General features: G+C 74.7%; 53 protein-coding genes and 2 pseudogenes. 30 read left to right on the top strand and 25 right to left on the bottom strand.

The window, feature by feature from the left end:
- On the top strand, window positions 1-243 hold a 243-nt coding region (locus ACWD4P_RS22175; protein WP_449780732.1), incomplete at its 5' end, for an alpha/beta hydrolase.
- A 69-nt stretch (window positions 244-312) separates the two neighbouring features.
- Here the strand turns inward: ACWD4P_RS22175 and ACWD4P_RS22170 are convergent.
- Both ACWD4P_RS22170 and ACWD4P_RS22165 read right to left on the bottom strand, forming a co-directional pair.
- The gene (locus ACWD4P_RS22170) at window positions 313-879 is read right to left on the bottom strand and encodes a hypothetical protein (RefSeq protein ID WP_449780731.1); all 567 of its coding nucleotides are present in this window, start codon (window positions 877-879) and stop codon (window positions 313-315) included.
- Window positions 867-2,009 carry a serine hydrolase domain-containing protein gene (locus tag ACWD4P_RS22165; protein WP_449780730.1) on the bottom strand — a complete coding sequence of 381 codons (1,143 nt, stop codon included), beginning with the start codon at window positions 2,007-2,009 and terminating at the stop codon, window positions 867-869. Before ACWD4P_RS22165 ends, ACWD4P_RS22170 begins: the two co-directional genes overlap by 13 nt.
- A gap of 416 nt (window positions 2,010-2,425) precedes the next feature.
- Between ACWD4P_RS22165 and ACWD4P_RS22160 the strand changes: the two are divergent.
- Both ACWD4P_RS22160 and ACWD4P_RS22155 read left to right on the top strand, forming a co-directional pair.
- Window positions 2,426-3,136: pseudogene (locus ACWD4P_RS22160) on the top strand (VWA domain-containing protein); the annotation flags it as partial.
- Between the two features lie 457 nt (window positions 3,137-3,593).
- Complete coding sequence (locus tag ACWD4P_RS22155; protein ID WP_449780729.1) at window positions 3,594-4,967, top strand: pyridoxal-phosphate dependent enzyme; 1,374 nt, start codon at window positions 3,594-3,596, stop codon at window positions 4,965-4,967.
- A 199-nt stretch (window positions 4,968-5,166) separates the two neighbouring features.
- Here the strand turns inward: ACWD4P_RS22155 and ACWD4P_RS22150 are convergent, their stop codons facing one another.
- The gene (locus ACWD4P_RS22150; protein WP_449780728.1) at window positions 5,167-5,979 is read right to left on the bottom strand and encodes a TetR/AcrR family transcriptional regulator; all 813 of its coding nucleotides are present in this window, start codon (window positions 5,977-5,979) and stop codon (window positions 5,167-5,169) included.
- A gap of 103 nt (window positions 5,980-6,082) precedes the next feature.
- Between ACWD4P_RS22150 and ACWD4P_RS22145 the strand changes: the two genes are divergently transcribed.
- The 6 genes from ACWD4P_RS22145 to ACWD4P_RS22120 all read left to right on the top strand — a co-directional run bounded on the left by ACWD4P_RS22145 (window position 6,083) and on the right by ACWD4P_RS22120 (window position 11,312).
- Window positions 6,083-7,069 (top strand): ATP-binding cassette domain-containing protein, encoded by a 987-nt coding sequence (locus ACWD4P_RS22145; protein WP_449780727.1) that lies wholly within the window; start codon window positions 6,083-6,085, stop codon window positions 7,067-7,069.
- Window positions 7,069-7,908: an ABC transporter permease gene (locus ACWD4P_RS22140; RefSeq protein WP_449780726.1), complete on the top strand. Its 840-nt coding sequence runs from the start codon at window positions 7,069-7,071 to the stop codon at window positions 7,906-7,908. The genes ACWD4P_RS22145 and ACWD4P_RS22140 overlap by 1 nt, the downstream gene beginning before the upstream one ends.
- A gap of 60 nt (window positions 7,909-7,968) precedes the next feature.
- Window positions 7,969-8,955 carry an aldo/keto reductase gene (locus ACWD4P_RS22135; protein ID WP_449780725.1) on the top strand — a complete coding sequence of 329 codons (987 nt, stop codon included), beginning with the start codon at window positions 7,969-7,971 and terminating at the stop codon, window positions 8,953-8,955.
- A gap of 190 nt (window positions 8,956-9,145) precedes the next feature.
- On the top strand, window positions 9,146-9,715 hold the full coding sequence (locus tag ACWD4P_RS22130) for a TetR/AcrR family transcriptional regulator (protein WP_449780724.1): 570 nt from the start codon (window positions 9,146-9,148) through the stop codon (window positions 9,713-9,715).
- Between the two features lie 77 nt (window positions 9,716-9,792).
- Window positions 9,793-10,404: a DUF4188 domain-containing protein gene (locus tag ACWD4P_RS22125; RefSeq protein WP_449780723.1), complete on the top strand. Its 612-nt coding sequence runs from the start codon at window positions 9,793-9,795 to the stop codon at window positions 10,402-10,404.
- 197 nt (window positions 10,405-10,601) lie between these two features.
- On the top strand, window positions 10,602-11,312 hold the full coding sequence (locus tag ACWD4P_RS22120; RefSeq protein ID WP_449780722.1) for a C39 family peptidase: 711 nt from the start codon (window positions 10,602-10,604) through the stop codon (window positions 11,310-11,312).
- A gap of 70 nt (window positions 11,313-11,382) precedes the next feature.
- On the opposite strand, the gene ACWD4P_RS22115 is transcribed toward ACWD4P_RS22120, so the two are convergent.
- Window positions 11,383-12,234, bottom strand: coding sequence for an SCO6745 family protein (locus ACWD4P_RS22115; protein ID WP_449780721.1), 852 nt, complete (start codon window positions 12,232-12,234; stop codon window positions 11,383-11,385).
- 333 nt (window positions 12,235-12,567) lie between these two features.
- Between ACWD4P_RS22115 and rpe the strand changes: the two genes are divergently transcribed.
- The 3 genes from rpe to ACWD4P_RS22100 all read left to right on the top strand — a co-directional run bounded on the left by rpe (window position 12,568) and on the right by ACWD4P_RS22100 (window position 14,814).
- Window positions 12,568-13,251: a ribulose-phosphate 3-epimerase gene (gene rpe / locus ACWD4P_RS22110; RefSeq protein ID WP_449780720.1), complete on the top strand. Its 684-nt coding sequence runs from the start codon at window positions 12,568-12,570 to the stop codon at window positions 13,249-13,251.
- A gap of 186 nt (window positions 13,252-13,437) precedes the next feature.
- On the top strand, window positions 13,438-14,397 hold the full coding sequence (locus ACWD4P_RS22105; protein ID WP_449780719.1) for a pirin family protein: 960 nt from the start codon (window positions 13,438-13,440) through the stop codon (window positions 14,395-14,397).
- A gap of 189 nt (window positions 14,398-14,586) precedes the next feature.
- A complete protein-coding gene (locus tag ACWD4P_RS22100; protein ID WP_449780718.1) occupies window positions 14,587-14,814 on the top strand; it encodes a hypothetical protein in 228 nt (75 codons plus the stop codon).
- Window positions 14,815-14,905: 91 nt separating this feature from the next.
- On the opposite strand, the gene ACWD4P_RS22095 is transcribed toward ACWD4P_RS22100, so the two are convergent.
- Window positions 14,906-15,361 carry an SsgA family sporulation/cell division regulator gene (locus ACWD4P_RS22095; RefSeq protein WP_359818341.1) on the bottom strand — a complete coding sequence of 152 codons (456 nt, stop codon included), beginning with the start codon at window positions 15,359-15,361 and terminating at the stop codon, window positions 14,906-14,908.
- Between the two features lie 511 nt (window positions 15,362-15,872).
- Here ACWD4P_RS22095 and ACWD4P_RS22090 point away from each other — a divergent pair.
- The 4 genes from ACWD4P_RS22090 (at window position 15,873) to ACWD4P_RS22075 (ending at window position 20,219) form a co-directional block, all read left to right on the top strand.
- Complete coding sequence (locus ACWD4P_RS22090) at window positions 15,873-17,123, top strand: PucR family transcriptional regulator (RefSeq protein WP_359818338.1); 1,251 nt, start codon at window positions 15,873-15,875, stop codon at window positions 17,121-17,123.
- Between the two features lie 295 nt (window positions 17,124-17,418).
- Window positions 17,419-18,249 (top strand): alpha/beta fold hydrolase, encoded by an 831-nt coding sequence (locus ACWD4P_RS22085; protein ID WP_359818335.1) that lies wholly within the window; start codon window positions 17,419-17,421, stop codon window positions 18,247-18,249.
- 187 nt (window positions 18,250-18,436) lie between these two features.
- Window positions 18,437-19,285, top strand: a complete 849-nt coding sequence (locus ACWD4P_RS22080; protein WP_359818333.1) for a helix-turn-helix domain-containing protein — start codon at window positions 18,437-18,439, stop codon at window positions 19,283-19,285.
- 163 nt (window positions 19,286-19,448) lie between these two features.
- Window positions 19,449-20,219 (top strand): alpha/beta fold hydrolase, encoded by a 771-nt coding sequence (locus tag ACWD4P_RS22075; protein WP_449780717.1) that lies wholly within the window; start codon window positions 19,449-19,451, stop codon window positions 20,217-20,219.
- 162 nt (window positions 20,220-20,381) lie between these two features.
- On the opposite strand, the gene ACWD4P_RS22070 is transcribed toward ACWD4P_RS22075, so the two are convergent.
- On the bottom strand, window positions 20,382-21,305 hold the full coding sequence (locus ACWD4P_RS22070; protein WP_449780716.1) for a VOC family protein: 924 nt from the start codon (window positions 21,303-21,305) through the stop codon (window positions 20,382-20,384).
- 239 nt (window positions 21,306-21,544) lie between these two features.
- On the bottom strand, window positions 21,545-22,381 hold the full coding sequence (locus tag ACWD4P_RS22065) for an alpha/beta fold hydrolase (RefSeq protein WP_359829174.1): 837 nt from the start codon (window positions 22,379-22,381) through the stop codon (window positions 21,545-21,547).
- Between the two features lie 368 nt (window positions 22,382-22,749).
- Here ACWD4P_RS22065 and ACWD4P_RS22060 point away from each other — a divergent pair, with 368 nt between their 5' ends.
- The 3 genes from ACWD4P_RS22060 (at window position 22,750) to ACWD4P_RS22050 (ending at window position 24,673) form a co-directional block, all read left to right on the top strand.
- Window positions 22,750-23,475 (top strand): alpha/beta fold hydrolase, encoded by a 726-nt coding sequence (locus tag ACWD4P_RS22060; protein WP_449780715.1) that lies wholly within the window; start codon window positions 22,750-22,752, stop codon window positions 23,473-23,475.
- A 32-nt stretch (window positions 23,476-23,507) separates the two neighbouring features.
- Complete coding sequence (locus ACWD4P_RS22055; RefSeq protein ID WP_359829172.1) at window positions 23,508-24,065, top strand: Dps family protein; 558 nt, start codon at window positions 23,508-23,510, stop codon at window positions 24,063-24,065.
- Window positions 24,066-24,274: 209 nt separating this feature from the next.
- Window positions 24,275-24,673 carry an SsgA family sporulation/cell division regulator gene (locus tag ACWD4P_RS22050; protein ID WP_449780714.1) on the top strand — a complete coding sequence of 133 codons (399 nt, stop codon included), beginning with the start codon at window positions 24,275-24,277 and terminating at the stop codon, window positions 24,671-24,673.
- A gap of 180 nt (window positions 24,674-24,853) precedes the next feature.
- On the opposite strand, the gene ACWD4P_RS22045 is transcribed toward ACWD4P_RS22050, so the two are convergent.
- The 3 genes from ACWD4P_RS22045 to ACWD4P_RS22035 form a co-directional block, all read right to left on the bottom strand.
- Window positions 24,854-25,495, bottom strand: coding sequence for a GPR1/FUN34/YaaH family transporter (locus ACWD4P_RS22045; protein WP_449780713.1), 642 nt, complete (start codon window positions 25,493-25,495; stop codon window positions 24,854-24,856).
- Between the two features lie 275 nt (window positions 25,496-25,770).
- Window positions 25,771-26,253, bottom strand: coding sequence for a DoxX family protein (locus ACWD4P_RS22040; RefSeq protein WP_449780712.1), 483 nt, complete (start codon window positions 26,251-26,253; stop codon window positions 25,771-25,773).
- A gap of 20 nt (window positions 26,254-26,273) precedes the next feature.
- The gene (locus tag ACWD4P_RS22035) at window positions 26,274-26,936 is read right to left on the bottom strand and encodes a hydrolase (protein WP_359829168.1); all 663 of its coding nucleotides are present in this window, start codon (window positions 26,934-26,936) and stop codon (window positions 26,274-26,276) included.
- 314 nt (window positions 26,937-27,250) lie between these two features.
- On the opposite strand from ACWD4P_RS22035, the gene ACWD4P_RS22030 reads away from it, so the two are divergent.
- The 3 genes from ACWD4P_RS22030 (at window position 27,251) to ACWD4P_RS22020 (ending at window position 32,836) form a co-directional block, all read left to right on the top strand.
- On the top strand, window positions 27,251-29,131 hold the full coding sequence (locus ACWD4P_RS22030) for an amidohydrolase (protein ID WP_449780734.1): 1,881 nt from the start codon (window positions 27,251-27,253) through the stop codon (window positions 29,129-29,131).
- Between the two features lie 84 nt (window positions 29,132-29,215).
- Entirely contained in the window at window positions 29,216-29,902 is a 687-nt protein-coding gene (locus tag ACWD4P_RS22025) for a YoaK family protein (protein ID WP_449780711.1), read from the top strand.
- A gap of 207 nt (window positions 29,903-30,109) precedes the next feature.
- Window positions 30,110-32,836, top strand: coding sequence for an AAA family ATPase (locus ACWD4P_RS22020; RefSeq protein ID WP_449780710.1), 2,727 nt, complete (start codon window positions 30,110-30,112; stop codon window positions 32,834-32,836).
- A 47-nt stretch (window positions 32,837-32,883) separates the two neighbouring features.
- Here the strand turns inward: ACWD4P_RS22020 and ACWD4P_RS22015 are convergent.
- The 5 genes and pseudogenes from ACWD4P_RS22015 to ACWD4P_RS21995 all read right to left on the bottom strand — a co-directional run.
- A pseudogene (locus tag ACWD4P_RS22015) lies at window positions 32,884-33,183 on the bottom strand (BlaI/MecI/CopY family transcriptional regulator); the annotation flags it as partial.
- Between the two features lie 45 nt (window positions 33,184-33,228).
- Window positions 33,229-33,807: a CGNR zinc finger domain-containing protein gene (locus ACWD4P_RS22010; protein WP_449780709.1), complete on the bottom strand. Its 579-nt coding sequence runs from the start codon at window positions 33,805-33,807 to the stop codon at window positions 33,229-33,231.
- On the bottom strand, window positions 33,804-35,558 hold the full coding sequence (locus tag ACWD4P_RS22005) for an ABC-F family ATP-binding cassette domain-containing protein (protein ID WP_449780708.1): 1,755 nt from the start codon (window positions 35,556-35,558) through the stop codon (window positions 33,804-33,806). The genes ACWD4P_RS22010 and ACWD4P_RS22005 overlap by 4 nt, the downstream gene beginning before the upstream one ends.
- A 71-nt stretch (window positions 35,559-35,629) precedes the next feature.
- On the bottom strand, window positions 35,630-37,264 hold the full coding sequence (abc-f, locus tag ACWD4P_RS22000; RefSeq protein WP_449780707.1) for a ribosomal protection-like ABC-F family protein: 1,635 nt from the start codon (window positions 37,262-37,264) through the stop codon (window positions 35,630-35,632).
- A 405-nt stretch (window positions 37,265-37,669) separates the two neighbouring features.
- Window positions 37,670-38,029: a hypothetical protein gene (locus tag ACWD4P_RS21995; protein ID WP_449780706.1), complete on the bottom strand. Its 360-nt coding sequence runs from the start codon at window positions 38,027-38,029 to the stop codon at window positions 37,670-37,672.
- Window positions 38,030-38,298: 269 nt separating this feature from the next.
- On the opposite strand from ACWD4P_RS21995, the gene ACWD4P_RS21990 reads away from it, so the two are divergent.
- Together ACWD4P_RS21990 and ACWD4P_RS21985 are read left to right on the top strand one after the other, a co-directional pair.
- Window positions 38,299-38,493, top strand: coding sequence for a hypothetical protein (locus tag ACWD4P_RS21990; protein ID WP_449780705.1), 195 nt, complete (start codon window positions 38,299-38,301; stop codon window positions 38,491-38,493).
- 325 nt (window positions 38,494-38,818) lie between these two features.
- Window positions 38,819-39,760: an MFS transporter gene (locus ACWD4P_RS21985; RefSeq protein ID WP_449780704.1), complete on the top strand. Its 942-nt coding sequence runs from the start codon at window positions 38,819-38,821 to the stop codon at window positions 39,758-39,760.
- A 41-nt stretch (window positions 39,761-39,801) separates the two neighbouring features.
- On the opposite strand, the gene ACWD4P_RS21980 is transcribed toward ACWD4P_RS21985, so the two are convergent.
- From ACWD4P_RS21980 to ACWD4P_RS21965, 4 genes are all read right to left on the bottom strand, one after another.
- Window positions 39,802-40,359 (bottom strand): hypothetical protein, encoded by a 558-nt coding sequence (locus tag ACWD4P_RS21980; protein ID WP_449780703.1) that lies wholly within the window; start codon window positions 40,357-40,359, stop codon window positions 39,802-39,804.
- A 154-nt stretch (window positions 40,360-40,513) separates the two neighbouring features.
- A complete protein-coding gene (locus tag ACWD4P_RS21975; RefSeq protein WP_449780702.1) occupies window positions 40,514-41,797 on the bottom strand; it encodes an MFS transporter in 1,284 nt (427 codons plus the stop codon).
- A gap of 210 nt (window positions 41,798-42,007) precedes the next feature.
- A complete protein-coding gene (locus ACWD4P_RS21970) occupies window positions 42,008-42,742 on the bottom strand; it encodes a TSUP family transporter (protein ID WP_449780701.1) in 735 nt (244 codons plus the stop codon).
- A gap of 171 nt (window positions 42,743-42,913) precedes the next feature.
- A complete protein-coding gene (locus ACWD4P_RS21965) occupies window positions 42,914-44,266 on the bottom strand; it encodes a right-handed parallel beta-helix repeat-containing protein (RefSeq protein ID WP_359822210.1) in 1,353 nt (450 codons plus the stop codon).
- A 40-nt stretch (window positions 44,267-44,306) separates the two neighbouring features.
- Between ACWD4P_RS21965 and ACWD4P_RS21960 the strand changes: the two genes are divergently transcribed.
- Both ACWD4P_RS21960 and ACWD4P_RS21955 read left to right on the top strand, forming a co-directional pair.
- Window positions 44,307-45,524 (top strand): Dyp-type peroxidase, encoded by a 1,218-nt coding sequence (locus ACWD4P_RS21960; protein WP_449780700.1) that lies wholly within the window; start codon window positions 44,307-44,309, stop codon window positions 45,522-45,524.
- Between the two features lie 119 nt (window positions 45,525-45,643).
- A complete protein-coding gene (locus ACWD4P_RS21955; RefSeq protein WP_449780733.1) occupies window positions 45,644-46,396 on the top strand; it encodes a phosphotransferase enzyme family protein in 753 nt (250 codons plus the stop codon).
- A 76-nt stretch (window positions 46,397-46,472) separates the two neighbouring features.
- Here ACWD4P_RS21955 and ACWD4P_RS21950 read toward each other — a convergent pair whose 3' ends face one another.
- Together ACWD4P_RS21950 and ACWD4P_RS21945 are read right to left on the bottom strand one after the other, a co-directional pair.
- On the bottom strand, window positions 46,473-47,756 hold the full coding sequence (locus ACWD4P_RS21950) for a cytochrome P450 (RefSeq protein ID WP_449780699.1): 1,284 nt from the start codon (window positions 47,754-47,756) through the stop codon (window positions 46,473-46,475).
- Between the two features lie 102 nt (window positions 47,757-47,858).
- Window positions 47,859-48,497 carry a TetR/AcrR family transcriptional regulator gene (locus ACWD4P_RS21945; protein WP_449780698.1) on the bottom strand — a complete coding sequence of 213 codons (639 nt, stop codon included), beginning with the start codon at window positions 48,495-48,497 and terminating at the stop codon, window positions 47,859-47,861.
- A gap of 88 nt (window positions 48,498-48,585) precedes the next feature.
- Between ACWD4P_RS21945 and ACWD4P_RS21940 the strand changes: the two genes are divergently transcribed.
- Both ACWD4P_RS21940 and ACWD4P_RS21935 read left to right on the top strand, forming a co-directional pair.
- Entirely contained in the window at window positions 48,586-48,981 is a 396-nt protein-coding gene (locus tag ACWD4P_RS21940) for a DUF4345 domain-containing protein (RefSeq protein ID WP_359822220.1), read from the top strand.
- Window positions 48,982-49,190: 209 nt separating this feature from the next.
- Entirely contained in the window at window positions 49,191-49,733 is a 543-nt protein-coding gene (locus ACWD4P_RS21935; protein ID WP_449780697.1) for an MOSC domain-containing protein, read from the top strand.
- 100 nt (window positions 49,734-49,833) lie between these two features.
- Here ACWD4P_RS21935 and ACWD4P_RS21930 read toward each other — a convergent pair whose 3' ends face one another.
- From ACWD4P_RS21930 to ACWD4P_RS21920, 3 genes are all read right to left on the bottom strand, one after another.
- Window positions 49,834-50,133 (bottom strand): hypothetical protein, encoded by a 300-nt coding sequence (locus ACWD4P_RS21930; protein WP_449780696.1) that lies wholly within the window; start codon window positions 50,131-50,133, stop codon window positions 49,834-49,836.
- Window positions 50,134-50,264: 131 nt separating this feature from the next.
- Window positions 50,265-50,546 (bottom strand): metal-sensitive transcriptional regulator, encoded by a 282-nt coding sequence (locus tag ACWD4P_RS21925; RefSeq protein WP_449780695.1) that lies wholly within the window; start codon window positions 50,544-50,546, stop codon window positions 50,265-50,267.
- Between the two features lie 122 nt (window positions 50,547-50,668).
- A complete protein-coding gene (locus ACWD4P_RS21920; protein WP_359822229.1) occupies window positions 50,669-50,989 on the bottom strand; it encodes a heavy-metal-associated domain-containing protein in 321 nt (106 codons plus the stop codon).
- A gap of 233 nt (window positions 50,990-51,222) precedes the next feature.
- Between ACWD4P_RS21920 and metF the strand changes: the two genes are divergently transcribed.
- Window positions 51,223-52,131 carry a methylenetetrahydrofolate reductase [NAD(P)H] gene (gene metF, locus ACWD4P_RS21915; protein ID WP_449780694.1) on the top strand — a complete coding sequence of 303 codons (909 nt, stop codon included), beginning with the start codon at window positions 51,223-51,225 and terminating at the stop codon, window positions 52,129-52,131.
- 204 nt (window positions 52,132-52,335) lie between these two features.
- Here the strand turns inward: metF and ACWD4P_RS21910 are convergent, their stop codons facing one another.
- Window positions 52,336-53,949: a serine protease gene (locus tag ACWD4P_RS21910; protein WP_449780693.1), complete on the bottom strand. Its 1,614-nt coding sequence runs from the start codon at window positions 53,947-53,949 to the stop codon at window positions 52,336-52,338.
- Window positions 53,950-54,066: 117 nt separating this feature from the next.
- Between ACWD4P_RS21910 and ACWD4P_RS21905 the strand changes: the two genes are divergently transcribed.
- Window positions 54,067-54,468, top strand: coding sequence for an RNA polymerase sigma factor (locus ACWD4P_RS21905; protein ID WP_449780692.1), 402 nt, complete (start codon window positions 54,067-54,069; stop codon window positions 54,466-54,468).
- Window positions 54,469-54,510: the final 42 nt, after the last annotated feature.

Raw genomic sequence — 54,510 nt, 5'->3', positions numbered from 1 at the left:
CGGGACTGGCCGCGCGAGCCGGTCGCGCCGCTCCCCCCGGCGCACCGCAAGCTGCCCGACGTGCCGGTGCTGCTGCTCGGCGGCGACCGGGACCTCTCCACGCCGAACGAATGGCTCTACGAGCAGGCCGAGTTCACCCACCACCCGCGGATCGTGATCGTGCCCGGGGCGGCCCACTCGGTACAGACCCGGGCGGCCGACCCGGCCGGGCGGCAGGCCGTGTACGACTTCCTGCTGAACTGACACGCGGCCGGTGGCGGGCCGTCCCGCGCAGGGGGCGGAACGGCCCGCCACCGGCCCACCGCGGCCCTCCTACGGCTCGACCGAGCCCCAGCCGTCGTCGGGGAGCGAGCCGTCCGGCTCGGGGCAGTCGACGTGTTCGTAGCCCCACAGCACGGCCTTGTGCAGCATCCACTCCGGGAACGGCGGCTGGTCGTAGCCGTCGCGGTCGACGAGCACCAGCCCGACCCGGACCTCCTCGGCCGGCGAGAACTCCAGGGTCCGCTGGCCCGGGAGGTTCTCGTACGTGACCGTCCGCCAGGTGTGGTCGGTGGCGGTGAGCGCGGCCAGCAGCTCGGCCTCGGTGACGCCGGTGTCGAGCGTCACCGACTCGCCGCCCGGCCGCGGCAGGTCGAGCTCGCCGTGCCAGACCGGCAGGGACAGCGAGTGGAGCCGGCGGCAGCGGCAGAACACCGCCCGTACGTCGCCCCAGCCGAAGGCGTGCGGCCAATGGGTCTGCCGGTGGACGCGCCCGCCGTCCCAGGGCTCGCCGTAGCGGGCGGCGAGTTCGGGCAGCGAGGCGCCGTAGCGCAGCTCGCCGAGGCCGCCGGTGGTGGCCAGGGCGGTGACGAGCGGCAGGAAGCCCGTCAGCCCAGGCATGCCCGCACCGCCTCGATCAGCCGGTTCGCCCGGGCGTCGCCGTGGCCGATCATCCGGTTGGCGACGTAGGCGAAGCCGATGCCGAACTCGTCGTCCCCGAAGGCGAACTGGCCGCCGGCGCCGTCGTTGCCGAAGCTGCGCGCGCCGAGCAGCGGCCGGAAGGCGGGGGAGTCGAGCAGCACACCCGATCCCCAGCGGGCACCCAGGTCGAAGCCCAGGAAGCCCGCCCCGGAGGAGACTTCGCGCACCGCGTCGGCCACGGTGCCGGGGGAGAGCAGGCGGGGCGAGCCGTCCAGTCCGGTGGCCGCCGCCGCGTAGACGCCCGCCAGGCCGGTGGCCGAGGCGACGGCGCCCGCGCCGGGCAGCTCGATCGCGTGCAGGGCCGGGTCGTTCCAGCCGCGCGGCTCGTCCAGGCCGGGGAAGACCAGCGCGCCGTTCATGGTGACGATCCGGGTGAGCAGGTGCTCCGGGCCGGGCATCGGGCGGCGCCCCTCGGCCTCCACCAGCCTTGCCAGGAGCGGGAGTTCGCTCTCCGGCAGGCCGATCCGGACGGGCAGGCCGAGCGGCTCGGCGATCTCCTCGCGCAGGAAGGCGCCCGGGGTCAGCCCGGTGATCCGGCGGATCACCTCGCCGACCGCGAAGCCGAACACGTGCCCGTGGTACTCGTAGGAGGTGCCCGGCTCCCAGAGCGGCTGCTGCGCCTCGATCGCCCGGATCACCGGGTCCCAGGCGGCGATCTCCTGGAAGGAGAGCACCGCGTCCAGGGCCGGTATGCCGGCGCGGTGGCCGAGGATCATCCGGGTGGTGACGTCCTGCTTGCCGTTGCGGGCGAACTCCGGCCAGTAGCGGGCCACCGGTGCGTCCAGGTCGAGCCGGCCCCGCTCGGCGAGCAGGTGCGCGCAGAGGCTCACCGGGCCCTTGGCACAGGAGAACACCGGGACCACGGTGTCCTGTGTCCAGGCCCGCCCGGTGCGGTCGTCGGCCGTGCCGCCCCACAGCTCGACCACCTTGCGGCCGCCGGCGAACACCGTGACGGCGGCGCCGAGTTCGGGGAACTCGGCGAAGTTGGCGGCGAAGACGTCCGCGACGGCGCCGAAACGCTCGTCGGCCCAGCCCTGGTGCTGCTGCATGATGTGGTGCCCCGTTCTGCCCTCAAGATCGACCGAACCACGCTACGGGAGCCGGGCGGCCGTGACGAGGGGATTTCACCAGGCCGGGGCTGCTGGGGCGGATGTGGCGGACTCGCCCGCCGACGTGGTCGGGGTGGCACTTCGGGGCGGCGCGGGGTGCGGCCGCTCGGGAGGCGCGGTGCGCGGACCGGCCGCCCCGTTCACGCGGACGGCCCGGGACGGTCCGGCACGCGCGAGGACTTGCCGTCGCTCCGGACCACGTCGCAGAGTGTCCGGAGCGCGTCGAAGATCACGCGCCCCGGCAGCCCGGCGGTCCGGTCGTCCGGTCGTCCGGTCGTCCGGTCGGTCGTCGGTCTCGGCCGTCCGTCGGCCGCCGTCCGGTTGTCCGGTTGTCGCAGCGAGCGAGGGAGCGAGCCATGGCCGTCAGTCTGAGCAAGGTCGAGCGGAGCGCACCGGCGCTGGTGAGTCTCTACAAGACGGCCGGCGCCTCGGTGGAGCGGCGCGGGCTGGGCGGTCAGCGCTTCGCGGTGTACCTGGTGGTCGACTACTCCGGCTCGATGCGGTCCTACTACAAGGACGGCAGCGTCCAGGCGCTCGCCGACCGGGTCCTGGGCCTGTCCGCGCACCTGGACGACGACGGGAGCGTGCCGGTCGTCTTCTTCTCCACCGAGGTCGACGCCCAGGCGGAGATCGCCCTGGCCGACCACGCGGGCTGGATCGACCGGATCGTCGCGGGCCTCGGGCACATGGGGAAGACGAGCTACCACCTGGCGATGGACGCGGTGGTCCGGCACTACCGGGAGAGCGGTGCCACGGCGCCGGCCTTCGTGCTGTTCCAGACGGACGGCGGCCCGATCAGCAAGCGTGACGCCGAGAGGCGGCTGTGCGAGGCGGCGACGCTGCCGATCTTCTGGCAGTTCATCGGCTTCGGGGACCCGGACAGCCGTCAGTTCGACTTCCTGCGGAAGCTGGACGAGCTGCCGGTCCCGGAGAAGCGGCCGATCGACAACGCGGGCTTCGTCCACCTGGGGCGCGACCCCCGGACGGTCTCCGACGCCGAGCTGTACGACCTGCTGCTCACCGAACTCCCCACCTGGCTCGATGCCGCCCGGGCACAGGGCCTCGTCCCGGACGTCCCGGCGCAGCCGGTCGCCGCGGCTTCCTCGGGTTCCTCGGCGGCCTCGGCGGCCTCGGTGTCCGGGGCCGCCGGGGTCGCCGGGGCCGCTCCGGAGCAGCCGCAGCGCCGGGGCTTCTGGGCCACCCTGACCGGGGGCCTGGGGAGGGGCAGCCGTAGCTGATCGGGCCGGGCGGCAGGACCGCCGGAGCCGGTGTGCGGCCTGAAGCGCGGCAGAACCGGGGGGCGCGTACACGTCGCCACCCGCCCCCTTCCCGCTCTTGGCACAAAGGGGGGTGCGGCTGACGGAGCGGAGAGTGCGGCCACCGGCCCGCGCCCCTTCCGGCCGCCCGCGCCGTCCTGTGGTCCTCGGACAATGTTTCGGCCGGATGAGGGGAGGTGTCGCCACTGTCTACGAGCGCCCGGCCTGGGCAGGCTCGGACCGACAGTGTCGGCGAAAGGGGCCCACGATGGCCGCAGTTCACGAATCCGTCCTCGACGCGATCGGCGGGACGCCGCTGTTCCGCCTCGCCCGGCTCGGCGCCGGTCTCGCCGCGCCGGTCTATGCCAAGGCCGAGTTCCTCAACATCGGCGGCAGCGTCAAGGACCGCGCCGCGCTGTCCATGGTCCTGGCCGCCGAACGGGACGGCCTGCTGAAGCCGGGCGGGACGATCGTCGAGGCGACGTCCGGGAACACCGGTATCGGTCTGGCGATCGTCGGCCGTCGGCGCGGCTACCGGGTGATCGCCGGGTTGGCGGACAAGTCGTCGGCCGAGAAGGCGGACATCCTGCGCGCGTACGGCGCGGAGGTGGTGCGGGCGTCGACCGCGGTGCCCCAGGAGGACCCGCGGCACCTGTTCAAGGTGATGGAACGGCTGACCGAGGAGATCCCCGGGGCCTGGCTCGCCAACCAGTACGACAACCTGGCCAACCCCGATGCCCACCTCCGGACCACCGGCCCCGAGGTCTGGGAGCAGACCGGCGGCCGGGTCACCCACTTCGTCGCGGGCGTCGGCACCGGCGGCACCATCACGGGGACCGGCGAGTACCTCAAGGAGGCCTCCGGCGGCTCGGTGACGGTGGTCGGCGCGGACCCGGAGTCCTCCTCGTACGGGGGTGGCGACGGCAGCCCGTGGTACGTCGAGAGCATCGGGCACTACCTGCACCCGGACACCGTCGAGGACCGCTGGCCGCAGGCGCTGCGCTCGGAGGCGATCGACTTCTACGAGCGGATCCCCGACCGCGAGTCGCTGCTGACGGCGCGCCTGCTCGCCCGTGAGGAGGGCATCCTGGCCGGCCCGTCCTCCGGCACGGCGGTGGCGGCGGCGCTGCGGGTGGCCCGGCAGCTGGGCCCGGAGGACCTGGTGGTCGTGCTGCTGCCGGACTCGGGCCGCTCCTACCTGTCCAAGGTGCACAGCGACGCGTGGATGCGGGAGTGGGGATTCCTGGAGGACGGGGACGGCCTGCGGTCACTGCTGGAGGCCGCCGGACCGCTGGTGCCGGTGGCCGCCGACGCGACCGTCGGCGAGGCGCTGGAAGTGCTGCGGGACGCTCCGGGCGGCGTGGCCCCGGCCGTGCTGGCGCGGACGGAGCGGCCCTACGGGGTGGCCGCGACCGAGGTGGTCGGCTCGGTGTCCCGGGCGGCGCTGGAGGCGGCGCTCGCGGACGGCACGGTCAAGCCGGGTGACCCGCTGGGCGCGCTGCTCGGACCGGCGCTGCCCGCGGTCGGCGTCGGGCAGTCGCCGGCCGAGGCGCGGGCGGTGCTCGGGGGCGCCTGCCGGTCGGTGCTGGTCCTGGTGGACGGGCGGGTGGCGGGGGTGCTGCCGCGGGAGGTGCTCGGCTAGGACCTGCCCGGCGTCCCGGGGCCAGGGCGCCGGAACGGCCGACGGTGCCGGCCCTCTCCGGTCCCGGGAACGCGTCCGGGGCCGGGTCTCGGGACCGGGACCGCGTCCGGGGCTCGGGACCGGCATCGGCACCGGGGCTCGGGACCCGGCGTTCCGGGCCATGGCGTTCCGGGCCCCGGACCCTCCGGCGGGACCGGCCCTACCCGGCGGTCGGCGCCAGGATGGCGGAGAGCACCCGGTCCAGGGTGCGGTCGAACGCCCGGTCGGGGTCGGCGGGCGGGCCGGCGGTGGCGAACGCCTCGGCCAGGTGCGGGAATTCGCCGCTCGCCGCCGCCTGGCCGAGGTAACCGGCCAGCTCGGCCTGCCACTTGGCGCCGGCGGCCGCCGTCTGCTCGTACTGCGCGAACTGGCAGATGAAGCCGTTGAACAGCGCCATCGCCTCCATCCGGGTGCCGCCGGCGAGCCCGGTGGGGGCGGTGGCGGCCAGGAAGTGGTCGGTGTAGCGCAGGGCGTTGGGGCCGATGCCGGGGCGGGCCAGCACCAGCGCGGGCAGCCAGGGGTGGCGGCGGAAGATGGCGAGCTGCTGGTGGGCGAGTGCGGTGAGGTCGGCCCGCACGTCGCCGCTCGCCTCGGGCGGCAGCCGGTACTCGGCGGAGGTCGCGTCGAGCATCAGGTCGAGCAGGTGCTCCTTCTTCGGCACGTAGTTGTAGAGCGACATGGTGCCCGCGCCCAGCGCGGCGGCCACCCGGCGCATGGAGACGGCGTCCAGGCCCTCGGCGTCGGCGATCGCGATGCCCGCCGCGGCGATGGAGTCGCGGCTGTGGGCCGGGCGCGGGCCGCGGCCGGTGCGCTCGGGGCGCAGCCAGATCAGTTCGGGGGCCTCGGGCGGTACGGGCCGGTCGGGTCGCGGGGGCCGGTCCGGCCGGTCGGGACCGCCGGGGGACCGGCCGGGCGGTTCGGGCTCGCCGGACGACAGGGGCTCGCCGGGTGGTACGGGCTTGCTGGACGGCACTGGAAGATCACCTCGCTCACCCATCTTAGATACGTACGGCGTACGTAGTACGATGCGAGGGCGCGCGCTTCTACGTACGATGTACCTAGAGAGGGGTAGAGCCATGTCCGACACCCATCGACCCGCCGCCGGTACGGCGCCCGCCATCGAGATGGCGGGCGTGGCGAAGCGGTTCGGCACCACCGAGGCCCTGCGCGGCCTCGACCTCACCGTTCCGGCCGGCACCGTCTGCGGGCTGCTCGGCCCCAACGGCGCCGGCAAGACCACCGCCGTCCGCGTCCTCGCCACCCTGGTCGCCCCCGACCGCGGCACGGCCAGGGTCGCCGGACACGACGTCGTCCGCGCCGCCGAGGACGTCCGCCGCTCCATCGGCCTCGCCGGGCAGCACGCCGCCGTCGACGAGGGCGTCACCGGCGGCGACAACCTCCGGCTGCTCGGCCGGCTGCACCACCTCGGCGCCCGCCGGGCCCGGGCGCGCGCCGACGAGCTCCTCGACCGCTTCGGCCTCACCGAGGCCGCCGACCGGCTCGTGCGCACCTACTCCGGCGGCATGCGCCGACGCCTCGACCTCGTCGCCAGCCTGGTCACCAGCCCGCCGGTGCTGTTCCTGGACGAGCCCACCACCGGGCTCGACCCGCGCAGCCGGCAGGCGATCTGGGACACCGTCAAGGAGTTGGCCGACGGTGGCACCACCGTCCTCCTCACCACCCAGTACCTGGAGGAGGCCGACCGGCTCGCCGATGACATCGTGGTGGTCGACCACGGCGCCGCCATCGCCACCGGCCCGCCCGACCGGCTCAAGGCCGCGATCGGCAGCCAGGTCTCCGTCACCCTGGCCGACCCCGGACGGCTCGCCGCCACCGCCGTGCTGCTCTCCTCGATGACCGGCGGCGACGCGCGGGTGGACGTCGCCGAACGGACCGTCACGGTGCTGACCGCCCCCGGGGTGTCCGTCCTGCTCCCTTCGCTGGTGCGGGAGTTGGACGGTGCGGGAGTCGTCGCCGAGGACATCGCGGTACGGGCGCCCTCGCTGGACGACGTCTTCCTGGCGCTCACCCAGGACTCCGCGACCACGGGGAAGGCCGCCTGATGACCACCGTGCACACCGGGTACGCCGCGCGCACCGCCGCGGCGCGTCCGTCCGCCGCCGCCCGGCTCGCCTCCGGCACCTGGACGTCGATGCTCCGCGTCCTTCTCAACTACCGCCACTCGCCGGGCCTGTTGGCCGCCTCGCTGGGGGTGCCGGTGGTGATGGTGGTGGTCTTCGGGTACGTCTTCGGCAGCGCCATGCGGGTGCCCGGGGGCGGCGACTACCGGGAGTTCCTGATGCCCGGACTGTTCGCCATGGTGGCCACCAACGGCATCATGCCCACCATGGTCGGCGCCGCCCGCGACGTCGGCCGCGGGGTCACCGACCGGCTGCGTTCCATGCCCGTCTCCCGCACCGGACTGCTGCTCGGGCAGACCCTCGCCGACCTGCTGGTCAGCGTGGTCGTCCTGGCGCTGCTGGCCGGGGTGGGGCTCGCCGCCGGCTGGCGCGCCCGGCACGGACTCGCCGACGCCGCAGAGGCGTTCGCGCTGCTGCTGCTCTTCCGCTTCGTGATGACCTGGGTCGGCACGCTGCTAGGACTGGCCGTCGGCAAGGAGGAGGCGGCCGGCCAGCTCGCCGTCGTCGTCTTCCCGCTCGCGATGGTCACCAACGCCTACGTGCCGACCGGCGGCATGCCCGGCTGGCTGCGCCTCCTCGCCGACTGGAACCCGGTCAGCTCCGTCGTCCAGGCCTGCCGGGAACTGTTCGGCAACCCCTCGGCGGCCGGCTCGGCCTGGCCGACGCAGCACGCCGTGCTCGCCGCACTGCTCTGGAGCGCGCTGCTGCTCGCGGCCTGCGTGCCGCTCGCCGTACGGAAGTTCGCCACCCACGGGCGGTGATCGGCCGCTTCCGGTGAAATGTGCTGGACACCGGGGCCGGTGGGACCGAAGGTGGGCGCCATGGAGTACACCCACCTCGGCCGCACCGGCCTGACCGTCTCCCGCATCTGCCTCGGCACCATGAACTTCGGCCCCCACACCGAGGAAGCCGAGGCGCACCGTCTCATGGACACCGCCCACGAGCGCGGCATCAACTTCTTCGACACCGCCAACAGTTACGGCCGCGACAGCGAGGGCCGGCTGCAGGGCCGCACCGAGGAGATCATCGGCCGCTGGTTCGCCAAGGGCGGCGGCCGCCGCGAGCGCACCGTCCTCGCCACCAAGGCCTACGCCGACATGAGCGACTGGCCCAACGAGGGCAAGCTCTCCGCGCTGGCCATCCGCAAGGCCGTCGAGGCCAGCCTGCGCCGCCTCCAGACCGACCACATCGACCTCTACCAGATGCACCACATCGACCGGGCCACGCCCTGGGAGGAGATCTGGCAGGCGATGGAGGTCCTGGTCGCCCAGGGCAAGGTCATCTACGTCGGCTCCAGCAACTTCGCCGGCTGGCACATCGCCCAGGCCCAGGAGGCCGCCCGCTCCCGGAACTTCCTCGGCCTGGTCAGCGAGCAGTCCCTCTACAACCTGATCGACCGCACCGTGGAACTGGAGGTCATCCCCGCCCTCCAGCACTACGGACTCGGGCTGCTCCCGTGGTCCCCGCTGCGCAGCGGCCTGCTCGGCGGCGTCCTGCGCAAGGAACGCGAGGGCACCAGGACCCGCAGCGCGATGGCCTACGCGACCGAACTGCTCGCCAAGCACCGCGACGCCATCCAGGCCTACGAGGACTTCGCCGCCGAACTCGGCGTCGACCCCGCCGACCTCGGCCTCGCCTGGCTCCTCTCCCGCCCCGCGGTCACCGCGCCCATCATCGGCCCCCGCACCGCGGCCCACCTCGACGCCGCCGTCGGCGTCCTGGACATCGAGCTCGACCAGAAGGCCCTCGACCGCCTCGACGAGATCTTCCCGGGCCACCGGCCCGCCCCGGAGGACTACGCCTGGTGAGGACCCGGGCCCCGGCCGTCGGCCCTGGGCATGTGCCGAGAGCCGACGGCCGGGGCCGTCCGGCTCCGCCCGACCGGTGGGTGCGACGGGAGCCGGGGAACGGCCCCGCTGTGGTAGCAAGGCGGGCATGAGGGAGCGGGAACGGGATCGGGAACGGGCTTACCACCACGGGGCGTTGCCGGAGGCGCTGGTGGCGGCGGCACTCGAGCTGCTGGACGAGCAGGGGCCGGAGAAGGTCAGCGTGCGGGAGGTGGCGCGGCGGGCCGGGGTCTCGCCGGGCGCGCCGTTCCGGCACTTCGCCGACCGCCAGGCGCTGTTGACCGCGCTGGCGGACCGCGTGCTGGCGGACTACGAGCGCTGGCAGGAAGCCCAGTTGGCGGCCGCGGACCCGGCGGACGGGTCCGCGATGCGGGTGATCGGACTGGGCTTCGTACGGTACGCGCTGCGCCATCCGCGGCGGTTCGAGCTGGTGCGCTCGCGGGTGTTCACCGCCGCCCGGGAGCCCGAACTGAGCGAGCGGCTGGACGGCATCGACCGGGCGCTCACGGACCTGATCGTCGCTGACCAGGTGGCGGGCCGGCTGCGCCCCGGCGATCCGCTGCTGCTCGCGCTGGCCGGACAGGCGCTGACGTACGGGCTGGCGCAGATGATCGTGGACGGCTACCTGCCGGCCGCCGCGGCGGAGGAGCTGGCCGGGCAGGTGCTTGACACCTTCGGCCAGGGTGTTGTCGCCAACAGGCAGAAGACGCAGCCGAATTGAGCGCGAGGAGCCTTGACCGGGCCATCCGGCGCTGATGTAATCGCCGCTTACACGGGCATGGGCGCAGGGAGGCAGAGATGTCCTTGTTCGCCAGGCCGCAGCCCGGCTACACCACCGCCGCCGCCACCGGCGACACCGTGGTGCTGCTGATCGGCATGCGGATCAACCGGTTCTGGGCCGTGCACCACTGGGGTCCGGTGATGTTCGCGATGTTCCGGATGCTGTACGAGCTGCGCCGCGGCCCCGACCGCGGCCTGCGCGGCCGCATCCTGCTGACCGCCTCGCCGCGCACCTACTACGTCGTCCAGTACTGGGAGTCGAAGGAGAAGCTGTACGGCTACGCGAGCGCGCCGGACGGCTTCCACCACACCGTGTGGGGCATCGCCAACCGCAAACTGCGGGAGGGGAAGGCGCGTGGGCACGTGGGGCTCTGGCACGAGACGTACATCGTGCCGCAGGGCGGGTACGAGTCGATCTACTTCGACATGCCGCCGTTCGGCCTGGCCCGCGCCACCGGCACGCTGCCGGTGGAGGAACGCGGCCGGCACGCGGCGCAGCGACTGGCCTACCGGGAGCCGGAGGCCGGCGACTCCGACGGCAGCGGCGACTCGGGCGGCAGCGGCGACTCCGACGGCGCCGCGAAGCGGGTCGGGGAGGCGGCCGTCGGTGACGGCCCGGCCGGCGCGTAGGTGGCGGTGACGGGGGAGGAGGGGGAGCCCGGCCCAGCGCGATCTTCCTCACCACTGCCTCCCCCGCCCCGGGCGCCGCGGAGCCCCTCGCCGGCGGCGTGACCACGGTAGGAGCCCCGGCCCGCAGGCCGCCTGAGTACGGCTGCTCAAGAGTGTCGTGAGTCGACCGGCGGGCCGGGGCGTGAGAGCGTCGGGGGATGGTGGATCAGGGGAACCGGCGGGCGGAGCGGCCGGCGCGGGTGGCACAGGCGCTCCGGGTGGTGCACGAGGTGCCGTACCTCGCGCAGTGGGAGTCCGCGGAGCTGGTGCGGGAGATCGTCGACGGGCGGCTGGACGCGTCCGCCGACCCGCGCTGGGGGCAGTCCGGCGCGGCCACCGCGGAGGAGTACGCATGGTGGTCCTGGCGGCTGTGCGGGGTGGCCTGCCTGCGGATGGCGCTCGCGCACTGGTGGGGTGTCAACCCGTCGGCGATGGCGCTCGCGGAGGAGTGCGTGGCGGCCGGCGCGTACCTGCGGGACGGCGAGGGCCTGCGCGGGCTGATCCACGCGCCGTTCGCCGAGTACGTCGAGCGGCGCTGGGGACTGGCCGCGCGGGCACGGGAGTTGACGCCGGCGGACGTGTCCGCCGAGGTGGCCGACGGCCGGCTGGTGATGGTCTCGGTGCACCCGTCGATCCGGGAGCCGCACGGGCCGGAGCCGGTGCGGCGCGGCGGGCACCTGGTGCTGGCGGTGGGCGCCACGGACACCGCGCTGCTGATCCACAACCCCTCCGGGTTCCCGGGGGAGTCGCAGTCCTTCGCGCGCGTGCCGTGGCGGTCGTTCGAGCGGTTCTACGCCGGGCGGGGCATCGTGCTCGGCCCGCCCGAGGGCGCGTCGGGGGCTCGCGGGGCGGTGCCCTCCGCGTCGTGAGGCCGGCCCGCGGGGTGGGAACGGGCCGCGCCGTGAGGGCGGCTTTCGCCCCGACGGCGCGGACCTGCCGTCACTGGTTGTCCGGCAGCCCCATCGGGTTGATCGGCAGCTGACCGCGACAGAGCATCGAGATCGGCTTCAACGCCGCCGCCAGCCGGTCGAGTTCGGCGCGCGGGTAGTCGTCCCAGACCCGGGCGGCGGCCAGGTCGGTGGCGGCCTCCAGGGTCTGGTGGCGGACCCGGCCCAGTTCGGTGACCGTCCCCTCGGCGGTCAGCCAGCCGCGCTCGACCAGACGCCCGGCGGCCGCCTCCCACTCGGCGTCCGTCCAGCCGCGCAACGGCTGGATCATCTCGCGCCGCATGTCCATCGCGCAGCGGACCACCAGGGCCTCGCAGCCGTCCAGGCCGGCCGCCACCAGGGCGGCCACGTGGCCGTCGCCGCGGTGCTCGCGCATCACGGTGGCGGCCTGCCAGAGCCGTTCGTGGAGACCGCTCGGGCGGGGGAGCGCGGCGTTGGCGCCGGCCAGCACCCGGCCGGCGCAGTCCAGCCGGGCGGCGGCCTTCTCCAGGCTCTCGGCGACCAGCTCGACCTGGTCCCGGTCCACGTGCTCCAGCAGCCGGCCGAGGATCGTCGCCGAGGCCTTCAGCCGGGCGGTCAGCGCCTCCTCCGGGCTCGCGTGGTTCCACGCCTCCGGCAGGGCGCGCTCGACCATCGCCGGGGCGAAGCTGAAGAACGCGGCGGTGACCGGCGGGGCGTCCACCGCGCCGAGCGGGGCCGCGCGGGTGGCGAAGTAGCCGTGCAGGCGGCCGCGCAGGCCGGCCTCCTCGAAGGCGGCCTGGCCCTCGGGCAGGAAGTAGGTGACGGCGTGCACCGGCTCGAAGAGCCACCACAGTGCGCGGGCGGGGTGGACGAGATCGGTCATCGGAGACCTTCCTCGGACGGAGCTCCGGGCGGACCGGGGAGCTCGGCTGGTCGGGGCGGTCCGGCGGGAGCCGCGCCTGGTGTTTCTGGCGTGCGGGCGTTCGTGCGTGCGGGGGCGTTCCCGCGCGGGGCGGTTGGGTGGGCCGTTCCCGCATGGACCGTTCCAGGGCTGATGACCACGGCGACGGCTCCGGTAACCCCGGGAGGGGTGTGATGACGGTCACGCGGGGGCGGCGCCGTACGGTCGGCGCCGGTGCGGCACGGGATGATGGGATGAGGTGCCCGCTCAGGGGGTGCCCAGCCCTCGCAAGCCCTCGTACGAAGGTAGTCGGTCATGGCCCAGATCAACCCCAGCATCCTGTCCGCGGACTTCGCCCGGCTCGCCGACGAGGCCGAGGCCGTCCGGGGTTCCGACTGGCTGCACGTGGACGTCATGGACAACCACTTCGTGCCCAATCTGACCCTCGGCGTGCCGGTGGTCGAGTCGCTCTCCCGCGCCACCGACATCCCGCTCGACCTCCACCTGATGATCGAGGACCCGGACCGCTGGGCCCCGCAGTACGTGGAGGCCGGCGCCGGCTCGGTCACCTTCCACGTCGAGGCCGCCGCCGCGCCCGTCCGGCTCGCCCGCGAGATCCGCGCCAAGGGCGCCCGCGCCTCGATGGCGCTCAAGCCGGGCACCCCGATCGAGCCGTACGAGGACCTGCTGCCCGAGCTCGACATGGTGCTGATCATGACCGTCGAGCCCGGCTTCGGCGGCCAGGCCTTCCTGGACATCATGCTGCCGAAGATCCGCCGCACCCGGGAGCTGATCGCCAAGCACGACCTGCAGCTGTGGCTCCAGGTGGACGGCGGCGTCGCGGCGAGCACGATCGAGCGCTGCGCGGAGGCCGGTGCGGACGTGTTCGTGGCCGGCTCGGCGGTGTACGGGGCCGAGGACCCGGCCGAGGCGGTCCGCAAGCTGCGCGAGCAGGCCGACAAGGCGACCGCCGACGCCTGGTGGGCCTGCGGGCACTGACGCCTGCCAGCGGGCCGGGGTGCCGGTGCCCGGGGTCGGCCCCGGCCCCGGCCCCGGGCCCCCGGGTGCCGGCACCGCCGGATGGCCGGGCACGGGTGGAGGAACACCGCACCGCGGTGGATGATCGGTGGCGGCGCCCTCCGAGGCCCCCGCCCGGCCCCTCTCCGTACGGTGGTGGAACCCGCGATGAGCAACCTCGACCTCAGACCCACCCCGACCAGCTGCGGCCGCGAGGCCAGCACCGGCCCGGTGAGGGACCTGCTGACGCCGCGTCAGTTCCCCCTCGGCGGAAGCACGGTGGTCCGCCGCCTGCTGCCCAACCTCGGCCGCCGGATGGTCGGCGCCTGGTGCTTCGTGGACCACTACGGGCCCGACGACATCGCCGACGAGCCCGGCATGCAGGTCCCGCCGCACCCGCACATGGGACTCCAGACGGTCAGCTGGCTCCACCAGGGCGAGGTGCTGCACCGCGACAGCCTGGGCAGCCTGCAGACCGTCCGGCCGTACGAACTGGGCCTGATGACCTCCGGCCGGGCGATCTCGCACTCCGAGGAGTCCCCCCGCCCGCACGCCCGCCACCTGCACGGCGCCCAGCTCTGGGTCGCTCTCCCGGAAGCCGGCCGGCACATCGCTCCCGCCTTCGAGCACCACCCCGACCTGCCCGTGGTCACTGCCCCCGGCCTGCGCGCCACCGTCATCCTCGGCGCCCTCGACACCGCCGCCTCGCCCGCCACCACCCACACCCCGCTGGTCGGCGCCGACCTCGCCCTCGCCGAGGGCGCGGACCTCCGCCTCCCGCTCGTCCCCGACTTCGAGTACGCCGTCCTCGCCATGTCCGGCCGCGTCGACGTCGACGGCGTCCCGGTCGAGCCCGGCGCCATGCTCTACCTCGGCTGCGGCCGCCCCGACCTCCCCCTCCGCGCCCGCGGCGAGGCCGCCGTCCTCCTCCTCGGCGGCGAACCCTTCGACGAGAAGATCGTCATGTGGTGGAACTTCATCGGCCGATCCGGTGACGAGATCGTGCGGGCGCGAACGGACTGGGAGGCGGGTTCCCGCTTCGGCGAGGTCCACGGCTACGCCGGCGCCCGCCTGCCCGCCCCGGAGCTGCCGTCGATCCCGTTGAAGTCGCGCGGACGGGTGCGCTGACCCGGGGAAACGTTTGGTTGGACAGGCTGCTTTCCGGCCTGCGGCCGCTGTGCCGGGACGGCCGATCCGCCGGCTGCCCGGGGCCCGTCGCCGTGGTGCACGGTGGGATTCCGGTCCCGGGGCGGGATCGGCTCGGCCCGGCTGCGCAGCAGCTGGCTCACCGGCTCCAGCAGCAAGGAGAGCGGCCTGGTGTTCGGCCGTTCCGGTGTCGAGATCTGGATCGACCACACCGCCATGACCGGGTTCGCCGCCAGGGAAGGCGAGTTGCTGGCTTCCTTCGGCAACGATGGCCGGACCGGGCGGAAGGTCGCCCACTATCGCCCGCTGTACGCCAGCCTGCTCTCCGACCGGCCCGATCCGGTACTCGGCCTCGATGCCACGGCGACGATCACCGCGATCCATCACGCGGTGTTGTGAGACCGGTGCCGCCGATGTGCTGACCGTGGATGCTCTTCGGGCCGGGTGCTGGGAGGTGCCGGGTGTGGGGGCTTCCCGGTGTCGTCGGGGGTCAGGCGGCGAGGTCGTCGAGTTCGGTGGGCCAGTCGATCAGGGTGGACTCGGAGCCCTGGGGGACGAGGGTGAAGGCCTCCCGGCGGAGCCAGCGGCGGACCTGTCGGGAGGGGAGGTCGACGAGGACGACGTTGTCGCGGTTGCGGAGCATGATGCGCAGTGAGGCGCGGCCGTGGCAGGTGCAGGGCGGCCAGATGCGGACGTCGCCGAGGCCGGCGGGCTTCTGGAGGCCCTCCCACAGGAGGTCGCGGGAGAAGCGCCAGGTGCCGCCCTCCGCCGCGGGGCCGAGGAATTCGAGGGCGACGGCGAACGGGTCGTCGCTGCGGTAGCCGAGGCGCACCGGGATGTCGACGGACTCGTGCTCGCCGAGGACGAGGCGGGCGTCGAGGGCGAGGTCGGTGCCGGCGGCCTCCGGGTGGGGCTGGGGGTCGGTGGCGGGGTGGTGTGCGGGCATGGGGTCTTCTCCTGGGCGGTGGGGGCGGTGAGGGGGCGCGCCGGGCGGTCGGGGCGCCGTGCCGGTGGTGGCGCGGCGGCGCCCTCGCCTCGGGCCCTGGGAGCTGCCGAGGAGCAGGGGGAGGCGGATCGCTGCCCAGGCTAGGAAGGCGGTGGAGGCGCGGATGTTCCGGCCGTGCACCGCGAGATGACGTTCCGTGCACCGTTCGGCGGGCGCGGAGGGCAGGGTGCGGGCCCCGCGTGGTCGCTTCCGCGTCGTCCGGTGGCCGGGGGCCGGTTCGGCCGGCGGTCGGGCGGCCGGTTCTCGCGGTGCCCGCTGTGGGGTCAACTCCCTTGTGGTGGAATGAGTTTGGGGGTCGGGGCAGGGCGCGGTGGGAGGTCCTTTCCGGTAGTGGGTGAGGTCGGGGGCGGGCTTCGGTCGGCTGGTGCGGGGGCCCCGGATCCTCTGATTGTTGAACGTTTGTCTACCTGCTTTCGCTCCTTGTATGAATGGCGGCGGGAGGCTTTTGATCATGCAGAGGTGGATCCAGCGCGCGCGTTCGGGAGGCGATGCGCTGCAGACGTTGGTGGACGGCCTGGCCGAGGAGCTGGGGCGCTCGGTCGTTCTCGACGACCCCCTGGTGCGGATGATCTGCACCAGCCGGCACTTCGGTGACGAGGACCGGGTGCGCGTGCGCACGCTGTTGCAGGGCATCGCGGACGACGAGGCCATCCGCTACGTGCTGTCCCGGGGCGTCGCCCAGTGGGCCCGCCCGGCGGTCCTGCCGGGGCGAGACGACCTGGGCCTGCGGCCGCGGTACTGCGTGCCGATCCGCGAGCGGGGCCACATGCTGGGCATCCTCATGGTGGTGGCGGTGGGGGAGCCCCTCACGGAGGCCGAGACCGAGGCCATCGACCGGACCGCCCGGGCCCTCGCGATCGAGATGTACGCCGAGCAGCTGGCCTCGGACGACGACGAGAAGCGCACCCGTCGGCTGGTGGCCCAGCTGGTCGGCTCGGACTCGGCGCAGCGCTGCTCGGCGCACCAGCGCCTGCTGGACGACGGCCTGCTGCCGGCCGGCCCGCACGTCGTGGTGACCAGTGTGGCCGTCGCCGGTCAGCGGGGCCCCTCCGGCCAGGTCGCGGTGGCGCTGCGCGGTGCGCTGGAGCCGTTCCGGCAGACCCGTACCGGCCGCGGACTGCCGGCCGTCGAGCAGGACCGGGCCGTCCTGGTGCAGGTCTTCGACCGGGAGCCGTCGGCGGAGGAACTGGAGCAGCAGTGCCGCGCCGTGGTCCGCTCGCTGCGGACCTTCCTGGGCGCCGAGGCGGACGCCGTGGTGGGCGTCGGCGGCCGCCGGGCGGCGCTCGCCGACGCGTGGATCTCCCACGACCAGGCCCGGGTGGCGGTGCGCGCGGCCCGTCGGCTGCCCCGGCTGGAGGGCATCGGCGACTGGGAGCGGCTCGGGGAGTACACCGTGTTCCTCCAGCTGCCGGACGACGCGCTCAACGACTCCCTGCTCCCGAAGCCGCTGCGGCGTCTGCTGGAGGGCGGCGGCAACGCCCGGCTGGAGGAGACGCTGCGCTGCTTCCTGGAGAACGCCGGGTCGGCGCCCAGGACCGCGGAGGTCCTGGAGGTCCACCGCACCTCGCTGTACTACCGGCTGCGCCAGATCCAGGAGATCACGGGCCTCGACCTGGACGACGGCGCGCACCGACTGGTGCTGCACATGGGGCTGCGGCTGTGGGACCTGCTGCAGGCGCCCCGGGGAGCAGCCGCCCGGTAGAGCGTGCCCCGCGTGGCAGTCGAGGGACTGCCGAGGGCCTGCCGAGGGCAATCGACGGCCCGTCGGGGCCCGTCGGGGCCCGGCCGGCGGGCGCCCGGCGGACGGCCGGCCGGGGCCGGGCGGTTGCTACAGAGTGATGAAGCTTTGTCGGGCAATCCCTACGTTGGTCGGTGGCCAACGGCTCGGGCGCACGGCGAGAATCCTCACTACGAGCTGCCGCTCATACCCCCGGCCACCTGCGGGTTCCGGACCGCCCGGACCCACGAGCCGAAACGAACGGACAAGAACGAGCACCATGCACGAACTGATCACGAACGACGGCGTGCGCCTGGCCTACCGCGACAGCGGCGGCGAGGGCGTCCCGCTGGTGATGCTCCACGACTGGGGGCAGACGCAGGAGATGTTCCACCACCAGGTCGAGGGGCTGGCGCCGGGCCGGCGCGTCGTGACGGTGGACTTCCGCGGCCACGGCCGGTCCGGCAAGCCGCGCCACGGCTACCGCGTCGCGCGGCTGGCCCGCGACGTCCTCGGCCTGGTCGACCACCTGGGCCTGGACCGCTTCGACGCGCTGGGCTGGTCGATGGGCGCCTCGGTGTGGTGGAGCTTCGTCGACCAGTACGGCACCGGCCGGATCCGCCGGCTCGTCCTGGTCGACCAGCCGGCCGCGGTGGCGGCGGTGCCCTGGATGACCGACGCGGAGCAGCGCGAGTCCGGCGCGATCTTCGACGTGGCGGGCCTCCTGGAGCTGGGCGCCGCGCTGGCCGGACCGGACGGAGCCGCGGTCCGCGAGGAGTTCGTCCGCTCGATGTTCAGCGGCCCCACCGACCCGGAGGTGCTCGCCTTCGTGACCGAGCAGATCCGGGCCACCCCGGCGTACGCGGGCGTCCCGCTGCTCTTCGACCACTGTGCCCAGGACTGGCGCGACGTGCTCGACTGCGTCGACGTGCCCACCCTGGTGCTCGGCTGCGAGGGAAGCCATGTGGACCCGGCCTCCCAGCGCTTCGTCGCCGAGCGGATCCCCGGCGCCCTGGTCCACGTGTTCCCGGCGAGCGTGGCGAGTTCGCACTTCCCGTTCCTGGAGAACCCCGGCGCGTTCAACGCCGTCGTGGAGAAGTTCCTCTCCTGACCCCTCCGCCGCCGTGCCCGCTCGACGCGACGCGACGCGGCGCGGCGAGCCCCGAGCCCCGAGCCCCGAGCCCCAAGCCCCAAGCACCAAGCCCCAAGCCCCAAGCACCAAGCACCAAGCCCCAAGCACCCGCACAGAACCCTCGAACCGGTCGGAGCCTCCCGTGATCCCGTCGGGTCCCTCACCCATGCCCGCATCCGAGTACCACCAGTTCGGTCGGACCGCCCGCGAAAGCGCCGGCGGCTGCATCGACGTCCTCTCCCCGCCACCCGGAAGCGACCCCGAGGACTGCCTCTACGTCGCCCTGCACGTCCACGGCGCGGCCTCGGTCCGGCGCCACGGTGCCAGCACCGCGCTCGTCCCCGGGGACCTGCTGATCGGCACCACCCGCCACCCGGCGGGCCTGTTGCAGGACTCCGAGTGCCGGATGGTCCACTTCCGCGTCCCCTGCTTCTACCTGGGCGTGCGCCAGCGCGACGTCCAGCGCACCGGCGGGCTGCTGGCGCGGGGGAGCGAGGGCGTCGGCTCGCTCGCCTCGCAGTTCCTGCGGACCCTCGCCACCCAGTCCGCGGCGCACCGGGCCCGGCCGGGCAACCACCTCGCGCGCAGCGTCTCCGACATCGTCGCGATCCTGGTGACCGAGCTGCTGGAGCGGGAGGGGCCGGAGCATCCGACCGGCTCGGCGGAGCTGCTGGCGCGGATCCGCGCCCACATCGAGGAGAACCTCGCCGATCCGGACCTCGGGCCCGAGTCGATCGCCCGGTCCCAGCACATTTCGGTGCGCTACCTGCACAAGCTCTTCCAGCAGGACGGCACGACGGTGGGCCAGTGGGTGCGGCGGCGCCGACTGGACGCCTGCCGACGGGAGTTGGAGCGCCCGGCCCGTCGCCAGACCAGCGTCTCGGCGGTCGCGCACCGGTGGGGCTTCGTCAGCCACTCCCACTTCAGCCGGGCGTTCCGCGACGCGTACGGGGTGTCGCCCCGCGAGTGGCAGGCGTACGCGGCGCAGGCGGAGGGCCACCCTTCGGCCTCCTGACCGCGCCACCACGACCCGTTCGCGCGCCTTCGGTCCCCGCGAAGCCCCCCTCCTCCGTCGTCCCGCCGCCTGGCGACAACGCCGGCCCGTCGACCGCGCGTCCGGCGCCGTTCGCCGTTCGCCGTCCGGCGCCGTTCGCCGTCCGTCCCGTGAAAGGCCACCCATGCACTCCCCCCGGCCCACCGTCGTGCTCGTCCACGACGGCTGCTCCGACGCGACCACCTGGTTCGGCGTCACCGCCGAGCTCCACCGCCGCGGCCTGACCGTCCTCGCCGTCGCGAACCCGCTGCGGGGGCTGGCCCACGACGCCGCCTACCTGGCCGACGTCCTCGGGGGCATCGGCGGCCCGGTCGTCCTGGTCGGCCACTCCTACGGGGGCGCCGTGATCACGGAGGCCGGGGTGGGCCCGGACGTCCTCGCGCTGGTCTACGTGGCCGCCTACCTGCCCGAGGTCGGGGAGAGCCACGACGTGCTCGCGGGCCGCTTCGCCCCCTCGCCGCTCATCCCGCGGCTGCGGCGCACGGAGTTCACCACCGGCGGCACCGACCGGGCGACGGAGCTCACCGTGCCCGCGGAGTGCTTCCGGCCGCTCGTCGCGGCGGACCTGGACGAGGAGGTGGCGCAGGTCCTGGCCTCGCTCCAACGGCCCGCCGCGGAGCGGGTGTTGACCGACGCGCCGACGGTGGCGGCCTGGCGCACCAGGCCCTCCTGGGCCCTGGTGGCCGGTGCCGACCAGGCGCTCTCCCCGGCGGGCCAGCGCTTCACGGCGGAGCGGGCCGGCGCCACCGTCCTCGACCTGCCCGATGCCTCCCACGCCGTGGCCGTCTCCCGGCCGACGGTGGTCGCGGAACTCGTCCACGAGGCCGTCAGGGCGGTCTCGGCGCGGCCGCGGAGGCCGTCGGCCGGGAGAGCCGCCGCGGCCGGCCGGGGGTGAGCGGGGTGAGCGGGGTGAGCGGGGTGAGGCGGGGGTGAGCGGGGCAGGCGTTGCCCGGCGCGGAGCCGGGCCGGTGCGGCGGGGCGCCGAACACGCCGAAGGGCGGCCGGGCGACGCGGTGCCCGGCCGCCCGGCCGTTGGTCGGAGGCCGTGCCGCACCGGTCAGCGGTCGGTGTGGATCTCCGCGACGTAGCCGCCCGGGAACCGGACCATGGCGCTGTCCCGGGTGCCGGTGCGCACCGGTCCGGACAGCACCGTGGCGCCGGCCGCCGTGGCGCGTTCCAGGGTGGCGTTGAGGTCGGAGACGCCGTAGCCGGTGAGTTCCTTGCCGTACGGGTAGGGCAGGTGGCCGTCCGTCACCGCGATGGTGGTGGTGCCGAAGCCGGAGGTGAGGCGGAGGAGCCGGTAGGTGGTCCCGGGCAGTCCGAGGGCGGCGCCGTCGGCCTTCCGGTCGTCGGAGACGATCCGGCCCTGGGTGAAGGCGAGGTAGCTGTGCAGGAAGTCGCCGACCGCGTCCGGCGACAGGTAGAGCCGGTTCTCGGGCACGCTGACCAGGTCCGGGTACGAGGTCGGGCCGGTGTGCACGTAGAGCTGGGCGCTGATCCCGCCGGGGAACTGGACGACGGCGTCCCGGCCGATCGGGTCGGCGAACGGCGCCACGGTGACGGTCGCGCCGTCGGCGCGGGCCGCCTTGACGGCCTGGTCGAGGTCGGTCACCAGCCAGCCGGTGCGCTCGGTGCCGAAGGGGTACGGGATGGGCGTGGTGTAGTCGAACACCGACAGGGTGCCGACCGGCGACACCACCAGTTCGGAGAGCGTCCGGCTGGGCGCCGGGGTCACCTGGGTGGCGACCGGACCGATCGTGGTGCCGCCGAACGTCGACGTCCAACTGGTCGCGAAGGCCTGTTCGGTGCCGGGCTCGACGTAGACGTGGGTGGTGTCGTACTGCGGGCCGACGGCGAACTGCCGGTGGGTGCCCGGCTGCTTCGCCGGGGCGCTCTGGGCCGCCGAGGCGACCGGGACGGCGGTCAGGGCGGCGAGCGCTGCCACCACCGGGACGATGCGACGGGCCGAACGAAGCTTCACGGGAACCTCCTGGTCGTGGTGAGCGCCCGGCGCCCGCTGGAGAGGGCGCCGGGCGCGGAGCTGCGGCCGGTACCGCCGTCGCGGTCCGGGGCGGGACGGCGACGGCGGTACCGGTGAGGGGCCGGCCGCCGTGGTCGGGGTGGCGGCCGGCCGGGTGGTGCGGCCGGTCGTCGCGCGGCCAACTCGCCGAGGTGCGCGGCGCGTTGGCCGGAGCGCTGCCCGGCGCTCGAATCGGTGCGTTACTTGGCGAGGAAGGCGAGCAGCGCCTCGTTGACCTCCTCGGCGTGGGTCCAGAGCAGGCCGTGCGGGGCGCCCTCGATCTCGACGTAGTCGGCGGCCGGCAGGGCCTTGTGGAACGGGCGCGCGGTGCTGTCGATCGGCAGGGTGCGGTCGCCGGTGCCGTGCAGGATCAGGGCCGGCACGTCGATGCGGGCGATGTCGGCGCGGAAGTCCGTGTACCAGGTGGTCGGCGCGGCCGAGGCGGCGAAGGCGCCGCCGCTCGCCGCGACGTTCCAGCTGTTGCGGACGGCCTCCTCGGAGATCCGGGTGCCGAGGTTCTCGTCCAGGTTGTAGAAGTCGTTGAAGAAGCCGGTGTAGAAGGCGAACCGGTCGGCCTTCACCGCGGCGACGATGCCGTCGAAGAACTCCTTCGGGGCGGCGCCCTCGGGGTTGTCCTCGGTCTTCAGCAGGAACGGCTCCAGGGAGGCCAGGAAGGCGACCTTGGCGATGCGCTCCGAGCCGTACGTGCCCACGTAGCGGGCGACCTCGCCGGTGCCCATCGAGAAGCCGACCAGGACGGCGTCGCGGACGTCGAGGGTCTCCAGCACGGTGTTCAGGTCCGCGGTGAAGGTGTCGTAGTCGTAGCCCGTGGTGGGGTGGGAGGACCGGCCGAAGCCGCGGCGGTCGTAGGTGACGACGCGGTAGCCGGCGTCCAGCAGTGCGGCGCTCTGGCGCTCCCAGGAGTCGCCGTTCAGCGGGAAGCCGTGGATCAGCACGACGGTCTGGCCGGTGCCGTGGTCCTCGTAGTAGAGGTCGATGGAGGTGGTGTTCTCCTGGCCAACGGTGATGTACGGCATGGGGTTTCCCCTTCTTGCGGGTTCGTGCGGCAGTGGTTCGTACGGCAGCGGTGCGGCCGCGACGGGCTACACGCTAGGCGAGGCCCGCGGCGGCGGATTGCCTGGGAGAGCACCCCGTGTCGTCCGAGAGCGCTACGGCCGGGGCGGTGCCCTCGGGGGGCACCGCCGTCGGGGAGTCCGTCGGGGAGTCGTCCGGGGAGTCGTCCGGCGGGCGCGGCTTCCGGAGCCGGTGCGCGGAACGACCGTAGGCAGTGCAGCGTCGGAACAGGCCCTGGGCGTCGTCCTCCTAGCCTGGAGGCCACAGAAGTCAGCGATCCCGAGGCCTCCGAAAAGGCTTGCGCGAGGCCTCAGTTAAGGACTCTCACGTCATGACGACGAACGACACGCCCACCGTCGTGCTGGTGCACGGCGCCTTCGCCGACGCCTCCAGCTTCGCCCGGGTCGTCCCGGAGCTGTTGGGCGACGGTCTGCAGGTCGTGGTGCCGGCCGTGCCCAACCGCAGCCTGATCGGGGACTCCGCGTACATCGCGTCGGTGGTCCGGCGGATCCCCGGGCCGGTCGTGCTGGTCGGTCACTCGTACGGCGGTGCCGTGATCACCGTCGCGGGCGCCGAGGACAACGTCAAGGGGCTGGTGTACCTGGCGGGTTACGCGCTGGAGGAGGGGGAGAGCCTGGGCGAGCTGCAGGGCGGCTTCCCCGACTCCGAGCTCGCCACCGCCCTGGTGTACAGCCCGTTCCCGCTGGACGGCGGACAGGGCGAGGGCACCGACGTCTCGGTGGAGGTCGACCGCCTGCCGGCGATCTTCGCGGCCGACGTCGATCCGGCGCTCGCCCGGGTCCTCGCCGTCTCCCAGCGGCCGCTCGCCGCGGCCGCGTTCGGCGAGGCCGCGCCCACCGCGGCGTGGCGGACCAAGCCGTCCTGGGGGATCGTCGCCAGTGCCGACCGGACCCTCAACCCCGACGTCCAGCGGTTCGGCTACCGGCGCGCCGGGGCCACCACCGTCGAGGTGGACTCCTCGCACCTGGTGATGCTCTCCCACCCCGAGTGCGTCGCCGACGTGATCCGCGACGCCGTCCGGTCCGTCGCCAAGTGACCACCCCCGCAAGCACCCAGCCCAGGAGCACCATGACCAGCCAGCAGCCGCACCTCCACCAGCACGGCCCGGAACTCCAGGAGTTCGGGACCGTCACCCAGCTGCCGATCGCGCTCTCCCACGACGCCCGGCAGTACTCGTGCCAGCGGCTCAACCGGGTCCTCGCGGACACCCAGTTCCTGTACGCGCTGTACAAGAAGTACCACTGGGGCATGCGCGGGCCGACCGCCTACCAGCTGCACCTGCTCTTCGACAAGCACGCCCAGGAGCAGCTGGAGCTGATCGACGTGCTCGCCGAGCGCGTGCAGAGCCTCGGCGGCGTCGCCGTGGGCGACCCCCGCCACGCCGCCCAGATCACGGGCGTGCCGCGCCCGCCGGACGGCATCGAGGGCGTGCAGTCGATGCTCTCGCGCCTGCTCGACGCCCACGAGACGGTCCTGGCCGACGTCCGCGACGCCGCCACCCGCACCGCGGAGCTCGGCGACGACGGCACCCAGGACCTCCTGGTCTCCCAGATCATCCGCACCGGCGAGACCCAGGTCTGGTTCCTCGCCGAGCACCTGGTCGTCGCCCCCGGTACCGGGGAGTGACCGCGGGCCGGGCCTGTTCGTCGGCAGGCCCGGCTCCGTTCAGTGCCGGGCCCGTTCGTCGGCGGGCCCGGCACTTTCTCGTTCCCGCCCACCGTTCCCGCCCACCGTTCCCGCTCACCGTCCCCGGAGGTACCGTGCCCGGACGCCGGCCCTTCCCGTTTCCGCGTCCCGACCGGGGCCCCGGAGCGGGCGCGGAATCCGCCACGCCCGTGCTGAACGCACGACTCGACCTCGGGGGAGGGAAGTTCATCGACCTTCCGGTGCGCTTCGTGTACCGCGTCGACGAGCCGTTCGCCGTGGTCATGGAGTTCCCCGGTTCCGATCCGGCGGTCGGCATCTGGGAGTTCTCCCGCGACCTGCTCTGGAAGGGCCTGCACCGGCCCGCCGGGACGGGCGACGTGCGGATCTCGCCGCCGTGCCGCTGCCACGGCCGCCGGCAGTTGCGGATCACGCTGCGGGGGGACGACGGTACCGCCTCGATCGACGTTCCGGTCGGGCCGGTGCACAGCTGGCTCCACGAGCAGAGCCTGGTCCGCGTCCCGCGCGGCAGCGAGTCCCAACCGGTGGACTGGGACGCGGAGTTGACGAGGCTGGTCGAGGGCAGGTGAGACGGCGGCCGCCGGAACCCACGCCTCGCACCACGGACATGACGCGATTCGGCTGTGCCCGTACCGAGGGATCTCGGTACGGGCACAGCCGAATCGCGTCACACGGGTCCGGGGCAGCGGACCACAGTCCGGACCGGAACCCACGCGCAGTGCCGGGCGGGAGGCCCGACAGGATGCCGGCTACAGGGTCCGGCGGACGCCGGCCTGACGCTCCAGCCGTTCCAACTGGTCGGCGAGCCCCGCGTGCATCGCGTCGTGCACGGGGCCGCTGCGCCCGATCCACAGCACCTCCCGGCCCCGGAGCTCCTCCAGCATCAGCGCGTAGGCCGCGTACATCGCGACCGCCGCGAGGAGCATGCCGAGCGCCCCGGCGAGATGCCCCAGCCAGGCCACGCCCGAGACGCCGTAGAGGCCGGCGACGAAGTAGCGCGGCACGGCGATCAGCAGGAGCACCCACAGCACCTTCTTCGGCCTCGCCACCGAGGCCATCAGGGCGGCGAAGACCGTGAAGACCAGGTTCATCACGCCCAGCACCCGCGCGCCGCCGGGGGCGTCCGCCGCGGTGACGAGGCCGTTGGCCAGCCAGGCGCCGGCGAACCCGCCCATCAGCGTCGCCGCGATGACGTCGCGGGCGCCGAACGCCAGCACGCTGACCAGCAGTTGGAGGGCGAAGGCGGAGAAGAGGGTGAGCGCCACGGCCTGCCGGTACGCCCCGTCGACCAGGCCGAGCTGGAGGCTGCTGGCCACGGTGGAGGAGATGGCCACCGTGAAGAAGCCCAGGGGCATCGGCGAGGCGATGGGCCGCAGGGTGAGCCGCGTCATGGCGTGCAGGTCCGGTTCGCGGCGCGGGTCGGCCGACCGGTCCGCGGCCGTGGGCGCTCCGCGGTCCGGGCCGATCGGTGCTCCGTTTCCGGCAGCCGTCGGGCCGGGCCGTGGCGTGCGGGCCTCTTCCGTCGTCGTCGTCATCGTCATCTCGCTCCCTGTTCTCGGTACTTCGTGGTTCTCGGTACTGGTTGCTCCGGGTCGGACATGCCGACGGGCCCGGGCCTCGGGCGGGGAATCCGCCCAGGGCCCGAGCCCGTCCGGTGCCGGCCGCCTCAGCCGCGGTGCAGGGCGAGCCGGGTGGCCAGGCCGCCGCCCACACCGGCGACCACGGCCGCCGGCAGGCACCACAGCGGCCACGCGGCGAGGCCGAGGGCCCCGTCGACCGACCACTGTCCGGGGCCGGTGGCGGTCAGCGCCGCGCCGATGACGATCAGAACGAACGGGAACTCGTACCCGTCGTGCTGAACCCACAGCCCGTGCGGCCACTTGACCGTCATGGCGACGGTCATGACCCCCATGACACCCGCGCCGGCCAGCGGGGTGAGCAGGCCGGCGGCGAGCATCAGCCCGGCCCCGATCTGGGTGCCGCCGGCGGCCATCGCGGTGAGCTTGCCACCGCGGAAGCCGTCGCCCCGGAACTCGGCGCTGCCGCCGTCCAGTCCGCCGCCACCGAGGTGGAAGCTGACCTTCTGGACGCCGTGGCCCGCGATCAGCAGGCCGGCGACCAGACGCAGCAGGAGTAGACCCGTGTTCATGTCGGACTCCGTCGGGCCGGTCAGCCGGCGGCGTGCGGGTCGATCATGGACTGGGCGTAGACCAGGCCCATGCCGTAGGCGCCGCCGTGCTCCTTGACGAGCTCGGTGACCGGGACGTAGGTCTCGGTGCGGGCCCAGTCGCGCTGGAGCTCCAGGAGGACCTGGATCCAGGTGACGGGCACGGCGCCGGCGGCGGTCATCCGCTGCAGGGCGTGCTCGTGGGCCAGCGGGCTGACGCCGCCGGAGGCGTCGGCCACGACGTAGACCTCGTAGCCCTGGTCCAGCGCGGACAGGGCCGGCAGGACGAGGCAGACCTCGGTCCACAGGCCGGAGAGGATGATCTTCTTGCGGCCGGTGGCCTTGACGGCCTCGACGAGGGCCGAGTCCTCCCAGGCGTTCATCGAGGTGCGGTCGATGACCTCCTGGTCGGGGAAGACGGCCTTCAGCTGGGGCAGGATCGGGCCGGAGAAGGACTCGGCGGCGACGGTGGACAGCACGGTCGGCACGTCGAAGATCCTGGCGGCCTTGGCCAGGCCGACGGTGGCGTTGATGATGGCGGTGCGGTCGCCGCTGCCGGTGCCGAAGAACATCTGCGGCTGGTGGTCGACGAACAGCATCATCGCGTTGTCGGGGGTGAGCAGGTCCGGGCTCGGTGCGGCGTGGACGTTGGCGAAGTCGACCATGGGTCTTCACTTCCTCTTGAATGCGGGTATGGACACAGGAAATTGACACTGCGTCAGGCATCCGGCCGGATCGGCTGGGCCTTACGTTCGACGACACTAGTCCGCCCCGGGCGGAGGGTTCTGCCCGCTGTGCGCCCGGCACTGTTCCGACAACGCACCACGGGACGGGCCCGGACCGCCGGCCGCCGAAGTGCGCTGCGGGGCAACCGGCCATGCGCTGCGGAGAGCCTCGCCGGCGGCCCGCCGCCTACGTTCGACGGGTGGCCTCGCGCCGACCCACGCACCACCCAACGAAGGGACTCCCCTTGTCCACCATGCCCGTTGCCGGGGTCCGTCCCGGCACCCCCGAACAGCCCGCCGACCTGGTCGTGCGCAACGCCAAGGTCCACACCAACGACCCGCGCCGCCCGCAGGCCACGGCGGTGGCCGTGCGCGACGGCCGGATCCAGGCGGTCGGCGACGACGCGGACGTCATCCCGCTGGTCGGCCCCGGCACCCGGGTCGTCGACGCGCTCGGCCGCCGGGCCGTACCGGGCCTGAACGACGCCCACCTGCACGTCATCCGCGGCGGCCTCAACTACGTGATGGAGCTGCGCTGGGACGGCGTCCGGACGCTGCGCGAGGCGCTGGCGATGCTGCGGGTGCAGGCCGAGCGCACCCCGCCGGGGCAGTGGGTGCGGGTGGTCGGCGGCTGGTCGGCCGACCAGTTCGCCGAGCGGCGCCTGCCCACCCTGGCCGAGCTGAACGCCGCGGCCCCCGACACCCCGGTCTTCGTGCTGCACCTCTACCAGTCGGCCCTGCTCAACAAGGCCGCACTGCGGGCCGCCGGCTTCACCCGGGACACCCCCGACCCGGCCGGCGGCCAGATCGTGCGCGGCCACGACGGCGAGCCCACCGGCCTGCTGATCGCCGCCCCCGGCGCCCTGCTGCTCTACTCCACCCTGGCCAAGGCGCCGATGCTGGACGAGGCCGACCGGATCGGCTCCACCCGGCACTTCCTGCGCGAGCTCAACCGCTTCGGCCTCACCTCCGCGATCGACGCGGCCGGCGGCTTCCAGAGCTTCCCCGAGAACTACGGCACCGTCATGGAGCTCGCCCGCCGCGGCGAGCTGAGCCTGCGCATCGCCTACCACCTCTTCCCGCAGACCGCCGGGCAGGAGCTCGACGACCTCACCCGCTGGGTCGACACCGTGCGCCCCGGTGAGGGCGACGAGTGGCTGCGCCTCAACGGCGCGGGGGAGAACCTCACCTGGGCCGCCGCCGACTTCGAGAACTTCACCGAGCCGCGTCCGCAACTGGGCGCCTACGAGAGCGAGTTCGAGAAGGCCGTCCGGCTGCTGATGGAGAACGGCTGGGGCTTCCGACTGCACGCCACCTACGACGAGACCATCCGCCGGGACCTCGCCGTGTTCGAGAAGCTGGCCGCCGAGGGCCTCTTCCCCCAGGGCAACCGCTGGCTCTTCGACCACGCCGAGACGGTCAGCAAGGACAGCCTCGACCGGATAGCCGCCCTCGGCGGTGCCGTCTCCGTGCAGAACCGCCTCTCCTTCCAGGGCGAGGCCTTCGTCAACCGCTACGGCGCCCCCGCCGCCGCCGAGGCACCGCCGCTGCGCGCGATGCTGGACCGCGGCCTGACCGTCGCGGCCGGCACCGACGCCACCCGGGTCTCCTCCTACAACCCGTGGGTCGCCCTGCACTGGCTGGTCTCCGGCCGGGCCGTCTCCGGGCGGCGCCTGGCCGCCGAGCACAACCGGCTCAGCCGCGAGCAGGCCCTGGAGCTCTACACCCTCGGCGGCGCCCGGCTCACCGGCGAGGAGGACGTCAAGGGCCGCCTGACCGTCGGCAGCTACGCCGACCTCGCGCTGCTCAGCGCCGACTACTTCGCGGTGGCCGAGGCGGACATCCCGCACATCGAGTCCGTCCTGACCGTCGTCGGCGGGCGCATCGTCCACGCCACCCAGGAGCACGAGGGCCTGGCGCCCGAACTGCCCGAGGTGTCGCCGTCCTGGAGCCCGGTCACCCGCTTCGGCGGCTACCGGGCCACCCCCGCGCCCGGCCCGGCCGCCGGCGTCCAGCAGGCCGAGGGCGTCCTGGAGGCCGTGGCGGCCTCCGGCGAGCAGCACACCTGGCGGGTGGCCCGCGGCCTCGCCCTGCCCGGACAGCCCCAGCTGCCGACGGACCCCTGCTTCCTCTGACCCGCCGGCCGGTTCCGTCACGGGGCACCGCCCGGCCCGGGCGGTGCCCCGCCCGCATCCCCCTTCCCCGCACGAGGAGCCGTCGTGACCACACCCCCGCCGCCGCAGCAGCCGGCACCGCAGATCCACGACCGCCACCCGCTGGCCCTGGCCCTGTTCGCCCTCACCCTGGTCAGCGGCCTGATCGACGCGATCAGCTACCTCGGCCTCGGCCACGTCTTCACCGCGAACATGACCGGCAACGTCGTCGTGATCGCCTTCGCCCTCGCGGGGGCACCCGGCTTCTCCGTGGCCGGCTCGCTGACCTCCCTCGCCGCCTTCCTGCTCGGCGCGGGCGTGGCCGGCCGTCTCGCCGCCCGGCGCGCCGGCAGCCACCGCGCCGCCCGGCTGCGCACGGCCTTCGTCCTGGAGGTCGGGCTGTACGGGGTGGCCGCGGCCATCGCCTTCCTCCGGAGCGTCGGCGGGCCCGCGCAGTACCCGGTGATCGCCCTGCTCGCCCTGGCGATGGGCATCCGCAACGGCACGGTGCGCGGCCTCGGCGTGCCGGACCTCACCACCACCGTGCTCACCCTCACCCTGACCGGCCTGGCCGCCGACTCCCGCCTGGCCGGCGGCACCGCGCCCCGCCAGCGGCGCAAGATCCTGTCCGTCGTCACCATGCTCGCCGGGGCCGCCCCCGGCGCCGTCCTCGTCCTGCACGGGCAGATCGCCTGGGCCCTGGTCGCCAGCGCCGCCCTGGCGGGGCTCACCGTCCTGCTCTACCGGGAGTGACCGCACGGCAGATCCCCTACGGTGGAGGCTCGGAGGCGCGCGTGGTCAGCAACTCGGCGCCGCGTGCTCGGGCGGGGATCCGCAGGACGCGCCCCGGAGGGGCCCGTGACCGCCCGCCGGGCCCGTGACCTCGGGAAGGACGGTTCCGGGGAGCGGTAACCTTGGGTACCCGGTGAGCGGATCGGCCGGGTCGAGGGAGAGGCACCAGTGGCGGAGGACAGCCGGTTTCCGGCCCTGGTCGGGCGGCAGCCGCAGACGGAACTGCTGACCGCGGCGCTGGTGCAGGCCGTGGACGGTGCGAGCGGCTCCACCGTCGTGCTGCGGGGTGAGGCCGGTGTCGGCAAGAGCACGCTGATGGGCTGGGTGGAGCGGGCGGCGCGCGAGCGCGGGTTCACCGTCCTGCGCGCGGTCGGCACGGAGGCGGAGACGGACCTCGCGTTCGGCGCCCTCCACCAGGCTTTCCGGTCGCTGCTCCAGCACTCCGACGCGCTGTCCGCGCACCAGCGGGAGGCCCTGGAGAGCGCGTTCGGCGTCCGCTTCGGGACCCCGAGCGGCTTCGCCGTGGGTGCCGCCGTGCTGGCCCTGCTGCAGCGGGCGGTGCGGACCGCGCCCGTGCTGCTGGTCCTGGACGACCTGCACTGGATCGACTCGTCGAGCGCGACCGTCTTCGCCTTCCTGCACCGGCGGTGCGCCGAACTGCCGGTGGTGATCGTCGGAGCCGCCCGCCCGGACGGAGCGGCCGCCCAGACGTGGTCGGCCGAGGCCGTCGACGTCCCGGCCCTGCCCCCGGCGGACGCGGTCCTGCTGCTGGGCGCCTGCCACCCCGAACTCGCGGCGCCCGCCAGGGAACGCGTGCTGGCCGAGGCGGCCGGGAACCCGCTGGCCCTGGTGGAACTGCCGCGCCAACTGGGGGCGGCCCAGCAGCGCGGCGCCGCTCCGCTGCCCGAGCGGCTGCCGCTGGGGCGGAAGCTGGAGCGGATGTTCGCCGAGCGGCTGGGCGCGGTGACGCCGGAGGTCGGCCGCCTGCTGCTGCTCGGCGCCCTGGCCACCGGCCCGGACTCCGGCAGCGCCGAGTGGCTCCGCGCCCTGGCGGACGAGAACGCCCGGCAGATCCTGGAGCGGATCGAGGCGGACGGACTGGCCCGGCTCGATCCGGACGGGCAGCTCGTCTTCCGGCACCCGCTGGTCCGTACCGCCGTCGTCGCCGCCGCCTCGGACACCGCGCGCCGGGAGGCGCACCGCGCGCTGTCCGGTGCCCTCGCGCCGGACGACCCCCGCCGGCTGGCGCACGAGGCGGCTGCCGCCCTGCTGCCCGACGAGGACCTCGCGCACCGCCTCCAGGAGGCAGGTCAGGACCTCGCCCGGCGGGGCGGCGAGGCGGAGGGCGCGCTCCTGCTCGAACGTGCCGCCGCCCTCAGCCCCGGTTCCGCCGACCGCGTCCGCAGGCTCACCCGGGCCGCGGTGATGTCGGCGCGCGGCGGGCAACTGCGGCACACCGCCGCCCTGGTGGGGGAGATCGGGAGCGGTGCCGTCCCGCCGGACATCGCCCCGCTGTTCTCGTACGCGGTGGTCTACGCGGACCAGAGCCATCACGTCGACTTCGAGTCCTCCGCCGCGCTGCTGCCCGCGGCCCTCGACGCGCTGACCGCCCCCGGCGCCGAGTCCTTCGGCGGGCTGGTCGAACAGGCCTGGTTCAAGCTCCTCCTGGCGGCCACCTACACGGACGACCCGTGGGCCTGGCGCGCCCTGGAACGGCACCGGGACGACGTCTCCGAGGTGGGCCGGCTGTGCCTGCGGGCCTGGACCGACCCCGGGCCGGACGCGGCGGCCGCCCTCCTCTCGATCGCCGGGCGGATGACCGAGGAGCAGGAGGCCGGCGCGGCCTGGCTGCTGCTGTGGACCGCCTCCGCGCTCGACTGCCCCGACGGCGAGCTGTGGCAGCGCTTCTCCGGGCTGCACGGCTACGCCAGCCAGGGCTCGGTGGCCAAGGCCAGGGCCCATCAGGACTACCTGCTCGGGCACTGGGACCGGGCGGCCGTCTGCCTGCGCGAGGCCGAGATGGCGGACGAGCTCGGCTACCACACCAACGGCCTGATGTTCCGCCAGTACTACGCGCACTTCCTGGCCGGCCGGGGCGACGAGGCAGGGCTGCGGGAGATCGAACGGGCCATCGGACCGGTCGCCACCCGCGCCCGGATGCGGTACGTCCTGGACCGTCTGGCCCATCTGCGCGGACTGGTCGCGCTCGCCCACCGGCGCTACGAGGAGGCGTACGGCCACTTCGGCGAGCTCACCCAACCGGGGCGGCTGCCCGGCGGCCGGCCCTGGCGCCACACGCTGGTCCTCGACCTGGTGACGGCCGCCGTGCACACCGGGCGGCTCGAGGAGGCCCGGGCCCACCTCGCGGCCGGAGCCGGTGCGCGCTCGGCGGAGGTCTCCGGGCGCCACGCCTTCCTGTACGCGGCCGCCACCGCCCTGGCCGCCGACGACATGGACGCCGACGCCGCCTATGCCGCGGCGTACGCCGTGCCGGGCGCCGAGCAGTGGGTGTTCGACCTCGCGCGCCTGCGGCTCGCGCACGGCGCGTGGCTGCGCCGCCACCACCGGCCCGGGGCCGGGGAGGCGCTGCGCGCCGCCCACCAGGTGTTCCGCCGCCTGCGGGCCACCCCCTGGGCGGCGCAGTGCGAGGAGGAGCTGCGGGCCGCGGGCGACTCCGAGGCCCTGCCGCAGCACGGGCCGGCCACGGGGGCGGCCGGGCTGACCGGCCAGGAGCTGCGGGTCGCCCGGCTGGCCGCGACCGGTCTGACCAACAAGGAGATCGGCCGCCAGCTCCGGCTGTCGCCCCGCACCGTCGGGGCCCATCTCTATAAGATCTTCCCCAAGCTGGGGATCACCACCCGGGCCGCGCTCGCCCACGCCCTCGACGGCGGCTGAGCCGCCCCGCCCCTCTGGCTGCGGGTCCCGTGCCGGTTTCCCGGAGGTCAGCCGTCGCCACCCGGTGCGGTCGGGCCCGGCCGCACCGGGGTGTACATGGCGGAGCGCTGCTCCTTGTGGCGCCGGACGCGGCCCTTGGCGACGAGCGACTCCAGGGTGTTCCGCACCACCGGGGGCGTCGGGTTGCGCTTCGGGTGCTCGGCCAGGAGCTCGTCCCGCAGTTCCTTCGCCGGGCACGGTGCGTCGTGCCGGCCCAGCAGTTCCGCGAGCAGGCCACCGAGCAGGGGCCGGGGCGAAGTCCCCTTCGCGCCGGCCTCCGTCGTGTGCGCACGGGTCGTACGGGCCGGCGCCGTCCGCGCGTTTGTCGTCCGGGCCACAGGGCCGCCGGGTCGTCAGGCCGACGGGTCAGTGGGCGCGCTCGCGGCGGACGGCGACTTCTTCCGTGCGCGGTAGGCGGCGGCCTTGATCTTGTTGCCGCAGGACTCCATGCCGCACCACTGGCGGCGCATGCCCCGGGAGCGGTCGACGTAGATCCGGGTGCACTCCGGGTTGCCGCACTCCTTCAGCAGCGGGACGTCCGGTCCGCTGAGGAGCTCGACCGCCAGGCGCGCGACGGTCGCCAGTGCCTGCCCGGGCGTCGCCTCGTTGTGCCGCCCGGCCGTGGTGAGCTGCGGGGTCACGGGCGGCTTGCGCGCGGCGGCGTTGAGCACGGCGAGCGCCTCGCGGTCGAACGCCTCGCCGAGCCGGCGGTCGGTGACGAGCCGGTAGATCGCCTCGCGGGCGGTCGTCGCCTCGCGGACGTCGCGCTCGCCACCGGGCGTGATCGTGTCCACCAGGCCGCTGTCCAGGTACCAGGCGTTCAACCGCTCGGGCGTCACGAACATCTCGAACCGGACCGTGCGCCGCGCACGGAGCGTAGCCGCGAAGTCCAGGGCGGGGTGCCCGCAGACGAAGACATGGTCGAGGTTCACATCACCATGCTGGCAGGTGACTGTGCGGAGGGGCAATGACGCGTGGTCCCGACCGGCTCGAGCCGCAGCTCCCGGCCCTGCCAGCGCCGGCGCAGCCAGCGGTCGTGACTCGCGAGGACGATCGCGCCGGGACCGGTGCCGAGGGCCTCCTCCAGTTCGTCGCACAGCCGGGGGGAGAGGTGGTTGGTGGGTTCGTCGAGCAGCAGCAGCCGGGGCGGGTCGGCCACCAGCAGCGCGAGGGCGAGCCGCCGGCGCTGCCCGACGGACAGCCGGCCGACCGGCCGCTCCAGGTCCGCCGGGTGCAGCAGGCCGAGCGACCCGAGCGGCACCTCCTCGGCCCGGGCCGCGCCCAGGGCCAGCCGGTAGGTGTCGCGGACGGTGCGGTCGGGCCGGTCGAACACGGTGTCCTGGGTGAGCAGCCCCACCGTCAGTCCGGGGCGCCGGCGCACCGTGCCCTCGGCGGCGAGCCGCCCGGCGAGCACCGCGAGCAGCGTGGACTTGCCCGTTCCGTTGCCGCCGGTCACCAGCAGCCGGTCGGCCGCCGCCACCTCCAGGCCGGTCGGCGCGAGCCGGCCGGGCACCCGGACGTCCCGGAGCGACACCAGCGGCCGCTGGTCCGCGCCGCACTCCTCGGCCGGAGCACCGCGTTCCTCGGCCGGAGCGCCGGACTCCGCCGCCGGGCCGACGCTCCCCGCGGCCGGCACCCCGTCCGCGGCCAGGGCGGTGACGGCGAACCGCAGCGGCCGCGGCGGTTCGGGCACCTGCGCGCGCTCCAGCTCCGCCAGCCGCCGGGCCGCGTCGCGCACCCTCCGGGAGACCTGGCTCTGCACCCGCCCCGCCCGGTGGCCGTAGCCCATCTTCTCGTTGTCGCGCGGCCCCCGGTCCGGTGCGACCAGGTGTGCCGTCACCCCGGCCGAGTGGCGCAGCCGCGCCAGCTCCTGCTGCTCCTCGGCGTACCGCCGCTCCCAGCGTTCCCGCTCGGCGCGCTGCTCGCCGAGGTAGGCGCTGTAGCCGCCGCCGTAGCGGACCGGCCCGTCCACCGCCGGGTCGAGGTCGACCAGATGGGTGCAGACGGCGTCGAGGAACGCCCGGTCGTGGGCGGCGACGACCACGGTGCCGGGCAGTTCGCGGATCCGTTCCTCCAGGAAGGCGGCGGCCTCGTCGTCGAGGTGGTTGGTCGGCTCGTCGAGCAGCAGCGCGGACGGCCGCCGGACGAGCAGGGCGGCCAGGGCCAGCCGGCCGCGCTGCCCGCCGGACAGCGAGCCGAGCGCGCGGTCGTGCCCGAGCGCGCCGAGGCCCAGCCCGTCCAGGACCAGGGCGGCGCGGCGGTCGGCGTCCCAGGACTCCCGGTCCTGGGCCTGCTCCAGCCGCCTGCCGTAGGCCTCCAGCAGTTCCGGGTGCCCGGGGGCGGACTCCGGGACGCGGGCGAGCTCCGCGCCGAGCCGGTCCAGCTCGGCGAGGTCCGCGCGGGCCTCGCGCAGCGCGTCGTCCAGGACGGAGGCGACGGTCGCGCCCGCCTCGAAGGGCATCTCCTGGTGCAGGAAGCCGAGGTCGGCGGGGCGCGAGACGCTTCCGGTGTCGGGTTCGTCGACGCCGGCGAGCACCCGCAGCAGGGTGGACTTGCCGGCGCCGTTCTCCCCGATCAGGCCGATCCGGTGGCCGGGGGCGGCGGTCAGGTGGACACCGTCGAGGACGCGCCGGCCGCCGAGGTTGCGGACGACGTCATGGGCGAGCAGGGCGTGCTGGAGCACGGTGGAGGACCTTCCGGGGTGGGAGAGGGGGGCGGCCCGCCGGGCGCGGGCCGCTTGCGCGCGGCGGCGGCTCACACCGCGGGCGCTCCCGTCTCCTTCAGCGTGCCGTCGGCCAGCCGGAGCCAGCGGTTCACCCCGATCTCGGCGAGGAAGCGCTCGTCGTGACTGACCACCAGGAAGGCGCCCTGGTAGGAGTTCAGGGCGCTCTCCAGCTGGCCCGCGCTGACCAGGTCGAGGTTGTTGGTCGGTTCGTCCAGCAGCAGCAGGTGCGGGGCGGGCTCCGCGCACAGCACGCAGGCCAGGGTGGCGCGCAGCCGTTCGCCGCCGGAGAGCACCCCGACCGGCAGGTGGGCCCTGGCGCCGCGGAACAGGAAGCGGGCGAGCAGGTTCATCCGCTCCGTCTCGGGCCGCTCGGGGGCGAACGCGGCGAAGTTCTCGGCCACGGTGCGGTCGAGGTCCAGCAGGTCCAGGCGCTGCGACAGGTAGGCGATCCGCCCGTCGTTGCGCTTGATCTCCCCGCTGTCCGGAGCGAGTTCGCCGGTGACCAGCTTGAGCAGGGTGCTCTTCCCGGCGCCGTTGGGCCCGGTCAGGGCGATCCGCTCGGGGCCGCGGACGCTCAGGTCGACCCCGCCCTCGGCGAACACCGGCCGGTCGCCGTGGCGGACCTGGAGGCCCTCGCCGAGGAAGAGGTTGCGCCCGGCGGGGACCTGGGTGTCGGGCAGGTCCAGGGAGAGCCGCTGCTCCTCGCGCAGGGCGCGTCCGGCCTCGTCGAGCCGGGCCTTGGCCTCGCTGACCCGGGTCGCGTGCATCTGACCGGCCCGGCCGGCGGACTCCTGGGCACCGCGCTTCATGTTCCCGGCGAAGATCCGGGGCAGCCCGGCGCTCTTGAGGTTGCGGGCGGCGTTGCTCTGGCGGCGCTCGGCGCGTTCGCGGGCCTGCTGCATCTCCCGCTTCTCCCGCTTCAGCTCCTGCTCGGCGTTGCGGACGTTCTTCTCGGCGACCTCCTGCTCGGCCTGGACGGCCTCCTCGTAGGCGGTGAAGTTTCCGCCGTAGAAGCGCAGTTCGCCGTTTCCGAGTTCGGCGATGTGCTGCATCCGGTCGAGCAGCGCGCGGTCGTGGCTGACCAGCAGCAGGCAGCCGTTGAAGTCCGCCAGCACGTCGTAGAGCTTGTGTCGGGCCGGGGTGTCGAGGTTGTTGGTCGGTTCGTCGAGCAGCAGGACGTCGGGGCGCTTGAGCAGTTGGGCGGCGAGGCCGAGGGAGACGATCTGGCCGCCGCTGAGCGTGGCCAGGCCGCGGTCCAGGGTGAGGTCGGTCAGGCCGAGGCGGTCGAGCTGGGCGCGGGTGCGCTCCTCGATGTCCCAGTCGTCGCCGATGGTGGTGAAGTGCCGCTCGTCGACGTCCCCGGACTCCACGGCGTCGATGGCCCGGATGACGTCGGCGACGTCGAGCACCTCGGCGACGGTGAGGTCGGAGGTCAGGGGCAGGCTCTGACGCAGGTGGCCGAGCCTGCCGGTGACCGTCACCGAGCCGGTGGCGGGCTTGAGTTCACCGGCGATCAGCTTGAGCAGGGTGCTCTTGCCGGCGCCGTTGGGGGCGACCAGGCCGGTGCGTCCGGCGGGCACGGTGAAGGACAGGTCGTGGAAGACCGGGGTGTCGTCGGGCCAGGCGAAGGAGAGGTTGGAGCAGACGACGGAGGCGTCGGACATGGGGGTGACCTCGAAGGGGATGAGGGCAGGAAGGTGGACCTCTGCCCTGGGCAGACGTGCGGAAAGTGGGTACGACGAAACGGACCACTCCGGCGGCGGCGCTGCTGAAGCACCGGCCGGTGGCCGTCAGATCCGGATCTCACCCGGAGATGTCGTCGTCACCCGCCACGTCTGCCACTCCTCGATCACACGACTACAGGTCGCGGCCACTGTAGCAGGAGCCACCGGGGCCGGCACCCGGATATGTGTGCCGCCTCCCGGCGGGCGCGTCGGCAACTGCCCTGCGTCGCAGCCTCTTTCCTCTGGGCCTGGGCCGCCCCCGGCCCCTGCGGCCGTCGGGAAGCCGGACGGCACCCGTTGTCCGCGAGGGTGCGACACCCCGAGGGGTGTCGCACCGGGGTGTCGCTACGCCGGGACCACGCGGTAACTCAGGGCCGGCAGCGGGAGGTTGGACTGGGCGAGTGAGCCGCTGGCCCAGGGGTGGTCGCCGGTGCAGCCGGCGCCGGGGTACAGCACCACGGAGGCGGCGCCGTTGGCGACCTGTACGGAGCGGGCCGGTGTCGACAGTGTGTGGCAGGTGCCGAGGTCGGCGAGGTCGACGACGGTCGCCGGGCCCCGTCCGTCGACGGCCGGGTAGAGGCGTGCACCCGGCTCCAGGGGCGGCCAGCCGGCGGCATCGGCCGCCCCGGCGCCGAGGGTGATCAGGGCCGCGGTCATGGCGGCGGTCACGGCTGCGCCGCGGAGTCCGGCCTTGGGCGTGAACATGGCAACCCACCTTCCGGTGTGCGGGGGAACTGCTGGGGATCCGGCCCGTGGCTCGCGGGCCGAGTCCGGGTCGGGAGTGGATCCTTGCATCTTCAACAATGGGTGAGGGAGGGCGGAATCGGCCAAACGCGTGCGAGTCGGGACCGGGCGCGTGGGTCGGGCGCCGGGTTTCGTCACCTCCTTGACGGGTGATGAACCGAGCTGCACCCTGAGATCGGTCCCCGGCGCCGCGTGGGCGCCGTCCGTGAACGCCGATCAGGGGAGTGGCCATGAGCGAGCAGTCCGCGGGCGATCCCGCCGCCGAGGCGCGGCGGGCGCGCTTCGGCGTCCTGCCCGAGCGCATCCGCTTCGAGTCCATGACCGAAGGGGCGGCGAGCGGCCCGGGCAGTGCCGCGAACGCGGCGTACGACCCCGAGGGCGCCTGGAGGTTCTACAACTGCCTGGCCGTCGACCTGGCGCTGTGAGTCCGCCCCGGGGTGTCCCGTGCCGACCGGGGCGTGGCACCCGAGGAGGGGTGCCGGACCGGCGGGGGGAGCGATCCGGCGCCCCTCTCGGAGGCGGGGGGCGCGGCCTTGCCGCACCACCTGGACGGGTCGGCCGGTACGCACCGTCACGGCGGGTCCCGATCTGTCGATCCGTCAGCAATGACGCTACAGGGGATTTCTTGATCTGTCCATGAGGAGTTCGTGGTGCGGACGCACGCCCCTGTCCCGCACCCGGGAGTGACCGGCAGGGCGCCCGCTAGCATCACCCCGTGTTCCTCTCCCGCCCCTCGCCGTGGCGGCCGGTGTGCTCGCACCACCCCTCGGTCCGGTCACCCGGGCGCGGTGGAGCGCCCTGCTGCCCGACCCCGAACCGCGCCGGCGGGCCTACAGTCTGGACACCGTCGCCGAGGAACTCCTGTACGTCACCGGCCCGTTGCTGGCCGGCCTGATCGCGGCGGGGACCGGCCGGCCGGCGCTCGGGCTGGTGCTGGGCGCCGCCCTCGTCCTCACCGGCAGCCTCGCCCTGGCCGCCGCGGTGCGCGGCGAGCCGGCCCCGGCCCGGCCGGACTCCGCGGCGGCGCAGGACCGTTCGCGCCCCTGGCGGCTGCTCGCCCGGACCCGTCAGCCACTCGCGGCCGCCGCCGGGGCGGGCGCCGGACTCGGTGCGTTCGGCCTGCTGGCGGTGGTGTTCGCCCAGCGGCACGGGCAGGCGGCCGGGGTCGCCTGGGTGGAGGCGGCGCTCGCGGCCGGGAGCGCGACCGGCGGTCTCGTCCTCGGAGCCCTCGACTGGCGGGCCCCGGCCCGGGTCCGGCTCGCCGTGCTCACCGGGGCCCTCGGCGGGGCGCTGGCCCTGACCGCCCTCGCCCCGACCCTCCCGCTCCTGGCGGCCGCGGCCGCCCTGGCCGGGCTGACGGTGGCCCCGACCCTCACCACCGCCTACCTGTTCACCGACGAGCTCGCCGGCCCCGACCGGCGCACCCGGGCCGGCGCGTGGGTCAACGCGGCCTTCAACGGGGGCGGTTCGGCCGGCACCGCGCTGGCCGGCCTGCTCGCCGACCGGCTGCCGCTCTCCCTCTGCCTCGCCCTCGCCGCCGCCCCGGCGCTGGCGGCCCTCGCGGTGGCCCGCGCCGGGTCCGCCACGGCGACCGGCGCCACCGCGGGAGCCGGGGCCGTCACCGGAGCTGAGCTGGTCACCGGAGCCGGGTCGGCTGCCGGGGCCGGGAGCACCGCCCGTACGGAGGTCTGAGCCCGGGCCGCCGTCCCGTGCGGCCGCGTGGCCCGGGCGGGTCACGCGCCGCCGGTGATGACCCCCCGCACACCGTCCGCGACGGCCTTGCTGGTCCGCCACCGCCGCAGGAAGCGGTCCTCCCGCAGCCGCTCGACGACCGAGGCCAGCCAGGCGTCGTCGCCGAGGCGTTCGACCTGGCCGAGGCTGACGATGCTCCCCAGGAGCTGGTGCAGCAGCGTGATCTCGGGCGCCGGGTACCACCGGTCGTGGTGGACGAACCGGGGGCTCCACAGGTCGTAGGGGTGCCGGACCATGGCGCGCAGGCAGGAGCCGTGGGTGCCGATCGCGGGCTGGTAGTAGTGGCCGGCGAGGAGCCCGCCGATGGGTGTGCTGAGGAACCGGCCGCTGGTGACGCCGAGTTCCAGGCTCATCAGGCGGTGCCACGGCACCGGGAACGGCTCCTGCCCGGCGACGCGGTGCTCGAACCCCTCGGGGAGGACGGCCAGGTACGCCTTGCTCTCGTGGTCGCCGATGAACCAGTCGCCCCCGATCCGCACCAACGGGCCGAGGCCCAGGGGGAGTCCGGTGGGCGGCAGGTCGGCGTCGGTCGTGGTCACGCGGTCTGCGGTGGCGGGGCGGTCGGTGTTCACGGCTCTCCTCGGGGCGTGCGGCAGTGCTCGCCGACCAGTCTTCCCGGCCCGCCTCGCGGTCACCCCACCGGCAGGCCGGGGGCGTTGAGCGGGAGCGGGGAAACCGCCCGGGCGGGGGACCTTACTCCGCGTCCGGGGCGGCGGCGTCCGAGGCGGCGGCGTCCGGGGCGGACTCCAGCGCGGTCATCCGGGGGAGCAGGAGCAGCACCGCGACCAGCAGGGCGAGCAGCAGGCCTCCGCCGAGGAGCAGCGGGGTGCGGATGCCGGCGACGGAGGCGATCCAGCCGCTGAGGGCGGCGCCGGCCATGATGCCGAGTCGGGTCAGCAGCATGTAGCAGCTGTTGACCCGGCCGAGCAGCTCCTTCGGCACGGCCTGCTGGCGCAGCGACACCGCCTGGATGTTCCAGGTGACGATGCCGAAGCCGACCACGCCGTACAGCGCGGCCACCTCGGCCACCGAGGTGCTCAGGCCCATGAGGATCAGCGAGACGCCCATCAGCAGGAAGGAGAGGGCGATCCGGGGGCCCCGGCAGAGCAGTCGGCTGAGCCGGCCGGCCAGGGTGCTGGCGGCGGTGCCGCCGACGGCGCCGACGGCGAGCACGATGCCGTAGGAGGCGGCGGGGGCGTGGATGACCCGGGTGACCATCAGGACCATCATGGTGGTGCCCATGAAGCAGGCCAGCGCGCCCAGGGTGGAGAGCACGGCGAGCATCCGCACGTCGCGGTGGCGGAGCAGCCAGTCGACGCCCTCGCGGATCTCGGTGAGCACCGGGCGGCGGTCGGCCCGGGTGCGCGGGGCGGTGGAGCGGCCGGTGGCGGCGACCAGGACGGCGGCGAGCGCGAAGGACACGCCGTCCACCGCGAAGGGGGAGGCGACGGCCACGGCGAAGAGCGCCGAGCCGAGCAGCGGGCCGACCAGGTTCCCGCCGACCAGCATGTTGGCCTGCATCCGGCCGTTGGCGGCGTCGAGCTGGTCGGGGCGGACCAGTTCGGGGACGGCCGAGGTGGCGGCGTTGGAGAACACCGTCTCGCCGCAGCCGAGCACGAAGGCCAGCGCGGCGAGCGCGACCAGCGGCGGGTCGGCGAGGAAGACCCAGCAGGCGAAGGCCAGGACGACGACGGCGCGGCCGCCGTCGATCGTCCACATCAGTCGCCGCCGGTCGGCCCGGTCGGCCAGCACCCCGCCGTACAGGGACATCAGCAGGAAGGGCAGCGAGGCGGCGACGGAGACCACGGAGACCGCGCTGGGCGAGTCGGAGACGGCCACCGCCAGCAGCGGCAGGGCGGAGTCCCGCATGCCGTCGCCGACCGAGGAGATCGCCGACGCGGACCACAGCAGATTGAACTTCCGTCCCAGTTGGGGACGGCTTTTGGACGGCTTCGCGGCCAGGTCAGCTGAGGTCACCGACGCAGTATGTCATGTCCGCGGAGGAACGCTCGGGCGGATTCCGAACTGCCCGCGGTGCCCCGAACTGTCCGTGTCGGCAAGGGTGTCGGGCTCGTCCGGAGGTGTCCGGAGTGTCCGGTCGGCCTCGGTCGGCCCGGCCGGCCCGGTGGGGTGTCCGGGCGGCGGGGCGCCCGGACGCGCCCCGCCACCCCGCCGTACCGGGAGCGCTCAGCCGAGCCCGACGGCGCCCTTGGCGAGGGTGGTCAGCCCGCCCGCCAGGGCCAGGCCCAGCACCACCGACCGGGCACGGCGCTCCGGCACCCGGTCGGCGAGCAGCCGGCCGACCGCCGCGCCGCCCACCAGTGCCGCGGCCACCAGCCACCACGCCGTCCCGGACAGCGTCGGCAGCCCCTTGCCGGCCAGCGAGAAGGCGTTCACCACCACGCCGTAGAACTGCGCGTTGGGCAGGAACTCCCGGGCCGTCCAGCCGGTGTTGACGGCGTACAGGGAGACGGCCGGGCCGCCCACCCCGGCGGCCGCGTTCATGAAACCGCTGGTGGCACCCGCGACCAGGGCTCCGCCCGCCCCGCGCAGTGCGGCCGCCCGCACCCCGCGCAGCACCAGGAGGGCTGCCAGGCTGACCAGCGCGCCGATCCCGACGAGCAGCCCGGGTGTCGGAACCGTCGCCGCGACCCAGGCCCCGGCCGGCACCGTGCAGCCGGCGGCGAGGATCAGCGGCAGCATCGCCGTCATCCGGACCTGCCGCCAACTGCCCAGCAGACCTACGGCGCTGATCACGCCGGCGGCGAGGTTGGACAGCGTGACGCCGTCGCCCGGGCCGAGCAGCAGCACCAGGACGGGTGCCGCGACCAGGGCGAAGCCGATGCCGGCGAGCCGTTGGACGGAGGCGCCCAGCAGGACGGTGCAGCCCAGGACGAGGTCGGTGGTCCAGCCGTCGGGCATCGGGTGCGGCCTCCTCTCGGTGCCGGACGGCCGATCGCCCGGACGTCCGACGATCCCACCGGTCCTTCCAGTCCGTCGCGTTGACCTCCTCGGCTCCCCGGCGCCGCCGCCCCCGCAGGCGGCGCCGGTCGGCACAGGTCGGCGCGGATCGGCGCGGATCGGGGTCGGGGGTCAGTGCTTCGGCACGGCGTCCGCGGACTCGGGCAGCGGGTAGGCCCCGGGGTCGACCGGGCCCGGGAGGTCCGTGGCCGGGCGGCCGGGCACGCTCGGGTCCGGCAGCGAGGGCTGCGCGGGCGGGGCGGGAACCTGGCTGAACGGGATCCCGGGCGGAGCCTGGACCGGGCTGCTGCGGCCGAAGGGCGGGGCGGTGCGGCCCTGGGCGGCGCACGCCGCCAGCGTCTCCAGGCCGTCCGGGCTCTGGACGGCCGGCTGGTTGCCGGTGAAGCAGTTGCCCGGGTCGGCGGAGGCCAGTACGAGGTCGGTGCCGTTGCCGGTCGCCCGGTTGCCCTCGATCCGGTTGCCGCTCGCCGGGTGCCCGGGCGGGTCGGTGACGATGACGCCGGCCGCCCGGTTGCCCTGGACCAGGTTGCGCTGCACCTGGTTGGCCGTGCCGCCGCCGATCCCGATCCCGATGCCGTAGGCGCCGTCGGCCTGCTGGGGGGTGTCGCCGGCGTTGTTGTCGGTGACGGCGTTGCCCACGATCACCGCGCCGTGCTGCGGGGCGAGGGCTTCGAGGTCGTTGGAGTTGACGGTGACCCCGACCCGGTTGCCGTGGACCCGGTTGCCGACCACGGTGAGCCCGTCCGAGGCGTTGGTGATCTCGATGCCGACGGCGTTGCGTTCGACGGTGTTGCCCCGCACCAGGGTGTCGCAGGGCTTGCACTGGCCGACGTAGATGCCGGAGTCGGCGCCCCCGGAGGCGTACGAGTCCTCGATGACGCCGCCGCGGGCGTCGAAGGCGTAGATGCCGTACAGGCCGTTGTTGTACGCGGTGACGCTGCTGGCGCGGAAGCCCTGGAGGACCGGGAAGCGGACGGTGTCCAGCGGGTTGTAGGCCGAACCGCCGGCGCCGTGCTGCTGGAGCTTCTCGTCGGTGACGCCGGTGAACAGCACGCCGTTGGCCAGGTAGCCGTGGACGGTGAGGTTCTCCACCACCGACCCGGGGCCGGAGGCCGTGATGCCGTTGACCAGCTTCAGCCCGCCGTCCAGGACCACGGTGTTGCGGTCGGTGCCGCGCAGCACGATGTTCGGCCTGGTGAGGCGCACGCTCTCCCGGTAGGTGCCCGGGTCGACCAGTACGGTGTCCCCCTCGCGGGCCACGTCCACGGCCTGCTGGATGGTCGGGAAGTGCTGCGGGACCCGGACGACCGTGCCCTCCGGGTGCTTGGCGTCGGAGGAGGACGAGCCGCCCGAGGAGCAGCCGGAGAGGGCCAGGGCCGCGGCGGCGAGCAGGGCGGGCAGACGCCTGGCGATGCGGCTCCCCGGCGAGGGCGTCGCGCCGGAGCGCACGTGACGTGTGGTCAAAAGTTGCATACGGCGTGTTCTATCGTCTCCAATGTCGCCCATGCATGCCGAAACCGGAAAGGCGCAGGACCGGCCACCGACCGCCCGGGGCGGCGGGGTGGCCCGCAGGGCTCTGATCACGGGCGGGGCGGTGGTCGCCGCCGGGCTCGGCGCCGGGGTCACGGCCCTGGCCGTGGGCGGCCCCGACGCCGGGCAGCGCCACGGCCGGGCGGCGGCGCCGGAACCGCCGTCCGTGCCCTTCCACGGCGAACGGCAGGCCGGGGTGACGGTCGCGCAGCAGCCCGCCACCCAGCTGCTGGCCCTGGACCTGGCGCCCGCCGCGGCCTCGGACGGCCGGGCCGCCCTGCGCGGCCTGCTCGGCGAGTTGACCCGGGTGCTGGCCGGTGCGGCCGGCGCCGACCCGGCGGACGCGCGGCTGCGGGACGGCCAACCGGCCCGGCTCAGCAGCCTGGTGGGCGTCGGGCCCGGCCTCGCCGCCCGACTGGGGCTGAACGTCCCGCCGGCCCTGCTGGCCGGGCTGCCCGACTTCGCCAGGGACCGGCTCGACCCGGCGCGCGGCGGCGGCGACCTGGTGATCCAGCTGTGCGCGGCGGACCGCTGGCCGCTGTCCGTGGTCGCCGAACAGGTGGACGCGGCGGCCCGGGCGGCGGGCGCGGCGGTCCGGTGGACGCAGTCCGGCTTCCTGGCCCGGACCGCCGGGGGCGCCACGCCCCGCAACCTGTTCGGCTTCAAGGACGGCACGGCGAACCCGGACGGGGAGCAGAGCGCGCAGTGGGTCTGGGGCCCGCCGGGCCCGTACGAGCACGGGACGGTGCTGGTCTACCGCCGGATCCGGATGGACACCGCCGCCTTCGCCGCCCTCCCCGAGGAGCGCCGCGAGCAGGTGATGGGCCGTCGGGCCGGGGACGGCGCCCCGCTCACCGGCACGGCGGAGCACGACGAGCCGGACATCTACACCAAGAACCCGGACGGCTCGTACGTCCTCCCGGCCACCGCGCACGTCCGCCTCTCCAGCCCCCGGCTGGACGGCGGCGCCCGGATGCTGCGCCGGGGCTACAACTACGACGACGGCCCGGGCGACCGCGGCCTGCTGTTCTGCGCCTTCATGCGCGACCCGGCGCAGTTCACCCGGGTCCAGGAGCGGCTGGCCGCCCGCGATTCCCTCAACGCCTTCATCGAGCACACGGCGTCGGCGGTGGCCTACGTCCTGCCGGGCGCGCCGGAGGGCGGGACGCTGGGGGAGGGGTTGTTCGGATGAGCCGGGCGGAGGAGGAGCCGTCGTCCGCCGGGGAGCAGCCGGTGCCCGGTGGTGAACGGCCGGTGCCCGATGGGGAGCAGCCGGTGCCCGATGGTGAACAGCCTTTGTCCGGCGGGAACATGAACGCCGGCGTGGTCCGCGTCGGGGACACCGTGCGCCGCCCGGCCGGGCCGTGGACACCGGCGGTGCACGCGCTGCTGGAGCACCTGCACGCGGTGGGGTTCCGGGGGGCGCCGCGCCCGCTCGGCCTCGACGGGCAGGGGCGCGAGGTACTGACCTACCAGCCGGGTCTGGTGGTCTGGCCCGACCACTTCGGCCTGCTGGACCCGGCCGGGCGGCTGGCCCGGGTCGCCCGCCTGATCCGCGAGTTCCACGACGCCGTACGGGACTTCACGCCCCCGCCGGACGCCCACTGGCAGGTGCTGATGCCGCCCGACGGCGTCGCCGACACCATCGCCCACAACGACCTGGCCCCGTGGAACCTCGTGGTCGGCGCCGAGCACCAGTGGTCCTTCATCGACTGGGACACGGCGGCCCCCGGCACCCGGCTCTGGGACCTCGCGTACGCGCTGCACGGGTTCCTGCCGCTGTCGGCGCAGCCGGACTTCCGGCTCCCCGACGCCGACGCGGCCGCCCGGCTGCGGGTGTTCGTCGACGCCTACGGGCTGGACGAGGACGAACGGCGCGCCCTGGTAGCCCTGTTGGGGCCGCGGACCCGGGCCATGCACGACTTCCTGCGGGATCGGGCGGGCCGCGGGGTCCAGCCCTGGGCGAGGCTCTGGGCGGAGGGGCACGGGGAGGTCTGGCGCGGCGACGCCGAGTACATCGAGCGGCGCCGGGAGCGGTGGCTCGGCGCCCTGCTCGACGGCTGAGGCCGGGCAGGGCACCGGACGGCGTGGCGCCGGACGGCCGGGCGGCGGACGGCGCGCCGGGTGGCCGGCGGGGCGGTTACCAGTCCACCGGGAGGCGGGCCGGGCTGCGGGTGGTGCCGCCGAGCTGCCAGGCGAGCTCCGCGACCGGGGCGGTGAGGCGCAGGCCCGGCAGGGCGGTGGCGAGGCGGCGCAGGGACTCGCGCATCTCCAGCCGGACCCGCCACGCGCCGATGCAGTAGTGCGGGCCGGAGCTGAAGGCGAGGGTCGGGGCGGGGAGCGCGAGGCCGAGGTCGGTGTCGAGGCCCTCGGGGTAGACGGCCGGGTCGCGGTTGGCGCTGCCGAGGCTGACGGCGACGACCGAGCCGGCCGGGACGGTGACGCCGCCGACCTCGATCGGCGCGGTGGTGCGGCGGATGGTGGCCTCGTCGTCGCCGAGCGGGATGTAGTGCAGCAGGCGTTCGGCGGTGCGCTCGGCGGTGCCCGGGTCGGCGAGGAGCGGCCAGTGCTCGGGGCGTTCGCCGAGCACGTAGACGAGGGCGTTGGCGAGCGCACCGGCGACGCTCTCGTTGCCGCTGGCGGTGAGCCCGGCGACCAGGAAGACGAGGGCCTCCTCGGGGACGCCGCCGTCCTGGTCGGCGGCCCGGACCAGGTGGCTGACCAGGTCGTCGCCGGGTTCGCGGCGCCGGCGGGCGACCAACTCGGCCATGAAGGCGCCGAATTCGGCGAGGATTTCGGCCTGGGCGGCGTCCGGACCGGTGGCTTGGGCGGGGGCCCGGCCGGTGGCTTGGGCGGGTGCCCGGCCGGTGGTCCGTTCCGCGGTTGCCTCCGCCGGCTGTTCCCCGCCCTGGGCGAGCAGGGCGAGGGTCCAGCGGTGCAGCCGCTCCTCGTCGAGGCGGTCCGGCCCGTCCCCGTCGAGGCCCATCAGCCGGGTGGTGACGGCGAACGGCACCGGCCGGGCGAACGCCTCGACGAGGTCGGCCGGCGGGCCGGCGGCGACCAGCCGGTCCACCGACTGCTGGACGGCGGCGGCGACCCACGGCTGCCAGCCGGCGATGGCGCGCGGGGTGAAGGCCCGCTGGACGGTGCCGCGCAGTCGGCGGTGGGCGGGGCCGTCCTGGTTGAACAGGGACGCCGGGTTGGCGGCGACGTCGGCGGTGGTGCCCGCGGTGCCGACGTCATGCAGGTCGGCCCGGGTGACCCGGGGGTCGCCGAGGACCTGCCGGACGTCGTGGTAGCGGGTGATCAGCCACGCGGGGGTGCCGTCCGGGAGGGTGGTGGGGTGGGGCGGCTGGGCGGGTGTGGTGGGGAGCCGGTGGAGTGGGGGGAGAGCGGTCCGGGTGTCGGCTGTCGCGGAGTCCATGGGTCCCTTCGCTGGGTCGGAGGTCCGGCGGATCGAGGGGAGTCAGAGCATCCAATTGTCGTATATTCATAGGGGATTGGAGGCTTATAGTGCTTCTCCCCGTTACGCCCCGATGGTATGCCCTCGGCGCCCCCAATCGGGTGCCGGATCCGCGGGCAGCAGCGGCCGGAGCGCGCCCAGCACGGCGCCGATGCAGGCGTCCCGCAGCTCGGTGCGGGTGCAGGTCTCCTCGGTCAGCCAGTCGACGACCAGCACCCGGACGAACACCAGCCAGCTGCGCAGGACTTGGGACACCGCCCGGCGCGCCCGCTCGTCCGCGAGGGGGAGGACGCCGAGCAGCCGCTCCCGCAGGGCGTCCAGCTCCTCGGTCAGGATGGTCTGGATCACCTCGTCCCCGGCCAGCACCCGGTTGGCCGCGAGCACGGCGTGCCGGTTGGCGACGAAGTAGTCCAGGTGGGCGTCCATGCCCTCGACCAGCTGCTCGACCAGGGTGTCGGCCGGGTCGAACCGGCTCCTGGCAAGCAGGTCGTCGGCGGCCTCCCGGTAGACCTCGGCGAAGAGTTCGCGCTTGCTCGCGAAGTGCCGGTAGAGCAGCGCCCGGGAGACCCCGGCCCGCTCGGCCACCTCCTCCATCAGCACCTCCTCGTACGGCCGGGCGGCGAACAGCCGGGCGCCGACGGAGAGCAGCTGGGCGCGTCGCTCGGCGGGGGAGAGCCGCCGGCGTCGTTCGTGGACTGGCATGCGGGCCAGGTTACTTGACACGCGTCTACTTGTCGGCGCTAGCTTGGTAGACACGTGTCAACCGGACTCCGGAACGGGTGGGTGGGTCATGGCCAGGGCCTTACGGGTGCTCGCGTGGACGATGGGGATCGCCTGCGTGGCGATCGGATTCCTCCACATCCTGCTGGGGAACGCCGCGATGCCCGGGATCGCGGACGCCGGCCCGACGGTCGGCAGCTTCGGCCGCTTCATGGGCGCGGTCTTCGCCGGGTACGGGGCGGCCTGGATCTCGGCAGCGCGGCAGAGGCCGGTGCCCGCCCGTACGGTGCGGTGGCTGGCGGCGCTCCTCCTGCTGGGAGGCCTCGCGCGGGTGCTGTCGATCGTGGTGGACGGCCGGCCGCACTGGTTCCAGCTGGTGCTGATGGGCATCGAACTCGGGCTCGCGCCGGTCTACTTGTGGCTCGCCGGCGCGGACGAGCGGGCGCCCGCGCGGCAGCCGGCCTGACACCCGCCCGGCTCGGCGGCGGCGCCGCCGGCCCAACCGCGCCGCCCTGGTCATCGCCACCCTCGGCCGCGGTGCCCCGGACTTCCGGTACCGCCGCTCCGGCGGGCCCTCTCGGAGGGCCCGCCGTGAAAGTGGCAGGTGGCGACGGCCGGGAGGGCGGCTATGCTCCCGGGTGGATCGAACGTACGTCCGCGAGGAGGCCCTTGACCATGAACGGCACCGTGGTGGCGGTCAGCAGCAACGCCGAGTACTCGTTCACCAAGCCGAACCGGGACGCCATCACCCTGCTCGCCGGGCTGGGCGTCGAGGGCGACGTGCACGCCGGGGTGACGGTCAGGCACCGATCCCGGGTCGCCCAGGACCCGACCGTGCCCAACCTGCGCCAGGTCCACCTGATCCACCGCGAACTGCTCACCGAGCTCGACGAGTCCGGCTTCGACGTGGCGCCGGGGGCTCTCGGCGAGAACATCACCACCGAGGGCGTCGACCTGCTCGGCCTGCCGGTCGGCGCGGTGCTGCGGATCGGTCCCGAGGCCGAGGTCGAGATCACGGGCCTGCGCAACCCGTGCGCCCAGATCGAGGCCTATCGGCCGGGCCTGCTCAAGCGGGTCGTCGGCCGGGCCGAGGACGGCACGATCGTGCGCCGGGCCGGCGTCATGGGTGTCGTCCGTACGGGAGGCCCGGTCAGGCCGGGCGACACCATCGCCGTCGAGCTGCCGGCGGGCCCGCACCGGCCCCTCGACCGGGTCTGAGGCGTCGGCGCGTCGGGGAGCCGGCGCGTCGGGGAGCCGGCGCGGTGAGGAGTCGGCGCCTTGGGGCATCGGCGCCTTGGGGCATCGGGGCGTCGGGGCGTCAGAGGGGTCGGGAGGTCTCCCCGTCGACGCGGCGCAGGTCGTAGAGGTACGACCTGCCCGCCTTCCAGCTGCGCCACGGCCCGGTCGGCGGGAGCTCCCGGTGCCGGTCCTCGCCCAGCAGTGGGCCGGAGTTGGGCACCCCCTCGGCGTCGACCACGCACCAGCCGCGCTCCGGCCCCCACCGGCACCAGAGGTCCAGGTCCCGCCGTCTGAACGAGGGCCGGCCGTTGTGGGTGCCGTCCGGGTCGAAGCGGTAGACCAGGCCGTCCAGGCGGCGGACGAACTCGATCGACGGCACGGCTGATCCCCGGTCTCCCGACTCGACTGCCCGGCGCGGTCGGTGGCCGTCGAGCATACCCCCACCCGGTAGGTCGGCGCCCCGTGCGCGGCGGTGCCGCGGGGCTCGCCCCGTCGCCGTGACGCCGCCGGTCAGGACCTGACGAGGCGGGCGATGGCCTGGTTGGCCTCGCGGACCTTGGTGCTCGCCTCCTGGCCGCCCTCGGCGATGGCGTCCCGGACGCAGCATTCGATGTGCTGCTCCAGGAGTCGGAGGGCGAAGGACTGGAGCGCGCGGCTGGCGGCGGAGACCTGGGTGAGGACGTCGATGCAGTAGGTGTCCTGTTCGACCATGCGCTGGAGGCCGCGGATCTGGCCCTCGATGCGGCGGAGCCGCTTGAGGAAGTCGTCCTTGTGGGAGCTGTAGCTGACCATGGCCGTCTCCGGTTCCTGTGCGGTGAGGCGTGCGCTCACTGTACCGGCGGGCGGGTCGGGCGGAGTCGGCTCGTACGGGCGGGTGGTGGTCCGACCGCACGAGCCGACTCCGGGGGGAGGGGTCAGCCCTCGACGCGGCCGACCAGCTCGTAGCCGGCCTCGTCGACGGCGGCGGCCACGTCGGAGTCGGCGAGCGGCCGGGTGCTGCCGACGGTGACGTTGCCGGTGGTGAGGTCCACGGCGACCTCCTCGACGCCGTCGAGCTTCGTCAGCTCGGCGGTCACCGAGCCGACGCAGTGGCCGCAGGTCATGCCCTTCACCTGGAACACCGAGGTCAGCGTGGATCCGGCGGCCGGGGCCGCACCGGCGTCGGTGCCGCACGAGCCGCAGCAGGAGGAGGTCTCGGTGGCGGCGGACTCGACGGTGACGGTGGTCTCGCTCATGGGTGTGCTCCTGTCGTGGGTGCCCGGCGCCGGCCGGACTGTCCGGGCGGCTGCTTCGCTTCTGAACATACCATACCCCCCTAGGGTACCTGCCAGGGTCCGGCGAACTGCCTCCGCGCCGACCGGAGGGCGCCAACACCACGCTGTGACAGTCCTGTTGCGGGTGCCCGGGCAAGGTGGGGGAACTCCCGCGCATCCCCGGACGACCGACACCCACCACCTGAGGTGAACCCATGGACCAGACCACCCTGCGCGCCCCGCGCGGCCTGCGCGAGATCCTCGCGGCCGGCGAGCGGACCTACTCCTTCGAGTTCTTCCCCGCCAAGGACGAGGCCGGTGAACGCGCACTGTGGGCGGCGATCCGCCGGGTGGAGGCGGTCGCGCCGACCTTCGTCTCGGTCACCTACGGCGCCGGCGGCTCCTCCCGCGACCGCACCATCGGGACCACCGAGCTGATCGCCGCGCAGACCACCCTGCGCCCGGTGGCCCACCTGACCGCCGTCGGCCACTCCACCGCCGAACTCCAGGCCGTCCTGCGGCGCTACGCCGACGTCGGCATCCGCGACGTCCTCGCCCTGCGCGGCGACCCGCCGGGCAACCCCAACGGCGCCTGGGAACCGCACCCGCAGGGCCTGCGGTACGCGGCCGAACTGGTTCGACTGGTCAAGGAGTGCGGGGCGTTCACCGTCGGCGTGGCCGCCTTCCCCGAGCGCCACCCGCGCTCGACGGACTGGGACGGCGACATCCGGTACTTCGTCGCCAAGTGCCGGGCCGGCGCGGACTACGCCGTCACCCAGATGTTCTTCGACGTCGAGCACTACCTGCGGCTGCGCGACCGGCTGGCCGCGGCGGGCTGCGACACCCCGGTCATCCCGGAGATCATGCCCGCCACCGACGTGCGCCAGATCGCCCGCTTCGCCGAACTCAGCGGCGCGTCCTTCCCGGCCGCCCTGGCACGGCAGCTGGAAGCGGCCCGCGGGGACCGGGCGGCGGCCCACCGCATCGGCGTCGACCACGCCACCCGGATGGCCGAGCGACTCCTCCAGGAGGGCGCCCCCGGCCTGCACTACATCACCCTCAACCGCTCCACCGCCGCCCTGGAGATCCACCGCAACCTCACCCCGTCCGCCCCCGCCCGCTGACCGCACCCGGAGCGCGGGGTGCCGGGCGGCCTCTCCGAGGTGGTGCCCCCCAGAGGGCCTCGCCGGTCCAGAAGTTGCTCATGTCCGTCCGGTTCGTCGTGTCGGCGACCAGAGCGCACCCCGGTCGCCGACACGACAGCGGGGCCGGCGCCCGCCCCCTCGGTTGGGGGAGAGGCCGGCGCCGGCCCCGGGTGATCGGGGGTGTCAGCGGGTGCGGTAGGCGTCGACGAGGGTCTGGTCGAGGGTGTTGCCGTCGGCGTCGGTCAGCTCCGCGCGCAGGGAGACGGCCGTGCCGGCCGACGGGTTCCGGACGGTCACGGCGCCGTCTTCGAGCGGCAGTCGGGTCCAGGAGGCGCCGTCGTCGGTGGAGGCGGAGACGGTCAGTGAGCGGGTACGGCCGTCGGCGGCGCCCTGGACGGTGACCGGGATCCGGAGGGTGCTTCCGGCCGCCGCCGCGCCGGCCGGGTCGAGGTCGGGGGAGAACCGCACGACGCTCACCGGGAGCGCGGACGGGCCGGAGGTGGTGGCCGAGGAGAAGGTCCAGGAGGCGTTCACCCGTGTGGTCGCGCCGACCGCGGCCTTGCGGGTCACCGTGGTGGCCAGCCGGTAGGAGGCCCGGCCCGGCGGCACGGTGAACTCGCCGCGGCCGGGTTCGCCGGACGTGGCGCCGACGAGTACGCCGTCGCGGTACAGCGAGGTGTAGGCGGTGTCGAACGTCGGGCCCCAGGGCGCGTGGCCGCCGCCGTCGGCGAGCAGTGGGACATCGGCGGTGATCCGGTCGCCCTCGCGCGACACCGCGGGGCGGTCGGTGAGCGCGGGGCCGAAGACCGGGCCGTCGAAGGTCTGGGTGGTCGTGGCCCCGGCCGGGACGGTGACGCGCTCGGCGGAGTAGTGGGTCCGCGTCGCCTCGTCGGCGCCGGGGGCGGTGAAGCCGATGTCCCAGGCGCCGCGCTCGGGTGCGACGAGGAAGGTGACGGTGCCCGGCGTCCTCATGACCCGGGGGGCGCCGGCGGAGGCCCCTTCGCTCGGCACGATGCTGAGCAGACCGACGCCGGCGCTGCCCGGGCCGGCGGCAGCGCGGATGTTCAGGGTGCCCAGTTCCTGCGCGGAGTACTGCCGGGAGAGCCCGGTCAGGGCGCGGGTGCCGGAGAAGGTCCGGCCGAGCAGGTAGCCGCCGCTGTCGGTCGCCCAGGTGGAGTCGAACCACTGCTTGACCGCTCCGGCCTCGGTCTCGGGCCCCAGGTGGCCCACACGCAGGTTGGTCGACCGGTTGCCGATGTTGGCGCTCCTGGTGACGCCCCTGTAGGTGACATCGACGAACATCGAACTCTGCAGGAAGCGCGCACCGTCGTCCGGGGGCCGGACGTCGACGGGGGCGGTGGTCCGCGCGTCGAAGGTGACGGTGGTGTCCCGGTCGAGGTCGAGGCGCGGCTGCACGATCCAGTCCGTCCAGACCGGGCCGTCCGTCCCCGGACCCGTCGTCAGGGTGCTGTCCAGCAGGTACCGGCCCTTGGGCAGCCGTACGGTGGTGACACCGGAGGCGTCCTGCTGCTCCAGGACCTGCTCGACACCGGATGCGAAGATCCCGGCGAGGTGGGTGCGGTAGGCCGCGGCCGGTCGGCCGTCGTGGTCCAGGTGCCTGATGGTGAGGGTGTGCGTCTCCGGCTCGGCGGCGGTGGCCGTGCCGCCGAAGACGGGAGCCGAGGTGCCGACCAGGGCGACGGCGACGGCCAGGGCGCGGAGGGCGTGTCGGCGGGGAACCGCGTGGCGGGAAACGGAACGGCGGAGGACGGGGCGGTGGGCGGGAGTCGTGGTCATGCCCCGTACTGCCCGGGCGGGCACCCGAGTTCCCGTGATCAGGATCACGCCCGCAGTGGCGCGGGCGCTGTGACGCAGGTCACCGGAACCCGGGCGGCGGACCGGGCAGGGCAGAGCGTGGAAGCACTGACGAGAACGCGTCTCCGCCGCGGCGACCCCGATGTCCTGGGCGAGCTGTACGACGAGCACGCCCAGGTGTTGTACCGCTACGCCCTCCGCGTGACGGGCGACTGGGCGGAGGCCGAGGACGTCGTCTCGACGACCTTCCTGGAGGCGTGGCGGGGGCGGGAGGGGCTGCATCCCGACGGCGACGGGCTGCGCCCGTGGCTGCTGGGCATCGCGACCAACGTCATGCGCCGCAACGCGCGCGCCCGGAGGCGCCGTGACCTCGCGCTCGCCCGGCTCCCGGAGCGCGGTTCGGTCCCGGACTTCGCCGACGACCTGGTCGCGCACCTCGCGGACACCGAGCAGCTGCGCGCCGCCCGCCGCGCCCTCGCCCGGCTCCGGCTGCTCCAGTAGTACCAGAACCGGTTGAGGATCAGCAGCGCGATCACCGCCGCC

This window comes from Kitasatospora sp. NPDC002543 (genome assembly GCF_053594915.1).
This window is presented reverse-complemented; position numbering and strand designations above follow the sequence as displayed.

What these genes read in the sequence shown, in the direction of transcription:
- ACWD4P_RS22170 (WP_449780731.1), bottom strand. Translation starts at nt 879, where the DNA reads ATGCCTGGGCTGACGGGCTTCCTGCCGCTCGTCACCGCCCTGGCCACC.
- ACWD4P_RS22165 (WP_449780730.1), bottom strand. Translation starts at nt 2,009, where the DNA reads ATGCAGCAGCACCAGGGCTGGGCCGACGAGCGTTTCGGCGCCGTCGCG.
- ACWD4P_RS22155 (WP_449780729.1), top strand. Translation starts at nt 3,594, where the DNA reads ATGGCCGCAGTTCACGAATCCGTCCTCGACGCGATCGGCGGGACGCCG.
- ACWD4P_RS22145 (WP_449780727.1), top strand. Translation starts at nt 6,083, where the DNA reads ATGTCCGACACCCATCGACCCGCCGCCGGTACGGCGCCCGCCATCGAG.
- ACWD4P_RS22140 (WP_449780726.1), top strand. Translation starts at nt 7,069, where the DNA reads ATGACCACCGTGCACACCGGGTACGCCGCGCGCACCGCCGCGGCGCGT.
- ACWD4P_RS22135 (WP_449780725.1), top strand. Translation starts at nt 7,969, where the DNA reads ATGGAGTACACCCACCTCGGCCGCACCGGCCTGACCGTCTCCCGCATC.
- ACWD4P_RS22125 (WP_449780723.1), top strand. Translation starts at nt 9,793, where the DNA reads ATGTCCTTGTTCGCCAGGCCGCAGCCCGGCTACACCACCGCCGCCGCC.
- ACWD4P_RS22120 (WP_449780722.1), top strand. Translation starts at nt 10,602, where the DNA reads ATGGTGGATCAGGGGAACCGGCGGGCGGAGCGGCCGGCGCGGGTGGCA.
- ACWD4P_RS22115 (WP_449780721.1), bottom strand. Translation starts at nt 12,234, where the DNA reads ATGACCGATCTCGTCCACCCCGCCCGCGCACTGTGGTGGCTCTTCGAG.
- rpe (WP_449780720.1), top strand. Translation starts at nt 12,568, where the DNA reads ATGGCCCAGATCAACCCCAGCATCCTGTCCGCGGACTTCGCCCGGCTC.
- ACWD4P_RS22105 (WP_449780719.1), top strand. Translation starts at nt 13,438, where the DNA reads ATGAGCAACCTCGACCTCAGACCCACCCCGACCAGCTGCGGCCGCGAG.
- ACWD4P_RS22095 (WP_359818341.1), bottom strand. Translation starts at nt 15,361, where the DNA reads ATGCCCGCACACCACCCCGCCACCGACCCCCAGCCCCACCCGGAGGCC.
- ACWD4P_RS22090 (WP_359818338.1), top strand. Translation starts at nt 15,873, where the DNA reads ATGCAGAGGTGGATCCAGCGCGCGCGTTCGGGAGGCGATGCGCTGCAG.
- ACWD4P_RS22085 (WP_359818335.1), top strand. Translation starts at nt 17,419, where the DNA reads ATGCACGAACTGATCACGAACGACGGCGTGCGCCTGGCCTACCGCGAC.
- ACWD4P_RS22080 (WP_359818333.1), top strand. Translation starts at nt 18,437, where the DNA reads ATGCCCGCATCCGAGTACCACCAGTTCGGTCGGACCGCCCGCGAAAGC.
- ACWD4P_RS22075 (WP_449780717.1), top strand. Translation starts at nt 19,449, where the DNA reads ATGCACTCCCCCCGGCCCACCGTCGTGCTCGTCCACGACGGCTGCTCC.
- ACWD4P_RS22065 (WP_359829174.1), bottom strand. Translation starts at nt 22,381, where the DNA reads ATGCCGTACATCACCGTTGGCCAGGAGAACACCACCTCCATCGACCTC.
- ACWD4P_RS22060 (WP_449780715.1), top strand. Translation starts at nt 22,750, where the DNA reads ATGACGACGAACGACACGCCCACCGTCGTGCTGGTGCACGGCGCCTTC.
- ACWD4P_RS22055 (WP_359829172.1), top strand. Translation starts at nt 23,508, where the DNA reads ATGACCAGCCAGCAGCCGCACCTCCACCAGCACGGCCCGGAACTCCAG.
- ACWD4P_RS22045 (WP_449780713.1), bottom strand. Translation starts at nt 25,495, where the DNA reads ATGACGCGGCTCACCCTGCGGCCCATCGCCTCGCCGATGCCCCTGGGC.
- ACWD4P_RS22040 (WP_449780712.1), bottom strand. Translation starts at nt 26,253, where the DNA reads ATGAACACGGGTCTACTCCTGCTGCGTCTGGTCGCCGGCCTGCTGATC.
- ACWD4P_RS22035 (WP_359829168.1), bottom strand. Translation starts at nt 26,936, where the DNA reads ATGGTCGACTTCGCCAACGTCCACGCCGCACCGAGCCCGGACCTGCTC.
- ACWD4P_RS22030 (WP_449780734.1), top strand. Translation starts at nt 27,251, where the DNA reads ATGCCCGTTGCCGGGGTCCGTCCCGGCACCCCCGAACAGCCCGCCGAC.
- abc-f (WP_449780707.1), bottom strand. Translation starts at nt 37,264, where the DNA reads ATGTCCGACGCCTCCGTCGTCTGCTCCAACCTCTCCTTCGCCTGGCCC.
- ACWD4P_RS21995 (WP_449780706.1), bottom strand. Translation starts at nt 38,029, where the DNA reads ATGTTCACGCCCAAGGCCGGACTCCGCGGCGCAGCCGTGACCGCCGCC.
- ACWD4P_RS21990 (WP_449780705.1), top strand. Translation starts at nt 38,299, where the DNA reads ATGAGCGAGCAGTCCGCGGGCGATCCCGCCGCCGAGGCGCGGCGGGCG.
- ACWD4P_RS21970 (WP_449780701.1), bottom strand. Translation starts at nt 42,742, where the DNA reads ATGCCCGACGGCTGGACCACCGACCTCGTCCTGGGCTGCACCGTCCTG.
- ACWD4P_RS21960 (WP_449780700.1), top strand. Translation starts at nt 44,307, where the DNA reads ATGCATGCCGAAACCGGAAAGGCGCAGGACCGGCCACCGACCGCCCGG.
- ACWD4P_RS21955 (WP_449780733.1), top strand. Translation starts at nt 45,644, where the DNA reads ATGAACGCCGGCGTGGTCCGCGTCGGGGACACCGTGCGCCGCCCGGCC.
- ACWD4P_RS21950 (WP_449780699.1), bottom strand. Translation starts at nt 47,756, where the DNA reads ATGGACTCCGCGACAGCCGACACCCGGACCGCTCTCCCCCCACTCCAC.
- ACWD4P_RS21945 (WP_449780698.1), bottom strand. Translation starts at nt 48,497, where the DNA reads ATGCCAGTCCACGAACGACGCCGGCGGCTCTCCCCCGCCGAGCGACGC.
- ACWD4P_RS21940 (WP_359822220.1), top strand. Translation starts at nt 48,586, where the DNA reads ATGGCCAGGGCCTTACGGGTGCTCGCGTGGACGATGGGGATCGCCTGC.
- ACWD4P_RS21935 (WP_449780697.1), top strand. Translation starts at nt 49,191, where the DNA reads ATGAACGGCACCGTGGTGGCGGTCAGCAGCAACGCCGAGTACTCGTTC.
- ACWD4P_RS21925 (WP_449780695.1), bottom strand. Translation starts at nt 50,546, where the DNA reads ATGGTCAGCTACAGCTCCCACAAGGACGACTTCCTCAAGCGGCTCCGC.
- ACWD4P_RS21920 (WP_359822229.1), bottom strand. Translation starts at nt 50,989, where the DNA reads ATGAGCGAGACCACCGTCACCGTCGAGTCCGCCGCCACCGAGACCTCC.
- metF (WP_449780694.1), top strand. Translation starts at nt 51,223, where the DNA reads ATGGACCAGACCACCCTGCGCGCCCCGCGCGGCCTGCGCGAGATCCTC.
- ACWD4P_RS21910 (WP_449780693.1), bottom strand. Translation starts at nt 53,949, where the DNA reads ATGACCACGACTCCCGCCCACCGCCCCGTCCTCCGCCGTTCCGTTTCC.